At 37.4% G+C, this 57671-nt stretch carries 55 protein-coding genes and 2 pseudogenes (1 of these 57 only partly in view); 20 read left to right on the top strand and 37 right to left on the bottom strand.

Going from position 1 to position 57671, the window contains the following annotated elements; all coding sequences use genetic code 11:
- Window positions 1-101 precede the first annotated feature (101 nt).
- Window positions 102-818: a Uma2 family endonuclease gene (locus ACSQ6I_RS02705; protein WP_438888745.1), complete on the bottom strand. Its 717-nt coding sequence runs from the start codon at window positions 816-818 to the stop codon at window positions 102-104.
- 189 nt (window positions 819-1007) lie between these two features.
- Here ACSQ6I_RS02705 and ACSQ6I_RS02700 point away from each other — a divergent pair, with 189 nt between their 5' ends.
- From ACSQ6I_RS02700 to ACSQ6I_RS02685, 4 genes are all read left to right on the top strand, one after another.
- Complete coding sequence (locus ACSQ6I_RS02700; RefSeq protein WP_438888743.1) at window positions 1008-1715, top strand: rhomboid family intramembrane serine protease; 708 nt, start codon at window positions 1008-1010, stop codon at window positions 1713-1715.
- A 52-nt stretch (window positions 1716-1767) separates the two neighbouring features.
- Window positions 1768-1938, top strand: coding sequence for a type II toxin-antitoxin system HicB family antitoxin (locus ACSQ6I_RS02695; protein WP_438888741.1), 171 nt, complete (start codon window positions 1768-1770; stop codon window positions 1936-1938).
- A 336-nt stretch (window positions 1939-2274) separates the two neighbouring features.
- The gene (locus tag ACSQ6I_RS02690; protein ID WP_438888740.1) at window positions 2275-3504 is read left to right on the top strand and encodes a PQQ-dependent sugar dehydrogenase; all 1230 of its coding nucleotides are present in this window, start codon (window positions 2275-2277) and stop codon (window positions 3502-3504) included.
- Window positions 3505-3644: 140 nt separating this feature from the next.
- Window positions 3645-4394, top strand: coding sequence for a DUF928 domain-containing protein (locus ACSQ6I_RS02685; protein WP_438888739.1), 750 nt, complete (start codon window positions 3645-3647; stop codon window positions 4392-4394).
- A 236-nt stretch (window positions 4395-4630) separates the two neighbouring features.
- Here ACSQ6I_RS02685 and ACSQ6I_RS02680 read toward each other — a convergent pair whose 3' ends face one another.
- The 3 genes and pseudogenes from ACSQ6I_RS02680 to ACSQ6I_RS02670 form a co-directional block, all read right to left on the bottom strand.
- Complete coding sequence (locus ACSQ6I_RS02680) at window positions 4631-5470, bottom strand: SWIM zinc finger family protein (RefSeq protein ID WP_438888738.1); 840 nt, start codon at window positions 5468-5470, stop codon at window positions 4631-4633.
- 6 nt (window positions 5471-5476) lie between these two features.
- Window positions 5477-7081, bottom strand: coding sequence for a DEAD/DEAH box helicase (locus ACSQ6I_RS02675; RefSeq protein WP_438888994.1), 1605 nt, complete (start codon window positions 7079-7081; stop codon window positions 5477-5479).
- A 117-nt stretch (window positions 7082-7198) separates the two neighbouring features.
- A pseudogene (locus tag ACSQ6I_RS02670) lies at window positions 7199-7546 on the bottom strand (SNF2 helicase-associated domain-containing protein); the annotation flags it as partial.
- 1853 nt (window positions 7547-9399) lie between these two features.
- Here ACSQ6I_RS02670 and ACSQ6I_RS02665 point away from each other — a divergent pair.
- Window positions 9400-9813, top strand: coding sequence for a hypothetical protein (locus ACSQ6I_RS02665; protein ID WP_438888737.1), 414 nt, complete (start codon window positions 9400-9402; stop codon window positions 9811-9813).
- Between the two features lie 293 nt (window positions 9814-10106).
- Here the strand turns inward: ACSQ6I_RS02665 and ACSQ6I_RS02660 are convergent, their stop codons facing one another.
- The 6 genes from ACSQ6I_RS02660 to ACSQ6I_RS02635 form a co-directional block, all read right to left on the bottom strand.
- Window positions 10107-10964 (bottom strand): SDR family NAD(P)-dependent oxidoreductase, encoded by an 858-nt coding sequence (locus ACSQ6I_RS02660; protein WP_438888736.1) that lies wholly within the window; start codon window positions 10962-10964, stop codon window positions 10107-10109.
- A 531-nt stretch (window positions 10965-11495) separates the two neighbouring features.
- A complete protein-coding gene (locus ACSQ6I_RS02655; protein WP_438888735.1) occupies window positions 11496-11942 on the bottom strand; it encodes a hypothetical protein in 447 nt (148 codons plus the stop codon).
- Window positions 11943-12039: 97 nt separating this feature from the next.
- On the bottom strand, window positions 12040-12597 hold the full coding sequence (locus ACSQ6I_RS02650; RefSeq protein WP_438888734.1) for a DUF1634 domain-containing protein: 558 nt from the start codon (window positions 12595-12597) through the stop codon (window positions 12040-12042).
- Between the two features lie 2 nt (window positions 12598-12599).
- Window positions 12600-13436 carry a sulfite exporter TauE/SafE family protein gene (locus ACSQ6I_RS02645; RefSeq protein WP_438888733.1) on the bottom strand — a complete coding sequence of 279 codons (837 nt, stop codon included), beginning with the start codon at window positions 13434-13436 and terminating at the stop codon, window positions 12600-12602.
- Between the two features lie 80 nt (window positions 13437-13516).
- The gene (locus ACSQ6I_RS02640) at window positions 13517-14185 is read right to left on the bottom strand and encodes a cadmium resistance transporter (RefSeq protein WP_438888731.1); all 669 of its coding nucleotides are present in this window, start codon (window positions 14183-14185) and stop codon (window positions 13517-13519) included.
- A 95-nt stretch (window positions 14186-14280) separates the two neighbouring features.
- Window positions 14281-15741: an APC family permease gene (locus ACSQ6I_RS02635; RefSeq protein ID WP_438888730.1), complete on the bottom strand. Its 1461-nt coding sequence runs from the start codon at window positions 15739-15741 to the stop codon at window positions 14281-14283.
- A 782-nt stretch (window positions 15742-16523) separates the two neighbouring features.
- On the opposite strand from ACSQ6I_RS02635, the gene ACSQ6I_RS02630 reads away from it, so the two are divergent.
- A complete protein-coding gene (locus tag ACSQ6I_RS02630) occupies window positions 16524-17177 on the top strand; it encodes a hypothetical protein (protein WP_438888729.1) in 654 nt (217 codons plus the stop codon).
- 80 nt (window positions 17178-17257) lie between these two features.
- On the opposite strand, the gene ACSQ6I_RS02625 is transcribed toward ACSQ6I_RS02630, so the two are convergent.
- Window positions 17258-18028 (bottom strand): phosphatase PAP2 family protein, encoded by a 771-nt coding sequence (locus tag ACSQ6I_RS02625; protein WP_438888727.1) that lies wholly within the window; start codon window positions 18026-18028, stop codon window positions 17258-17260.
- Window positions 18029-18486: 458 nt separating this feature from the next.
- Between ACSQ6I_RS02625 and ACSQ6I_RS02620 the strand changes: the two genes are divergently transcribed.
- Window positions 18487-19284 (top strand): sulfite exporter TauE/SafE family protein, encoded by a 798-nt coding sequence (locus ACSQ6I_RS02620; RefSeq protein WP_438888725.1) that lies wholly within the window; start codon window positions 18487-18489, stop codon window positions 19282-19284.
- A gap of 45 nt (window positions 19285-19329) precedes the next feature.
- Here the strand turns inward: ACSQ6I_RS02620 and ACSQ6I_RS02615 are convergent, their stop codons facing one another.
- The gene (locus ACSQ6I_RS02615; protein WP_438888724.1) at window positions 19330-19992 is read right to left on the bottom strand and encodes a cadmium resistance transporter; all 663 of its coding nucleotides are present in this window, start codon (window positions 19990-19992) and stop codon (window positions 19330-19332) included.
- A 146-nt stretch (window positions 19993-20138) separates the two neighbouring features.
- On the opposite strand from ACSQ6I_RS02615, the gene ACSQ6I_RS02610 reads away from it, so the two are divergent.
- The gene (locus ACSQ6I_RS02610) at window positions 20139-20765 is read left to right on the top strand and encodes a transglutaminase-like domain-containing protein (RefSeq protein ID WP_438888723.1); all 627 of its coding nucleotides are present in this window, start codon (window positions 20139-20141) and stop codon (window positions 20763-20765) included.
- 138 nt (window positions 20766-20903) lie between these two features.
- Complete coding sequence (locus ACSQ6I_RS02605; RefSeq protein WP_438888722.1) at window positions 20904-21647, top strand: cadmium resistance transporter; 744 nt, start codon at window positions 20904-20906, stop codon at window positions 21645-21647.
- Here ACSQ6I_RS02605 and cysK read toward each other — a convergent pair.
- The gene (gene cysK / locus ACSQ6I_RS02600) at window positions 21637-22599 is read right to left on the bottom strand and encodes a cysteine synthase A (RefSeq protein ID WP_438888721.1); all 963 of its coding nucleotides are present in this window, start codon (window positions 22597-22599) and stop codon (window positions 21637-21639) included. The genes ACSQ6I_RS02605 and cysK overlap by 11 nt on opposite strands.
- Before the next feature lie 18 nt (window positions 22600-22617).
- On the bottom strand, window positions 22618-23100 hold the full coding sequence (locus ACSQ6I_RS02595) for an RrF2 family transcriptional regulator (protein ID WP_438888720.1): 483 nt from the start codon (window positions 23098-23100) through the stop codon (window positions 22618-22620).
- Window positions 23101-23344: 244 nt separating this feature from the next.
- Here ACSQ6I_RS02595 and ACSQ6I_RS02590 point away from each other — a divergent pair, with 244 nt between their 5' ends.
- Complete coding sequence (locus ACSQ6I_RS02590; RefSeq protein ID WP_438888719.1) at window positions 23345-23932, top strand: Crp/Fnr family transcriptional regulator; 588 nt, start codon at window positions 23345-23347, stop codon at window positions 23930-23932.
- Window positions 23933-24252: 320 nt separating this feature from the next.
- Here the strand turns inward: ACSQ6I_RS02590 and ACSQ6I_RS02585 are convergent, their stop codons facing one another.
- Window positions 24253-25251 carry a hypothetical protein gene (locus tag ACSQ6I_RS02585; protein ID WP_438888718.1) on the bottom strand — a complete coding sequence of 333 codons (999 nt, stop codon included), beginning with the start codon at window positions 25249-25251 and terminating at the stop codon, window positions 24253-24255.
- An 8-nt stretch (window positions 25252-25259) separates the two neighbouring features.
- Entirely contained in the window at window positions 25260-26801 is a 1542-nt protein-coding gene (locus tag ACSQ6I_RS02580; RefSeq protein WP_438888717.1) for an MBOAT family O-acyltransferase, read from the bottom strand.
- A 418-nt stretch (window positions 26802-27219) separates the two neighbouring features.
- Here ACSQ6I_RS02580 and ACSQ6I_RS02575 point away from each other — a divergent pair, with 418 nt between their 5' ends.
- Both ACSQ6I_RS02575 and ACSQ6I_RS02570 read left to right on the top strand, forming a co-directional pair.
- A complete protein-coding gene (locus ACSQ6I_RS02575; protein ID WP_438888716.1) occupies window positions 27220-28494 on the top strand; it encodes a dicarboxylate/amino acid:cation symporter in 1275 nt (424 codons plus the stop codon).
- Between the two features lie 32 nt (window positions 28495-28526).
- Window positions 28527-29711 carry a class I SAM-dependent methyltransferase gene (locus ACSQ6I_RS02570; RefSeq protein ID WP_438888715.1) on the top strand — a complete coding sequence of 395 codons (1185 nt, stop codon included), beginning with the start codon at window positions 28527-28529 and terminating at the stop codon, window positions 29709-29711.
- A gap of 123 nt (window positions 29712-29834) precedes the next feature.
- On the opposite strand, the gene ACSQ6I_RS02565 is transcribed toward ACSQ6I_RS02570, so the two are convergent.
- The gene (locus ACSQ6I_RS02565) at window positions 29835-30005 is read right to left on the bottom strand and encodes a hypothetical protein (RefSeq protein WP_438888713.1); all 171 of its coding nucleotides are present in this window, start codon (window positions 30003-30005) and stop codon (window positions 29835-29837) included.
- A gap of 61 nt (window positions 30006-30066) precedes the next feature.
- On the opposite strand from ACSQ6I_RS02565, the gene ACSQ6I_RS02560 reads away from it, so the two are divergent.
- Window positions 30067-30945 (top strand): NAD(P)-dependent oxidoreductase, encoded by an 879-nt coding sequence (locus tag ACSQ6I_RS02560; protein ID WP_438888712.1) that lies wholly within the window; start codon window positions 30067-30069, stop codon window positions 30943-30945.
- 111 nt (window positions 30946-31056) lie between these two features.
- Here ACSQ6I_RS02560 and ACSQ6I_RS02555 read toward each other — a convergent pair whose 3' ends face one another.
- From ACSQ6I_RS02555 to ACSQ6I_RS02500, 12 genes are all read right to left on the bottom strand, one after another.
- A complete protein-coding gene (locus ACSQ6I_RS02555) occupies window positions 31057-31581 on the bottom strand; it encodes a single-stranded DNA-binding protein (protein WP_438888711.1) in 525 nt (174 codons plus the stop codon).
- 223 nt (window positions 31582-31804) lie between these two features.
- Complete coding sequence (locus ACSQ6I_RS02550) at window positions 31805-33037, bottom strand: FAD-dependent oxidoreductase (RefSeq protein ID WP_438888710.1); 1233 nt, start codon at window positions 33035-33037, stop codon at window positions 31805-31807.
- Window positions 33038-33217: 180 nt separating this feature from the next.
- Window positions 33218-33472 carry a hypothetical protein gene (locus ACSQ6I_RS02545; protein ID WP_438888709.1) on the bottom strand — a complete coding sequence of 85 codons (255 nt, stop codon included), beginning with the start codon at window positions 33470-33472 and terminating at the stop codon, window positions 33218-33220.
- A 189-nt stretch (window positions 33473-33661) separates the two neighbouring features.
- The gene (locus ACSQ6I_RS02540; RefSeq protein WP_438888707.1) at window positions 33662-33922 is read right to left on the bottom strand and encodes a hypothetical protein; all 261 of its coding nucleotides are present in this window, start codon (window positions 33920-33922) and stop codon (window positions 33662-33664) included.
- A 26-nt stretch (window positions 33923-33948) separates the two neighbouring features.
- Entirely contained in the window at window positions 33949-37548 is a 3600-nt protein-coding gene (locus tag ACSQ6I_RS02535; protein WP_438888706.1) for a HEAT repeat domain-containing protein, read from the bottom strand.
- Between the two features lie 181 nt (window positions 37549-37729).
- The gene (locus ACSQ6I_RS02530; RefSeq protein WP_438888705.1) at window positions 37730-38221 is read right to left on the bottom strand and encodes an ArsC/Spx/MgsR family protein; all 492 of its coding nucleotides are present in this window, start codon (window positions 38219-38221) and stop codon (window positions 37730-37732) included.
- A 181-nt stretch (window positions 38222-38402) separates the two neighbouring features.
- Entirely contained in the window at window positions 38403-39014 is a 612-nt protein-coding gene (locus tag ACSQ6I_RS02525; RefSeq protein ID WP_438888704.1) for a cupin, read from the bottom strand.
- A 15-nt stretch (window positions 39015-39029) separates the two neighbouring features.
- Window positions 39030-39188 carry a hypothetical protein gene (locus ACSQ6I_RS02520; RefSeq protein ID WP_438888703.1) on the bottom strand — a complete coding sequence of 53 codons (159 nt, stop codon included), beginning with the start codon at window positions 39186-39188 and terminating at the stop codon, window positions 39030-39032.
- Between the two features lie 136 nt (window positions 39189-39324).
- Window positions 39325-39813, bottom strand: coding sequence for a hypothetical protein (locus ACSQ6I_RS02515; protein WP_438888702.1), 489 nt, complete (start codon window positions 39811-39813; stop codon window positions 39325-39327).
- A gap of 148 nt (window positions 39814-39961) precedes the next feature.
- A complete protein-coding gene (locus tag ACSQ6I_RS02510) occupies window positions 39962-40657 on the bottom strand; it encodes a DUF4276 family protein (RefSeq protein ID WP_438888701.1) in 696 nt (231 codons plus the stop codon).
- The gene (locus ACSQ6I_RS02505; protein WP_438888700.1) at window positions 40654-41829 is read right to left on the bottom strand and encodes an ATP-binding protein; all 1176 of its coding nucleotides are present in this window, start codon (window positions 41827-41829) and stop codon (window positions 40654-40656) included. Before ACSQ6I_RS02505 ends, ACSQ6I_RS02510 begins: the two co-directional genes overlap by 4 nt.
- Window positions 41830-41895: 66 nt before the next feature.
- On the bottom strand, window positions 41896-42465 hold the full coding sequence (locus tag ACSQ6I_RS02500; RefSeq protein ID WP_438888699.1) for a Uma2 family endonuclease: 570 nt from the start codon (window positions 42463-42465) through the stop codon (window positions 41896-41898).
- A gap of 194 nt (window positions 42466-42659) precedes the next feature.
- On the opposite strand from ACSQ6I_RS02500, the gene ACSQ6I_RS02495 reads away from it, so the two are divergent.
- Entirely contained in the window at window positions 42660-43226 is a 567-nt protein-coding gene (locus ACSQ6I_RS02495) for a Uma2 family endonuclease (RefSeq protein WP_438888697.1), read from the top strand.
- 198 nt (window positions 43227-43424) lie between these two features.
- Here the strand turns inward: ACSQ6I_RS02495 and ACSQ6I_RS02490 are convergent, their stop codons facing one another.
- From ACSQ6I_RS02490 to fdxB, 4 genes are all read right to left on the bottom strand, one after another.
- On the bottom strand, window positions 43425-44021 hold the full coding sequence (locus ACSQ6I_RS02490; protein WP_438888696.1) for a cytochrome c oxidase subunit 3: 597 nt from the start codon (window positions 44019-44021) through the stop codon (window positions 43425-43427).
- 108 nt (window positions 44022-44129) lie between these two features.
- Complete coding sequence (gene ctaD / locus ACSQ6I_RS02485; RefSeq protein WP_438888695.1) at window positions 44130-45773, bottom strand: cytochrome c oxidase subunit I; 1644 nt, start codon at window positions 45771-45773, stop codon at window positions 44130-44132.
- Window positions 45774-45815: 42 nt separating this feature from the next.
- The gene (locus tag ACSQ6I_RS02480; RefSeq protein WP_438888693.1) at window positions 45816-46760 is read right to left on the bottom strand and encodes a cytochrome c oxidase subunit II; all 945 of its coding nucleotides are present in this window, start codon (window positions 46758-46760) and stop codon (window positions 45816-45818) included.
- Between the two features lie 435 nt (window positions 46761-47195).
- Window positions 47196-47489: a ferredoxin III, nif-specific gene (fdxB, locus tag ACSQ6I_RS02475; protein WP_438888692.1), complete on the bottom strand. Its 294-nt coding sequence runs from the start codon at window positions 47487-47489 to the stop codon at window positions 47196-47198.
- A 1096-nt stretch (window positions 47490-48585) separates the two neighbouring features.
- Here fdxB and ACSQ6I_RS02470 point away from each other — a divergent pair.
- A complete protein-coding gene (locus tag ACSQ6I_RS02470) occupies window positions 48586-50175 on the top strand; it encodes a helix-turn-helix domain-containing protein (protein WP_438888691.1) in 1590 nt (529 codons plus the stop codon).
- 178 nt (window positions 50176-50353) lie between these two features.
- Here ACSQ6I_RS02470 and ACSQ6I_RS02465 read toward each other — a convergent pair whose 3' ends face one another.
- Window positions 50354-50716, bottom strand: a complete 363-nt coding sequence (locus ACSQ6I_RS02465; RefSeq protein ID WP_438888690.1) for a four-helix bundle copper-binding protein — start codon at window positions 50714-50716, stop codon at window positions 50354-50356.
- A gap of 536 nt (window positions 50717-51252) precedes the next feature.
- Here ACSQ6I_RS02465 and ACSQ6I_RS02460 point away from each other — a divergent pair.
- Entirely contained in the window at window positions 51253-51855 is a 603-nt protein-coding gene (locus ACSQ6I_RS02460) for an MBL fold metallo-hydrolase (RefSeq protein WP_438888689.1), read from the top strand.
- Between the two features lie 105 nt (window positions 51856-51960).
- Here ACSQ6I_RS02460 and ACSQ6I_RS02455 read toward each other — a convergent pair whose 3' ends face one another.
- Window positions 51961-52707, bottom strand: a complete 747-nt coding sequence (locus ACSQ6I_RS02455) for a hypothetical protein (protein ID WP_438888688.1) — start codon at window positions 52705-52707, stop codon at window positions 51961-51963.
- A gap of 151 nt (window positions 52708-52858) precedes the next feature.
- On the opposite strand from ACSQ6I_RS02455, the pseudogene ACSQ6I_RS02450 reads away from it, so the two are divergent.
- Together ACSQ6I_RS02450 and ACSQ6I_RS02445 are read left to right on the top strand one after the other, a co-directional pair.
- Window positions 52859-53275: pseudogene (locus ACSQ6I_RS02450) on the top strand (XisH family protein).
- Window positions 53263-53598: a XisI protein gene (locus tag ACSQ6I_RS02445; RefSeq protein ID WP_323310692.1), complete on the top strand. Its 336-nt coding sequence runs from the start codon at window positions 53263-53265 to the stop codon at window positions 53596-53598. The pseudogene ACSQ6I_RS02450 and the gene ACSQ6I_RS02445 overlap by 13 nt, the downstream one beginning before the upstream one ends.
- A gap of 52 nt (window positions 53599-53650) precedes the next feature.
- On the opposite strand, the gene msrB is transcribed toward ACSQ6I_RS02445, so the two are convergent.
- Window positions 53651-54145: a peptide-methionine (R)-S-oxide reductase MsrB gene (gene msrB / locus ACSQ6I_RS02440; protein WP_323310727.1), complete on the bottom strand. Its 495-nt coding sequence runs from the start codon at window positions 54143-54145 to the stop codon at window positions 53651-53653.
- A 217-nt stretch (window positions 54146-54362) separates the two neighbouring features.
- On the opposite strand from msrB, the gene ACSQ6I_RS02435 reads away from it, so the two are divergent.
- A complete protein-coding gene (locus ACSQ6I_RS02435; RefSeq protein ID WP_438888687.1) occupies window positions 54363-55136 on the top strand; it encodes a class II glutamine amidotransferase in 774 nt (257 codons plus the stop codon).
- Between the two features lie 18 nt (window positions 55137-55154).
- Here ACSQ6I_RS02435 and ACSQ6I_RS02430 read toward each other — a convergent pair whose 3' ends face one another.
- Window positions 55155-56357 carry a response regulator gene (locus ACSQ6I_RS02430; protein ID WP_438888686.1) on the bottom strand — a complete coding sequence of 401 codons (1203 nt, stop codon included), beginning with the start codon at window positions 56355-56357 and terminating at the stop codon, window positions 55155-55157.
- 510 nt (window positions 56358-56867) lie between these two features.
- Here ACSQ6I_RS02430 and ACSQ6I_RS02425 point away from each other — a divergent pair.
- Window positions 56868-57671: the 5' portion of a sulfate ABC transporter substrate-binding protein gene (locus ACSQ6I_RS02425; RefSeq protein WP_438888685.1), read on the top strand. 315 nt of this gene lie beyond the right edge of the window; the window shows 804 of its 1119 coding nt (coding positions 1-804); its start codon is at window positions 56868-56870; the stop codon falls past the right edge of the window.

The raw sequence follows: 57671 nt of genomic DNA, 5'->3' as shown, positions 1-57671 counted from the left end.
TCCCGGTGCAAGATTAGCTAATAAATGGTATCTTCATCTTTCTCTGCGTTCTCTGCGCCTCTGCGGTTAATTAAAATTAATATTTTTCTAACAGGAAGTATTTATAAATTGTCTATATCAACTCCTTTATCTTGCAATTTGGCTAATAAATCCTGATATTGCTGAAGTGCTGCTTCTTTCTCTAGACATTCTTGTTCAGCCCGTTGATATTCCTGTTCAGCCCGTTGATATTCTTGTTCTCGTAGTTGATCAAGTTCTACAGATGTGAGAAACTTTCGTCCATCAGGATAATAAATTTCTAAAGTATCTGGAGTAAGTTGAAAACGTATACCCAAGCGTGGACTTATCCAACCATCAATTTCTTCAATTTCGGCAAAAGAATCTTGAGAACGCAGAAAACCGGATAATTCTAATGTATCTGGGTCATAAACATAATATTCTTCTACTCCATAACGTTGATAAAAAAGTGATTTATTAATCATCTCTTGAGTTCGGTTTCCTGGTGATAGAATTTCAAAAACCACCTGGGGAGGAATATTATTTTCGTCCCATTGTTTATAGGAACCTCTATCGCCTTTTGGTCTACCAAAAACGACCATGACATCAGGTGCTTGGCGAGTTTTAATACTTCCTTGAACAGGATACCATAGAAGATTTCCACCTACAAAGACATCATCCCGTGATGCAAATAAGATTTCTAAGTTTTCTTTAATAGTGACAATCCAGCGAAATTGTTTAGTATTATCTGCCATTGGTTGTCCGTCGCTGTCTGGGTAGATGATGTTTGGTGCGGTTTCTGGCGTGAGTTGCTGTACCATAGCTAGACCTCCAATTTTAGGGAGTTGTGCTTATAGTCTTAGTTTAAAGGTGGGGAAGTGCGATCGCCTAACGGACAGTAATTAAAATAATCACACTTACTAAAGCCTAATCCATCCAACAGGTAGAAGCAATTACTGGCAAAATTCGCTATTTTAAAGCTAGTTGCTCAAAAATCAGGAATAAATCCAGTGGTTCCCCTTAAAGACAACAACCCCGTACATATTACGCCTTATGTAACTTATGCGCTAATTGCTATCAATATCCTCGCTTTTCTCTATCAAGCCAGTCTCTCTCCTCAAGCATTAAATGTGTTTTTACATTGGGCTGCTGTAGTTCCCCAAGAACTCAGTTTAAGCTTTGCAGGTATTCCAGTAAATCAACCTATACCAGAATGGGTAACTTTAATTACTGCTCAATTTCTCCACGGTGGTATTTTGCACCTAGCTGGTAATATGTTGTTTCTCTGGGTTTTTGGTAACAATGTCGAAGAAAAATTAGGTGGAATTAAATATTTACTCTTCTATTTATCTTGCGGTGTTTTGGCATCATTAACACAATGGTACTTTTCTCAAAATTCTAGCATTCCATCATTGGGTGCAAGTGGAGCTATAGCCGGCGTAATGGGTGCATACATTATCCGTTTTCCTCAAGCTGAAATTCTCACGGTACTTCCTTTGGGTATTTTCTTCCCGACTTTCCGGGTTCCTGCATATTTCTTTTTAGGATTTTGGTTTATCCAACAAGCTTTTTACGGAATTGCGAGTTTAGAAACACCCACTAACATCGGTATGGAAAGCGGAGGAATCGCTTATTGGGCCCATGCAGGTGGTTTCGTATTTGGGGCAATTCTTGGCCCTTTGTTGGGTTTGTTTAATGATAAATCTTACAAAGGATAGCATCCCATGAATTACCCTAAAATTAAATAACTACTACAAAAGAGAAAGCATAATGAAATGGCGTGTTGTGCTGGAAGCCGATGCTGAAACTGGAGATTGGTCTGTTTGGTGTCCAGAACTACCAGGTTGCGTTTCCGCTGGAGAAACCGAAGAAGAAGCCTTAGAAAATATTCGTGAAGCGATTGGCTTCGCCAGTGCCGTAGGCGATCGCACTCTATCTTGAACCAGATCCCATCGAATTAAAATCAGGAACAACTGTGCGGGAGGTTTTGGTCGGATGACCCGCAACCGTTCCGAAGGAGGAGGGGGTTGGGGGTGGGGTTCTTGTCTTTCACTCAACCGAGAACCGCTATAGGCGATGAGAATGAAGCAGGGAGCATCTCAACTTTTGCAAAAACATCTCTGTTATTCTGATAGCGCGGCGTAGTGAAGGGAAGAATTTCAAGTTATATTTGCAAAAGTGAAATGCTCCCAATGAGGTGTTTTAATCATTTTTTTCATAACTACGTTTCCCTAGCTTAATCAGAATTTGTACTTTCTTATATGGAGATGATAAATCATGAAAATAATCAGAACTCTTATTCCAAGAAAATTTCTTTTTGGACTAATCTTACTAGGACTTTCAGCTTGCAACTTACCCACAACTGAGTCCGCAAACACTAACAATCAACAAACACCAACCTCTGAACAAGTCAGCCAAAAAACTGCTACTAACAATCAAGCCTGTACTTTAGTAGAAAATGGCTTCGGTTCCCAAGGACAGGTAAAACTGCGGGTAGAAGAAGTCGTAACAGGTCTAGAAGTTCCTTGGGGAATAGCTTTTCTGCCTAATCAAGATATGTTAGTCACGGAGAGACCTGGACGAGTTCGCCTGGTGCGGAATGGTAAACTTATTCCCAAACCAGTGGCTACTATCAATGTCACAGAAAGCGGTGAAGATGGTTTATTGGGTATTGCCACTCATCCTAACTTTGCCGACAACCGATTTTTCTACATTTACTATACTGCTGATAAAAATGGGTCACAGGTTAATCGCGTTGAACGATGGCGACTATCGCAGAATGGACTCAGTGCTTCACCAGATCGAGTAATTGTTGATAATATTCCCGTAGCACAATTTCATAATGGCGGACGCATCCGCTTTGGTCCAGATGGAATGCTTTACATTGGTACTGGTGATGCCAGAGAACCGCAAAGTTCCCAGGATGTTAATAGCCTTGCTGGTAAAATTCTGCGTGTGACACCTGACGGACAAGTACCCCCAGATAATCCATTTGCTAAAAATCCTGTCTATATCACTGGGATTCGCAACACTCAGGGGTTTGATTGGCCTGATAAATCGACACTATGGGTGACAGACCACGGACCTAGCGGAGATTTGGGAAGAAGGGGTCACGATGAACTCAGTTTAGCAAAAGCAGGAGACAATCTGGGCTGGCCTACTATCTACCGTTGTGAATCAAAGAAAGGAATGGTTACTCCGTCAATTGTTTGGCGTGAGGCTCTACCTCCTGGTGGGGCAGCAATTTATACTGGCAATTCTCTTCCTGAGTGGAAAGGGAGCTTAATTATTGCTACCCTCCGTTCCCAACACTTGCAGCGTGTTGTTTTCAACTCCCAGTTCCCCCAACAAGTTGAGCGTTATGAGGTGTATTTACAAGGTCAATATGGACGACTGCGAGAGGCGATTATGGGGCCAGATGGTGAATTATATGTCAGCACCAGTAACTGTGATGGACGGGGAAATTGCCCTCCACAGCGGGATAAAATTCTCCGCATTACCCGATAAAAACCTGAAAATGAAAACCGTCAGAGAATTTGATTGGTTAAAATTCTTGGCTGAATGTCTGCAAAACACCGCTATCATGCGGAAGCTAATGTACTCAGCCATACAAAATTGAAGTAATAAATACAGAAATGCAGTAAACTATGCAAAAATATATTGGTTTGACTTTGTTGGTAGGGTTGTCAATTTCTTTGGTTTCTACACCTGTTAAGGCACAAATAGAGTTTATAAAACCAGAACAAGCAGCTGATGAAAAATACCGTTGGCAACGACAAGAACCAGGATATGCCGGGTGTCCCTGTGGTTGTCGTAAATCAAAATTACTGGCGATTGTACCGAATAATTATCCATCATTAACTGTGTCTTCTCGTCCGGTGTTTTTTGTTCATGTACCCAAGATAGACAAACAATATATTAATTCATCAGATGGAAAACTTGACGCTGAGTTTCGTTTGGTTATTCCGGCAACTGAGGAGGAAGTTTATAGTACCAAAATCTCAATATCTCAAGAGGGAATTACTGAGATTAATTTACCAAAAAATGTTCTGGAATTAGAAGTAGATAAGGATTATCTGTGGGAATTGGCGATAGTTTGCAATATTGACGATTATCACCCAATTAATGTTGGTGGACTGGTACGACGGGTTAAACCCTCTGCAAAACTGATATCTGCACTTGAACAGGCAAATTCTCTACAAACTGCTGTCATTTATGCCAAAAATGGAATCTGGATAGAGGCACTTTCTACCTTGATTCAATTACGTCGGCAATCTCCTCAAAATCTCAGGGTTATGTATTATTGGCGTTCACTGTTGAAGTCTGTTGATTTACAAAAAATTACTGAACAACCGTTACTGAAGCTTGACAGTAATGCAGTAATTCCCCAAGATTAAGTTTTCTGGGATATTGTTTTCATTGGTTTGGGTAAAAATTGTACAACTATGGCGATAAAATCCCAGAATTTTAAGGAAAGTATTTGATGCCATAAAAACAGAGTTTCCATTCCAGCTTTCTTGAGTTTAGCTGCGATTCCTACTGATTGCTACTATCATCTGCAAGGCTTAAGTGCTTACTGAATCTGAATAAAAGACAATACTTGATACTTTCATAAGAGTCTTATAAACTCTACCTAAATTAAATTTTGATTTTTTGTTTTCACCCGTTGATAAAGTTCTTCCATTGTTTCAATAAAAGAATTATCTTTATGCCAAAAAGCCGGAAAATCACCCTGTTTCTTGACAAGAATTGCCGATACACCACTCGAACTTGGCACTTCTATAGTTTGGGGTAAACGCTTTGTTCCTAACCAAAATTCCCGCACACTTGGCTTTTCATCAACAGATTGTTTTTCCAACTTAGTATAAAACGATGTCGAAGATTCTAAACTAACTTCTTGAGTATTCAATTCCTGTGAAAGTGCTTTACCTAAATTAGATTTAGCCAGTTTAGATTGAAGTTCCTCTTTTGATAACCCCCGCAATTCAAATAACAGAAATGGATTATTATCCAATTGAGATGCAACTAAATAATAAACTCCAGCAATATGTTTACAGGGATTAGCATAATCTGGACAGGAACATTTGGTTTTAAAATCTTTACTACTATGAGGTAATAAATTTAATCCCAATTGCTTAAAAGTATCTTCTATATTTTCTGGAACTTCATTTAGCAGCAATCTAGAAACAATACTAGCTTTAGATGATAGCTTATCAATAGCTTCATTCCAACTGCTTTTAGGAATTGATTTAATTTCAATAGAAATATTGTAAGTCGGTTCTTTATACACACCAAAGTAAGGATTAACTGAACCTTTGACTCTAGCAGTAATGTGATTTTGTTCGACTTCAAAATTTAGAACTTTACCATTATTTGCATAGGAACGTCCTCGTTGCAAACGACTATCATCAGTAAAATTTTCTAATGCTTTAATGAACCTATCTCCCCACCATGTCCGACTGAATTTAACCATAATATTTTACTCCAAAATCGCATTTTTATTTAAAGCAATTAGTTGTTTGAAAGCATCATTATCCAACTCCGTTAACCAAGATTCATCATTGCCAACTACAGCATTAGCAAGTTTTTTCTTATCTTCTATCATCTGATCAATTTTCTCTTCTAAAGTACCAATAGCCACAAATTTATGTACAAACACATTTTTTTGTTGTCCAATCCGAAAAGCTCTATCTGTGGCTTGATTTTCCACTGCTGGATTCCACCATCTATCAAAATGAAAAACGTGATTAGCTTTAGTTAAAGTAATCCCTACACCACCTGCTTTTAGTGACAATATAAACACCGATGCTTCTGTGTCGGGTTCTTGAAATTCCGTAATCATCTTTTCCCGACGTGGACGACTTGTGCCACCATGCAAATAGTAAGTATTGCAACGTAAATTGTGTTTAATGTATTTTTCTACTTGTTCGCATACCTCCGTAAATTGACTAAATATCAGTAAACTTTCCCCTTCAGAAACTGCCTCATCTACCATTTCTACTAAACGGCTAAGTTTGTGAGAACGTTCTGTAGAAAATTCGCTATTATCTTGTAAGAATTGAGCAGGATGATTACAAATCTGCTTTAATTTCATCAAAGTAGAGAGAATCAATCCTTTGCGTTGAATTCCCTCGACTGTTTGTAATTTCTCTTCTACATCTTTGACGACTACTTCATACAATGAAGCTTGTTCTTTAGTTAAATTGGTGTAAAGTTTTTGTTCAACTTTATCTGGTAAATCGTTAATAATAGATTTGTCGGTTTTAACTCGACGTAAAATCAAAGGTTCAACTAATTTTTTTAGGGTAGTTGATTTGATTCGGTTATTATCTTTTTGAATAGGAATCTCAAAAGATTTACGAAATTGTGCTTCTTTACCCAAGTAACCAGGATTGAGAAAGTTAAAAATTGACCATAAATCTAGCAAACGGTTTTCCACCGGAGTTCCTGTTAAAGCCAGTCGGTGTTTAGCTGAAAGTTTAAGAATAGCTTTGGTTTGTGCAGCTTTAGGATTTTTAATATTTTGCGCTTCATCTAAAACAATTCGTTGCCACTCTACACTATGCAGTAGCTTTTCATCTTTGCGAGCTAGGGTAAAAGAAGTAATGATTACATCATGCTGTTGACAAGCGGTTTTGAACTCAGCAGGGTTTTGTAAGCGATCGCTCCCATGATGTATCATACTCTGAAGATGAGGAGCAAATTTAGCAATTTCCTTCTGCCAGTTACCAACCACGGAAGTAGGTGCAATTAACAGAGTTGGTGGTACGTTAGATAATCTTGTTTTTCCATCCCCCCTGTTGCGTTTCTCTCCCTTATTTCCCTTATTTTCCCCATTTCGCTCATCTTCCCACCTCCCTATCTCCTCCTCGGAAGCAAGTGATTCTCTCTCCTGGACAAGTCTAGCAATTACCTGTACCGACTTACCTAAACCCATATCGTCTGCTAAACAGCCATTTAAACCCAAACGTTCCAAATATTCTAACCAAGCCACACCACGCTTTTGATATTCGCGCAGATTACCTTGCAGATTTAACTCATCAGAAATTGGCTCTAAACTACTTTTATCTTGTAGTTTCGCCATCATATCTGACAAAATCTCATCATGTTCAATATCCCAATCTTCCCCAGATTCAGCATTACGTTGCAGAAATTCCAACACAGACATCTCTGGTTTTTCATCACCATGAGACTGCCAAAATTCTAGTAACTGCTGCATTTTATCACGGTCTAATTCCATCCATTGACCGCGAAAATGCACCAAAGGAGCTTTAGCATTAATTAATTGCTCCCATTCTTGCTTAGTAACAGCTTGTTCACCAATTGCTAATTCATATTCATACTGCACCAAAGAATCTAAACCAAAATAACTTTTGTTTTCTCCCTTAGTTGCAGAACGACTTTTACCGGAAGCTTTGAGTCGCAGTTTAGCACGACGACGACCAGCAGGGGTATACCAAGCAGGAACAGTAACTTTAAAACCTGCATCTTCTAACACCCAAGCACTTTCTTGTAGGAATGCAAATGCCTTTTCTAATGTTAATTGCATTCCCACGGGAGTATCTGTTTCTAATCCTTGCCATAATTGCGGATACATTCGTGCTGCATATCCTAAATTTAACAGTAAATTAGTTTCAAAGTCTTTGCCATACTCCTTCTGTACACCTGTTTTAGATTTTTGACTCATTAGCCAATAATCTGCTAAAGGTAATTTGAGAGAAGGATCTTTTTTACTAGATACCAAAAATTGCATTTCCCAGTTATCTATTTTTTCAGCAGCAGGTGAATTTAATTGAAAACAGAGATAAAAAGGTAACTCTGATTGGGAACGAGTGATTTTACTTTTCCATGTTTGCCATTGTTTGTATTCTTCTAAAGTTATATTCGTTGTGCGGGGATTATGTTGTTGAGAGAAACAATAGTAAACCAAGGAATCTGTAATTTGTTTATCAAAGGCAGCAGTAGAGGGAGTGTGAGTTACTATGTTATTGAGGATAGATTCAGAAAAGTGACGTAACAGAGTTTCTTCATCAAAAAACTCAATATTTTCATTTTTTACTGTTGAACCAGCCACACAAATCAAGGGCATATATTCAATATATTTTTGAATATTGGCTTCATACTGCTCAGAAATAATTGACCATCCAGCGTAGATTTCAAATGCAGGTGGAATCGGTTTTTTACTTTTACCTTTGGGTGGAGGAGTTTCTAATTGGCGATATTTGAGAGCCGGGATATATTGGTCTTTAAGAATTATTTGTTTAAATGATTGTGTATAGTGATACCAAAATAATAAATCAGAACCGAGTTGAATTTCACTGAGGTTATTAATTGCTAAAAAATGGATATCATTGAGCAGTCTAATAATATTAATTGCAGGTTTATTATTTTTAACAGAAGTTAATGTTTGATAACAATCTACTTGCCAATATTGAAATTCTGTATATTCTTCTGGGATTTCTATTTCTAGATATTTAATTAATTCTGGTGAAGGCAAAGGTTGATGATCGGCAGTTGGTAAAGCAAAATATTTAGTAGATATGCGTTCTTTTAATATGGGTAATGGTTCTTTAATTCCCAATTCCTGGACTAAGAAGTTGATTAATTCACCCTTAGCTAGATGTCCAGGATGAATCTGTTGTTTATGATTGCGGCTGTTTTTTAGTACAGGCGTTTCTATCCACAGATAAAATGACCCTGACTGAATAAAGTCAGTTTCTGTGTGAGGTATCCAAGTGCCATGAACGATTTTCATAGCTTTATTCTCATCATTTATAATGATAAACTTTAATATTTAGCATACATGGATTTGGTGAGAATATATTTAAAATTCTAAGAATATGCCTAATGATAGTCTGCACAGTCTGCACTGCTATGCCCGCATTGCTCCTACATCTGTTAGCACCATACATCAATTTAACTAATTCGCCGTAAGTTCCTGACTGAAAACTTAATAGTCTAGGAAAATTTTTTTGCTGTATTGCTAATAGGTTGCTTGTAGACGACTTACAAGATATTCTCCCGCAAGGATGAGAGGATAGATAGGGAGCATCCCAAATGTGTAAGTTTACTGTCATGCTGATAGCGAAGCGTGGCGTAAGCCATATGAAGCGAAGCGCAATGAAGCATCTCGCGAGATTCTTCGCTTCACTCCGTTCCGCATGGCTAACGCCACACTTCGTGAACAGAATGACAATTTGCAATGTTTTTGCAAAATTGGGATGCTCCCGATAGATAGGCGATTGTTGTTGAGCGCAACTTTCCAGACAAGCAATTACACCAGTCGCCTACGGTGGGAAACCCGCTTACAGCACTGGTTCACCGCAAGCGATGAGGGGGCTATGATGTACCTCATGTGATGAGGAAACGCTATATTTATTGGATATTTACTGAAAAAAATCTATGAAAATACTAAAAAAAATATTTGCAGGTTCATTCTTAGTAATTGGTATATCTATCCTATTACTAGGCACGATAGACTTAATCGATTCTAAGAAAACTAATGAAGATAAGGAAGGGGCATTAGCAGCAATAGTTGTAATTGGCCTACCGTCAACAGTTATAGGAACATGGATTATCTGGAGTTTACGCCAACAACACCAACAGAAAATTAAACTATTTAAGTTAGAAAGAGAACAACTATTTCTCCGGTTATTACAGCAACAAGAAGGAGAAATTACAATCACAAAATTTGCTTTGGCTGCTCAAATATCTATAGAAGAAGCTAAACAATACTTAGACGAAAAAGCTCAACAACTCAATGCTAATTTTGAAACAAGTGACAAAGAAGGAATTATTTATAAATTCCCTGAATAAATAAAATTTCGTGTCAATTTAGCGGATATTTCTGAAATCAGTATTGAGGAGGTATTAGAAAACTCCACAAAAAAGATGATCCAATTTGTGAAATCAAAACGACTTTTCCTCCGCCTGCTCCCCTTCGACTACGCTCAGGGGGTAGCCCTCACAAATACGGGATATTTTTTTATTTGGAAGTCTCTTAGCCTCTGTCATTAGCAAATACAGATGATAATTAAGGTGTTACCGTGATCGGGTAGCAGGACTATATTGCTACCCGACCACACGGATGCCTATCTGCCCCAAGTAATCTACAAACCCATTGAGTATAAAATTAACCGATCATGCAGATGATCCGGCAAAATATGCTTCAGTATCGCTCCGATTTTGGCATCTTTGCCAACGAGATAGCGTGTCTTTGGCTGCTTTGCAGTCAGCGCATGGACAACAGCCTGAGCGACAATATCCGCAGAAATTCCCCCAGATGCGAGAATCTGCATTTTCTTACGGACAATATTCATGGCCTGACCATAGAGATTTTGTGCCGATTGTGGTAGATTCTCCTGTGCTATTTCCGATTGACTTAGGGACTTTTCCCAGATTGGAGTAGCGATCGCACCAGGTTCGATAATGGCAACCGAGATTCCCCAAGGTCGTAATTCCATCCGCATCACATCAGTGAGTGCAACAAGGGCAAATTTTGACGCATTGTAAGCTCCCAAGTACGGAGTCGGACTTCTACCAGCAATAGAACCCATATTGACAATTCGACCGCGACTCTGGCGTAATAGACCGAGGAATGCTTGTGTTACAGCTAATTGACCAGTGACATTAACCAGCATTTGTTGTTGAAATTCCGCGATCGCTAATAATTCCAAAGGTCCAGGGACGGCAATTCCGGCATTATTCACTAAACCTAAAATCCCAGCACCACCCACTGCTTTTGTGACCGTATCAACCGCAGATGCGATTGACTCCGCATCAGTCACATCTAAAAAAATCGGCATCAGCCTTTGAGACCCTTTCTGTTTAAGTGTTTGAGCATCCACTTCTTGACGCACACCAGCAAAAACAGAGAAGCCCAACTGGTCTAAAAGCAAAGCACAGGCCTGACCAATTCCTGTTGAAGCTCCTGTAACCACTACTGTATTTTGATTTTCTGCAACCATGAATTTTCTGTGATGATGAAACTACTGCAATTACAAATTAGTAGCAATTCTTTTAAGTGCCAGCACATCGCTATGTATAGATGCCACCTTGATCAACCGGATTTTAAAAACTGAGTAATATGTTTTAATTTACTCATCGCTACTAGCCGCAGAGACGTGATTTCTAAACTATTGATTTCACCCTTTTTAGGTTAGACATTGCTTATAAGATGGCTTCCTACTAACTTATGCAAATGAAAGCCCGAAAAACCGGACAGAAAAATAACAGCATCTTTAACAACATTTATAGAAATTGACATGGTGGTTAGCACATCAATAGATATTTTTAATACTTTTTTCAGGAGGGTTTTAGTGACGTGGCAATCTCAAAATATGCCCCGAATTACTTCCAAGACAAGCTATAGAAAAATGGCATGGGAAACTGCCCTTAATTATGGGTAAGGATAATCTGAAGATTGGGAATATTCAGGAGTTAATTACAGCCAGTGAAAATTAAGATCCTCTGAAATGATGGAGAAGAAATTTTAGTAATTATCCATTAGTAAATAAAACGGGAGTATCAATAATTTTCAATTGTATCAAAAGTATAATCACCAAGGTATACACAGTTGAAGAAATCAAACTGTTAAATAACTCTTTTTTTAGATTACGTTCTTTGTTTTCTTGTTGAAACATATCTACTGAACCAAATTGCATCAAAAGAATGCCTGCGATATTTGATAGCCAGTAGCCAAGAATAGTACAGGGGAAAAGTAATTTAGGTGATAATAAACTACATAAATATCCAAAAAAGTAGGCAATTGGTAGATTGAATAATAAATCATTCCACCAACATAGGGGAGAAAGCAAGTATCCCAACACTAGCAAGAATCCACCTCTAAGTTTCTTCCAAATGTTGATGCTTGACAGCGCTGGAGGGATGGTTACGTTTTCGGAACTGCCACTGACTTCTGGACTTTCTGTTTGGAGGTTACTCATAAAGCACACTAATTCTATCGAATTACTGTAGTTTAACTAGAAAGTGAGAAAATGTCCAGCATCTAGCAATACTATATGAGTTGTAAAAAGACAAATATTAGTAATATGCTCCAACTAGGCTGTAAGTCAGACTAGCAAGCACTAATGATGTAATGATAACATAGATAAAATTTCGCTGTAAAAGAAAAGTTAAGCAAGAAATGATCACGCGCAAAATAGGGACAGCAATTAGTAGTAACAATCCTAGTTGAATAATTCCTCGTCGGCTACCTGCCAAAACCGCATTTACTACACCTGTTGGGGAGCGAAATTCAGATGGTGTGCCTAGAAATACTTGATATTCAGCAGGCTCTGAACCATGATGAATTAAGTATAATATACCCCCGAATAATACTACAGAACTAGCAATTAAAACTCCATACTTAAGGAGGTTACTGAGTAAATATTCTAATTGTTTTTCACTAGCTGATTTTGTCAGTTTTTGATTACTAACAATTTCACCATGACTATTTATTTGTGCTGCATGATTGAGAAGCTGTTCTTTTAACTGTTTAATATCAGAATCTCGTTCTTCTGATTCAAAAGTAAAGGTGCCAACTTCTGTTTCTACCTGTGTTGAGCAAGTCCACCGAAAACCAGAATTTAATTTATACATAATTACAGCCCCCCTATTAGACTGTTATAAACCATTTTTAATGCCATTACTACCAACACAAGGCTGAAAATAATTCTCAAAACTTGGGTTTTAGCACCAATCAAAATTCTGGCTCCCAAAAAAGCACCTGGTAACACTCCCAACATGACTGGCATAGATAAACCTGGATCTATGTATCCCTGTGTTAAATAAACACCTGCTGAGGCGGCGGCTGTTACGCCAATCATGAAATTACTAGTGGTAGTAGAAACTTTAAAAGGGAGTCTCATGGCTTGATCCATCGCCAATACCTTGAAGGCTCCCGAACCAATTCCTAATAAACCAGAAAGTACCCCTGCTACTAACATAATACTGAACCCAGCAGGTAAGGCATGAACTTGGTATGGTATTACACCATCAGCAGTGGGGTATGTACTATTAAGCTGAAGATATTCTGCAAAAGGGTCTGGTGCAACAATTTCTGTTTGTTCTGCTCTAGGTCGTTGAGATAAATATGCTGAATAAATTAGCACAATTGCCAGAACTAATGAAAGTATTTTTACGGTTACATGAGTGGCAATTAAAGCTCCAATGAGAGCGCCTATGGTGGTGGCTACTTCTAAAAACATTCCCAAACGCAGATTAGCATAGCCTTTTTTAATGTATGTAGAGGCTGAACCTAAGGATGTAGCAATGACTGATACTAATGATGCACCAACGGCGTAGCGAATATCAACACCAAAGACAGAAGTTAGTAATGGAACTATGACGACTCCACCACCTAACCCAGTTAATGCTCCGACTAAGCCGGCACTAAATGATCCCAGCCAAACTAATAAAGAAAATGCTAGTATGCTCAATTTGAGTTCCTCCTTTTTTTAATCTATATTTATGATCTCTAGATAGTTTTTGTCAGCAGGATATAAATAGAGCAAATAATTTATCTATGGATAAGATTGAAGAGACTAAAACTATTACTATCAAGGAAGATAAAAGCACCCAATCCTATGAAGATGAAGGGCATGAAACTATTGCCGTATTTGGTGAATAAGTTAGCCAATGCTTGATTATTGGTTAATTTATGTGCTACGTAACACAACACTCCTACCAATACAAAGAAAACACCCAAAATCACTAATAGACTTTGCCCATTACTGCTGGCAAATATCGGTACATAAATACTAATGTTATCCGTTCCATTGGCAAATGTCACAGATGCCACACTATAAGTTTGCAAATTGAAAAACTTCGCTAAGAGCGATCGCACAGAGTGCAGTGCCGGAGGCAATCGCTCTGAGACTTCTGTCTCTGTTTCCACATCCTCTGATTCATCCGTTTCTCGATTCACTAAGCTCTTGATTCCAATCATGATTGGTACTAAACCAAATAACCCAATCCAGGGAGGTGGTAAGATCAATCCGCCAAAAAAACTAGGCAAACTAGCCAGAATCAAAGCTGTAAAACCTAGATATTGACCTATAATAATATCCCAACGGCGAAATTTAGTATCTACTTGAGAAAAAAATAAAGTCAGGATCACTAAATCATCAATGTTGGTAGCACTGAAAGCCGCTGCTCCGGTACTAATTGCAGTTACTAAGGTACTCATAGCGATTGTATGTTTTAGATTTTAGATTTTGAATGATCAAGAGAGGTTGAGTGAGAATTGACATTGGACTCTTCCCGATTAGCAATTACCAGCCCTTAATAGTTATTTCTTTCCGCGAATCGGGCATGAATATCTTCAACTCTTTGGCGTATTCCTGCTACTAAAAGAGGAGAACGCTGTTTTTTGATAAAGAACCAACCACAAGTAGCAAAAAGATATAACAAGAACAAATAAGGAAAGTTATTATAAGGAGCTTCCGGTACTGGAAACAGACTACTACCAGGAATCCCTACACTCCCTAAAACGGGAATCATCATAAACCCCACAGCTAAAACTGCAAACACCACATCTATCGGACGGAGTTTTCTAATTTTGTATAGATAGACTGGAGCCGCTACGGAAATCAGAATATAGACAGTTAAAAATCCATAACTACAAATAGCCCCTAAATAGCCCATGCAATCGAATAGTTTGATATCAAAGAAAGACATCATTGCTGGGATAAAAAATGTCAATAGTGAACAAATCGTGACTGCAACATGAGGTGTTCTATTAGCTATGTGAGCGTTACCTAAAGAGGCATGAAACAAACCATGACGAGCCATCAAAAAAGCTACTCTCGCCGCAGGATTGATACTGCCAAGAATGCAAGCGAAGAAACTAAACAACGCTCCTAAAGCCACTAATTCTCCTAAAAAACCAACTCCTGCTTGTCGGGAAAGGAAACCTAAAGGTTCTTCGGTGTCAGTAATAGAAATTCCCGTACCTTGAAAACCAAGAATTTCTATATAGGTTGTGGAAATGAAAAATAATCCTGCAAGGATGACACTACCCATCACAGCCCTGGGTATGGTGCGTAATGGCTTTTTGGCTTCATCACCCAAGCTAGTTGCACTTTCAAAGCCAGAAAAACCAAACATTACTAATACAAGTCCTGTGGCTACACTACCAGGAGTGACACCAGAAAGAGTTAATTGGGACATATCCAAAGCAAAACCTTTGTGCGCCCAAATAATGATGCACAAGATTGCTATCAAAACTAAGGAAGCACCTTCTAGCCAAAGCATAGCTACAGCCGAAAGTTGGATATCTTTATAAGCTGCATACCAGGAAATACCTGCACCAATAGCTAAAAGTGTAATGCTAGAAGGATGAATACCTAAATGACCAATCAGCATTCCACTAAAATTAGCAAATCCGCACAGAACGGACATTCCCGTAAATAAATAAGCCAGCACTAAACTCCAGCCACAAATTACGCCTGCGGTTGCTCCTAAACCTTGGGTGATATAGGAATAGAGGGAGCCAGGAGACGCGGAACGACTAGCAAATTGGTTAATGTTAATGCTCACTAACAATAGCCCCATCAAGCCAATCACAAAACTTAGCCAAGTACCATTTCCTGAAAGTGCCACAATCAAGCCAATATTAGATGCTGGAATAGTTGTGGGTGCAATTACAGCAAATGATTGCGCTAATACTTCCGAAAAAGAAAGGCAATTTGACCGTAATCCATGAATACTTTGATGGGAAGATATTTCTTTACTCACTTTCATGTTTCTCTAATTTTAAATGGCGCATATATAGATCGACGATGGGGAGATTTTGATGTCTGTCTGATCAATAACTGTAGCTAAATAGAAATGTAAAATCTTCCTTTTGTTGTGAATGCTGTCAAGCCTATTAGACAGCCATAAATTCTGCATCTCTATTAAGCTATGGATAATTTTAGTGATACATTCTAGGCTCGTCGGTTCAATTATTTGTAATTTGTTTGCAAAATTCTCTCTAATAATAAGCTGCAACTGTTATTCATAGATAACCCCCATATCTATTAATTACAGTTACTATCATTAGTTGTATTTTATTGAACAAATCAAATAGTACCTGATGTATTTCTATTATGCAAGTGTTTAGTATTACTTTTTAGGAAATTTATTGATCATTGATAAATCCTCAAAAGTTCATCGGAGTTTGTGCAAATTGATTTGTATAAAAAAATATTTAGAAAATAATTATCAATAGTCTAAAAAAATACACTACGTCATTATGAGGATTTTAGATAGATATATGACTAAAACCATTAAAAAGGCTGGAAATATTGACTAAGTAAATACATAAATTAACTAAAATACTGGGTATTACAACAATAAAAATGATATTGTTGCAAATCTGAATTAATGATGGTAATTTGAAATTGCTCATTGTTTGGTGAGTAGAAATAATTATGACTTTGTAGTTTTATTTTGGTCAGAAAATGTATTTTTGACATTCTTTCAAATTGTTTTCTACTTCTGCTCACAGGGATAAGCTTATTATTAAGCCAGGAATTACCGCCATGAAAAGTTTGAAATACATATTGATGATTGCAATATGCTGTATCAGTCTATTATTTTCTGAATCTGCATTAGCAGATCCGCCACGATATAATAAAAATCCTGATTACATAGCACTAACTCAACAACTGCATCAGTTAGAAACTGCCAAAGCTACACAAACTCCATCTGAAGGCTATACACCAGAGCAAATTGACCAAAAAATAAGTGAATTAGAGTTTCAAAAAATCGCCTTTGAGTCAGGTATTGATTGGGGACAATGTAGTAATCAAACAGGAAAGACTCTAGCTATATATGGACCAGAACCAAATTTGGAAGAAGATGATTACTCCAATGGAGCAGCATTATATTTTTTAGGTGATATTCAAACGACAAAAGACAGATGGAATTGCAAAGGAATATATCTACCCGCAGATGCTCAAGCTGTAGCTTTAGGTTCAGATGGACAAAACCAAGAATTAACTGGTGGTGTTGTCATTAAAGTTCCTAATGGCACTAAATTAGTATTGAAGTCAAACCCAGATACAGGTGCAATTGAGTTTAATCAAGCGGGGACACAAATTCTTAAACCTGGTGAGATTAACTGGTTTATTCCTAATGTTTCCCAAGCAATTGTAGATGCAAGAGTTACTAACGCACCTACTAAAAAGGCTTAAAAAGGCAACAGGGAACAGAAAGCATATAGAATTGATACTAGATCCCCTACTTTTTCAAGAAGTAAGGGATCTGGGCAGTCTCATTTTAATTTTGAATTGCTTAATTGTTTTTCTTCAGGAAGTAGAGTAGTTTCAGTTTGTATGCTGCTATTGATAGTAGTGACTCTATGCAAATTCGGCTTGATAATTAGACTGACACCAATAGCCCAAGCTAACGCAACCATCCAACCGGCGAGAATATCGCTGGGGAAGTGAACTCCAAGATAAAGACGCGTCCAAGCAATTGCTAAGATGTACAAACTACCAAAAGTCAGCACCAGCCAGCGCCAAGGACGATGCCAAGTTAAAATGACTAAAATTGCTACCAATGTCATACTTGTCATCGCATGACCACTGGGAAAGGCATAATCAAATTCAGGTGCTTTTGATATCCATAACTGGGGACGCACTCGTTGCATAAATTCCTTGGCTGTGCGGTTGATGAGGAGGGTTCCCAAAGCCGTAGTGAGTAAGTAAGCAAAAGTTCTCCATCTGCGTTTGCGTAATAATAGGAGAGCGATCGCACTCAACACAGGTAAAGCAGTCCAGAATGATCCCCACTTAGTCAGCACTACTGCAAAAATATCCAGTTGCGGATTAGCTGTAGAATGGATTGCCATCAAAATTGGCACATCCCAGGGAAAACCGCCTTTATTTTGCCAAATCTTCACCGCTAGTATTTCCACAACCTGCAAAGGTAAATACACACCCATGAACATTAGCAACAAAGAACGCCAATGGGAAAGCAGCAGGTTTTTAAGAAAAATAATCGGTGACTTGCGTCTATCCTTAAACATCTTTGCTTTATTCATAACTACAAGCCTAATTAATATTATGTCTGTTTGAATACTCTGACGCAAACAAACAGGGAGTTGTTTGACCATCAATTAGCCAGAAATTATATTAAACCATCAGCCATATCATATTTTTCTAGTTGACTACTTATTTAGTTTAATGAGCAATACAATCTCACACAACTGTAGTTTGTATTGTTCTATATTCTTGATACTGTTTTTTCTCTCCTTGGCAAGATAATTGCAAAAAAGGAGATAAGTTTCCAGACGTTTATACTAGACTTTTGACAAGCTTGGAATTAAAATACGGTAAGTCGGTCGAGATTTAGTATTTTATGATAAATTAAAAAATAACTGCCTGCATTGTCACTAAGGGAAAAACTCATCCTTCAGGAGTGATGACAGTTTGTTCACCAGATTTATAATCATGCTCAACTCTTGCACATCAGAGCTAAAACCCACTACTAAATAGGAATATGGACTACTTATTACTACCAGTTTTCAGCTTCTTTATTGGCATCGTCGTCGGTTTAACAGGAATAGGTGGTGCATCTCTGATCACTCCCATGTTGATTTTTGTCTTTCAAGTACCGCCTTCTATTGCTATCAGTTCAGATGTAGTTGCTGCCACATTAATGAAAGTAGTCGGTGGAGTCAAACACTGGCAACAGAAAACTCTTGATTTAGAAGTAGTTAAATGGCTGGCAATAGGTAGTGTTTCTGGTTCTCTGCTGGGTGTAGGAGTTTTACACCAACTCAGACAAAGTGGAGAACATAACCTAGATAACCTCCTGCTGCGGTTACTGGGAGTAATGATTCTGATAGTTACATTGACAGCATTAATACAAATGTTGTTGATGACATTTTTCCCTAAAGTCAATTTACCCGAACTGCCAAAATTAAATTTAAAAACTAATCAAGGACGTTTTCTTACGGTACTAATTGGCGCAATTTTAGGTTTTTGTGTGGGTATGACAAGTGTTTCATCAGGATCTATGTTTGCCTTAACTCTGATAGCATTTTTTCGTTTAGATGCACGTAAATTAGTGGGGACAGATATTACTCAAGCAGCGATTTTATTAATATTTACATCCCTTGGACATCTGACATTAGGAACTGTTGATTGGAGTCTAGTAATACCAATTTGGATAGGTTCAGTTCCAGGAGTTATCATTGGTGCAAAACTTTGTGAGATCACCCCTCAACGTCCACTAAGATTTATTATCTATAGCATCTTAATGATGGTAAGCTGGAAACTAGTTGCACAAGCATAATTACCTCCGCGTACCTTTGCGCTAAACTCTGTGTACCTCTGCGTTTTAATTTTTCTTAAAAGTCAATAAATCAAAAGTACCTCGTTCGTACATAATAAATAAACCCAAACCAATTAACACAAAAGGGACAATAGCCTTACCATAGCGACTTAAAATATTACCAATAGTAGATTGACGGTTTAATAAATAAGCAATACTATACCAAATACCTAGCATGACAAAAAATACTGCCAAAATTATGCCTAAACCGACAATATCTTGACCTGCAAATAAGGGTATGTAAATACTAATATTATCACCGCCATTAGCAAGTGTTACAGCCGCAACTTTATAAGTGTTTGGATGCAGAATACTCAACAAAAAAGAAGATGCACGGTTAGACTGTGATGACTCGGCAAACTCAGTATTGACTGTTTGAACTTCCGTACTTTCTTCTTCTCGATTTACTAATTGCTTGATACCAATAGTAATTGGTAATAGTCCTAGTAATCCAATCCATTCTCGCTGGATTACTAAACCACCAAAAAACCCTGGTAAGCTGAGGAGAATAATGGCAGCAAAACCAAGGTATTGACCTATCAAAATATGTCTACGGCGAAAATTTTTATCTATCTGCGAAAAAAATAGTAGCAGAATAATGATATCGTCAATATTAGTGGCAGCAAAGGCAATTATCCCTTCTGTAAAAGCGGTAGCAAGCCTACTCATGGTAAAAATTTATAATCTACAATTTATTAACATACCAAATTTTAATTCTTTCATTGCATATAAAAATATATTTTTTAACTGACTATTACACTAAATGCTCAAAATCTATGTATTCTAAATACTATTGATTTGAAAAAAATTGACATATGGAAGAATATTTGCAATCTAGTGAAATTATTGATTTACAGCATCCTTTAGTTATGGAACTGGCGCAAAAAATTGGCTCAAAATATCAAACTTATGAGGAAACTGCTCAGGCTTGTTTTGAATGGGTACGGGATGAAATTCGTCATAGCTACGACTATCAAATGAACCCTGTTACCTGTAAAGCTTCAGATGTACTTCAATACAAAACAGGTTATTGCTATGCGAAAAGTCATTTATTAGCAGCACTGCTTAGAGCTAATGGAATTCCATCAGGTTTTTGCTATCAGAGATTGAGCATTAATGATAATGGTGAACCTTATAGCTTGCATGGATTCAATGCAATATATTTACCGGAAATAGGTTGGTATCGTGTTGATGCTAGAGGAAATCGTCAAGGTGTTAATGCTCAATTTATTCCCCCAAAAGAGCAATTAGCTTTTAAAATTCAATTTCCCGAAGAAGCCGACTTTCAAAACATTTTTGCTGAACCACTTGAACTAGTAGTAGAAGCTTTAGAAGCTTACAATACATGGGATGATCTGCTGATTAATCTTCCTGATATTCCTCTAAAATCTTTTAAAGAATATGGAATTATTGTGAATAAAGCTAGACCTATGGAGTGTTAGCCAAAAGTACGATACCATTCTTATCCAGTATTAACGATGCGTTCATAACGCACTACAAATTTTAGATTTTAAAAATTAGAAGTCCTTGATCTGAAAATGGTTGTAAAATCTTTATCTGCGAAATCAAGGGATATGTAAATGAGCAATATTATTACTCCAATACTCACAGGAGTAGTTGCCTTTAGCGCTACTAATATTGATGATATTGTGATTTTATTGGTGTTTTTTTCTCAAGTAAATGAGAATTTTCGCCCTTGGCAAATTGTTATGGGTCAATATTTAGGTTTTACTATTCTCGTCATCTTCAGTTTACCTGGTTTCTTTGGGGGACTGATTCTGCCTCCAGCATGGATTGGTTTACTAGGCTTAATTCCTATCGCTATTGGTATCAGTAGCTTAGTGAATAGAGAAAGGGAACAATTAGCTGATGTTCCAGGGGAGATAACACCACCTACTACATCAATAAATAATTATTTCTTAACACCACAAATTTACACTGTGGCAGCGATAACTGTGGCTAACGGTAGTGATAATATTAGCATTTATATACCGTTATTTTCTAGCACTCCATTAGAGAGTTTTGTAATAATTATCGGTTTATTTTTTCTCCTTTTAGGAGTTTGGTGTTATGTAGCATATCAATTAACCCATCAGAAAAAAGTAGCTTATTTTGTTACCAACTATGGTAATTATCTTGTGCCGTTTGTGCTGATGGGTTTAGGGGCTGTGATTGTGTGGAAAAGTAAAGCTTTAAGTCCGCTAAAACTCCTTGGTAGTTGTATTTGTTTGTTGATTTTGCTGAAAAAAGATGATAGTAATCAAAATGCAGGAGATGAGGAAGCAATTGTTCCTATCACTAATGATGAAAGTTTCAAACCTTAATTAACCATTCATTCTCATCAGCATCTTTAAATAATGAAGTGCTGAGGTAGCGTTCACCAAAGCTAGGCTGCACCATAACTATCAATTTATTGGCATTTTCTGGACGCTTGGCCAGTTCCAGTGCTGCATATAAAGCCGCACCAGCAGAAATTCCTGATAGCAGTCCTTCTTCTTTTGCTAACCGACGACTGTAGATAATCGCTTGATCATCTGAGACTTGAATAATTTCATCAACGAGTTCTGTTCGATAGATAGCGGGAACAAAACCAGGGCCTATCCCCTGAATCTTGTGTGGGCCTGCTTTTCCTCCTGCTAATACTGGACTGGTTGAGGGTTCAACTGCTACTGCTTGAAAGCTGGGTTTGCGTTGTTTGATTACTTCGGATACACCCGTAATTGTTCCTCCAGTTCCTACTCCTGACACGAGGATGTCAACTTCTCCATCTGTATCATCCCAAATTTCTTCGGCGGTGGTACGAGCGTGAATTTCTGGGTTGGCCGGATTGCTGAATTGTTGCAACATATAGGAATTGGGGGTGATGGCGACGATTTCTGTAGCTCGTGCGATCGCTCCCCGCATTCCCTCTACCCCTGGTGTTAACTCTAATTTCGCCCCATACGCCTTGAGCATTAATCGCCGTTCTTGGCTCATTGTATCTGGCATCGTTAAAATCAGACGGTAGCCTTTAGCGGCTGCAACCATCGCTAAAGCAATTCCTGTATTTCCAGAAGTTGGTTCAACTAAAGTAGTTTTACCAGGAATAATTAAGCCTTGTTCTTCTGCGGCTTGAATCATGCTCACGCCAATTCTGTCTTTAACAGAAGCCGCAGGATTCATACTTTCTAGTTTGACAACAATCCTCGCCAATGCTCCTGAACTTTGGGGAATCTTGTTTAATTGTACTAAGGGCGTTTTACCCACTAACTCAGTGATATTTTTCGCTATACGCATGGCCTTACCTCTTGATGACTAAATGTAATACATGGGATTATTTTGGGCGCGAGTCTCTGTTTCCTGGCGTAAATCTTGGAGTGTATAGCTACGCAAAACCTCAATTGAAGCCGCGTTAGCTTGCTCCCAGATTTCTAGAACCAAAGTTTTTTCTATCGTCGGAGTCTCAGGACTTTCTTTCTCTTTCCGTTCACCTTCTACCAAGGTGACAATTTCTAGCAAAGTAATTTGCCAAGGCTCACGCATTAACAAAAAACCTCCTTTGGAGCCACGTTGACTCTGTACCAAACCCGCACGCCGCAGTTGAGTGAGAATTTGTTCGAGATAGCGTTCCGGTATGGGTTGCTTGGCCGCAATCTCGTTCATAGTCAAAGGAACTTTTTTATCGTGATGGCTGGCCAGTTCTAACAGTGCTAGGAGCGCGTATTCCACTTTCGCAGAAAGATCCAGAAGAGCGTAGTTTTGACTATTCAAATCTGTGTTCAGAATACTACTGTACATTGATAGGGTTATCGGTTTTTGACCGAAATTATTTTGCTTTTAGGTGTCAGATGTGATAGTGCCACACTTACAATTAGTAAAATACCATAACTCTATCGGATTTGGGGTGATTATGTACAAGATTCTCAAAATTGCTTAATATTTCGTGGGAATTATCCCAATTTATCTGGCAAGAGCAATGCTTTTAGATCGAGAATCATGTATACTACGGTTAGTACATCGGAAATTAGTAATATACACGCTGATGTCATTATACACAGGTCTTACTCAATCATCTACTAACAATACTCAAAAGCATTTCATCAGGCGATCGCTATTGCCGATTCAAAAAAATGCTCTGTGGCAAATAGAAAGCGGCTTTGTGATGACATACACTTATCTAGAAGACGGTACAACAGTAGCGTTGGGATTATGGGGGCCAGGAGATGTAATTGGTGAACTTCTATCGACCATGAAGCCCTATCGGATGGAATGTTTAACCACTGTAGAAGCGACTGCTTTACCTGTGGATGATTGGCATCAACTTACACCAATTTTGCTTTACCACATCCAACAAGCGGAAGAATTAATGGTGATTCGTAGCCATAAAAAAGTAGAGGCTATGCTGATTCAACTATTAGCGTGGTTATCAAAAAAATTTGGCTCACAAGTAGAACAAGGGCGTTTAATTGATATGCGTCTAACCCATGAAGATTTAGCAGCACTAATCAGTTCTACTCGCGTGACTATCACTCGTATACTAGGACAATTGGAACAAGAGGGATTGATTGATAGACTTTCTCTGCATCGAATTATCGTGCGACAAGAGGATATTTGGTATTACGAAATTTAAATTAGGGAATAGCCGACAAAGAATTGATTGGGTGAAAACTTCAATGGAATTTTAAACTTTAACTGTCAGGCAATTTTGGATTTTAGACTTTAGATTTTGGATTGATTTCACGGATAAATCCGAGAGCTTGGGGACTTCCAAGAAATAAATTATCCAGATTAACGTTCGCGGAGCGTGGCGTTAGCCATACCGCAGAGGCGCAGAGGACACAGAGGAATAAGAGTTTGAGAGATTTTTTACGTTAGGTGGTTGAGTGTTTTTTTATTTGGAAGTCTCTTGTACCATCACTGTACTTGGTACTCCAAGTCAGTGTGGCTAGTTTACTTGGATTTCTCAATATAAGGCTTAATCAGGGATAAAACTTGTTGAGTTCTGACATCTCTACCTTCATCATTAGGATGATAAGTAGTATTAAACATGAGATGATGTGATAAGGCAGCTTGATATGGATCTCCTAGTATAGAAACTCCATTTTTCTCATAAAAATCTTGAATTTTTTGGAAAAATAATCTATATTTTGATTGATAAAATTTATCATCTTCTAGCATAACTGGATACAAGGGTAATACCTTAATTTGTCTATCTTTACACCAATTAATAAAATTTCTCACACTTCCCGTTTGATCAATTTGATATTTATCATCTGTAGGTAAGTCAAATTTATTACTCAATTCTTTTAATGGTTTGACATTAACATTACATAATTCATCTCCATAATCATTCAATAGAAATCCTGAGTAACACTTTTTCTGTGATGCCCTAGTTTTTAAATTAGCCCAAATTTCTTGCTTACTATTTTTACTTAAAAAACTGTTGAATATATCTGAATTTGATAATTGTAGTAAATGTTGGATTTGTTGAAAATGATTGAGATTATTCCAGAAATATTCAGTATCATTTGATAGAATGTGTTTAAGATACATTCTTGTTATTTGTTTTTTATCCACATAAAAATTATATTCCAAAGGTAATAAGACAATATCTCCTTTATTAAGGATTTTTTTTACATCATTGAGAATATATTCAACCCCTAGTCCTGCATGAATTGCTAAATTTACAGTAGGTATTCCTGTTGATTGAGAAATTTTTTCAGCACTGATACCAAAAAGTGAATTACTACCACTCACTATAATTAGTTTCTGCTCAGAAATTGATAAAGCCTTATTCTTTTTATGCTTCTGTGCAACTGCAATCCAATTTTCTGCATCAACAATATTTCTACCAATTAAATAAAACCCAGCGACTATGTGAATAGATAAACCTAGCAATAAACAAGAAAATAAAATCAAGATGTATGATTTGAATTTTGGTTGATACATAAAAACTATTAAAATTGAAAATACAAAAACTCAGATTGATTAGCTTCTAAAACTTTTGATAGAGACATAAACAATATTAATCCTAAGTTAATAGCCCACAATAAATTAGGTTGCCATGATAATATGGAACTAATATTTTGAGGAAATTTATCCATATTTAAAGTAGGTTTATATTTTGACATGATTTGCTGAGTGTTGGGACTAAACCAGACTATTATTAGTAATAATATTAACCAGATAATTCCAGATAAATCTATCAAATTATTAGGAGATATATTGCTAAATGAAAGTTTTAGAGAAATACCATTTAATCCTAACATTGATTTCACAATACTCATTGATCCATTTATGGACTCTGAACGGAAAAATATCCAGGAAACAATTACAGCTAAAAAAGTAATGCTGCGATTAAATAATTTAGATACTATATTATCTTGTTGATTTTCTCGTGTCACCAATGATTTTGTACTCGAAATGTAGATATTATTAATGACTAGATAAAATCCATGTAGACCTCCCCAGATGACAAACGTCCAGTTCGCACCATGCCATAAACCTCCCAGCAACATTGTCATCATGAGGTTAAGATATCTTCTCAAGTTTCCCTTACGATTTCCACCTAGAGGGATATAGAGATAATCTCTCAGAAAGTTAGATAAAGTAATATGCCAACGTCTCCAAAAATCAATAATACTATCGGCTTTATATGGAGAATTAAAGTTAATAGGCAAGATAATTCCAAACATTCTAGAAATACCAATTGCCATATCAGAATATCCAGAAAAATCAAAGTATAATTGCAATGTATAAGCTAATAATCCACACCAAGCTTCATAAAATGAAAGTATAGTTCCAACTTCAGCAGCATTAAATACTGGTGTTGAATAAGCTGATATAGTATCTGCGAAAATGACTTTTTTAAATAAACCTAATGCAAAAATTGTTATCCCAATCGACATATTCTCCCAATTAAATTTATCAACTTTTTTCTCGGTAAACTGAGGAACAATATCACCATGATGAACAATAGGTCCAGCAATTAGTTGAGGAAAGAATATAACAAATAATGAATAATCTAATAAATTATAATTTTGTGTATTACCACGATATGAGTCAACTAAATATGCAATTTGCTGGAAAGTAAAGAATGATATAGCTAAGGGCAGTAATATATTTCCTAAACTAAACTCTGTTCCCATTAAAGCATTTATATTGTCAAGAATAAAGTTTGAATATTTGTAGTATCCTAATCCTAATAAGTTTACAGATATACCTAATAACAGCAATGCTGGAGATTTCCATGATTGTCCTGAAATTTCTGGATTAGTCTGATGTTGCCTACCTATTAAAATACCTATTGCATAATTAAAAAGCATGGAAAGAATAATCAGTTTTAAGTAGGCTACATTCCAATATCCATAAAATACTAATGATGTTAGGACTAACCAAGCCTTGGAAATTGTATGCCATTTTAGTCTACTGAAACCTGCAAAAATCAAGAGTGTGATAGGCAGAAATAAGAAAATAAATATTGAAGAGTTAAATAACATAAAATTAGTCAGTTTTTGCTTGGGTAAGTATATTTATTTGTATCTTTGATGAGTTGATTACAATTTAGACAAATGCTTTTTACTAACTTCGCCATCAAATGATACACCATACCCTAGTAAATTTGCAATGAAATCAATGCTGCAAGCCATGCAAGTAATCGTGCAAAATAAATTGCATAATTGAGCAAGGGAATAGGCAACAGTGGAGAAATACAGCGATTTCATGCGTTTCAAAAATGTGTAAGAAATTCTGCCTCAGTACTGACAACCCATGTAAATAAAAAATTAAAGGTTGGGGTTGATAGTAAACATTTGTAAACCATCAGATAAATTCTGGGATTTGAACAGAGAAATAAATGGAGAAGTGCGTAAAAACACGTTTGTCAAATCCAAAAACTTTATTTGCGGGCAACCAAGCATGGGTCAAATAGTACAGAAAAAACACCTTTCTGCGTGGAAGCGCATTCCATTAGCATTGCAGATTGCTCTTGCAATTATCTTGGCAATACTTATAGGAAATTTACTAAGTACTCAAGCAGTAACTAATACTGCCCTCATCAGTAACTTAGCAATTCCCTGTAACTTAATACTCAAGGCACTGCGGGCTTTAGCAACACCACTAATTATGTTAGCCGTACTCCATGCCTTTCTCACTGCTGATATCCCAGGTAGATCCGGTCGTCGTCTGACAGTGCTGTTACTGACCAATACAACTGTCGCTATTGTCATTGGTCTTCTAGTCGCTAACATTCTGCAACCAGGTTCATGGGGTCGCATTTCTCCTCCATCTGGTACAGAAGCAGCTGGGAAAACCCTTGATCCTTGGGGATTAGTTCAGGACATTATCCCAGATTCTATTCTTAAACCACTGGTTGAGAACAATGTCATTCAACTAATTTTTATTTCTTTAGCTTTTGGTATAGTTATACGTGCCTTGAAAGCACAGCAAATAGAGGAAGGCAAAACATATTACCAAGCAATAGAGGGAGTAATTACAATATTATTTGAGGCTGTGATCCGCATTCTGCACTGGATTATTGCTTTAGTGCCATTAGCGGTCTTTGGTATAGTTGCCAAAACCGTTGCTCTCCAAGGATTTGCGCCGTTTAAATCTCTGGGTGCATTCATTATTGCCGTGCTATTGGCTTTGAGTTTGCAAGCCTCTTATTACTTACTGCGGGTGAAATTTGGTTCTTGGGTAACTCCTAAAAATTTCTTAGCTGGGGGTTCAGAAGCTTTGTTAACAGCCTTTTCGACTGCTTCCTCAACAGCAACCACACCAATCACTTTTGAGGCGTTGCTACACAAAATTGGTTTACGGGAATCTTCAGCTTCTCTAGGGGCGCTAGTTGGCAGTAACTTTAATAATGATGGAACTGCCCTCTATGAAGCAATGTCAGCATTATTTATTGCTCAAGTATTGGGTTTACATCTTTCTCTACCACAGCAGTTGATAGTTGTCGTCACAGCTATTTTTGCTTCCGTTGGTGCAGCGGGTATACCAGAAGCTGGTTTAGTGACAATGACTCTTGTATTTACTTCTGTTGGTCTGCCTACTGAATATATAGCCTTGCTGGTGACAGTTGATTGGTTTTTAGATCGCTGTCGCACTGCTATAAATGTCATGGGCGATATGACTGTTAGCTGCCTACTTGATGGTAAGAAGCGTCTAATTATGAATATCGACTCTTAACTTTTTACACCCAATCTCACAGTAAAAATTCTATGGATTCTCATCCCGCACTGTGTACAGCTATAGCTAAACGCATTAAAACTAGTCCCCAACAACGAATTACCTTTGCAGAATACATGGACATGGCGCTATATCACCCAGAATATGGCTACTATGCCAGCGATGCCGTCAAAATTGGGTTTCGGGGTGGTGATTTTTTCACCTCTTCTAGTTTAGGGAGTGATTTTGGCGAATTACTGGCTGTGCAGTTTTGCCAAATGTGGGAGATTTTAGGGCAACCGATGCCTTTTCATTTGGTAGAAATGGGAGCAGGTAAAGGTGTTTTAGCATCCCATATTCTGAATTACATACTATTAAACTATCCAGATTTGTTTGCGGCGCTGAAATACATCATTGTGGAAAAGTCGCCAAGTTTAAGGCAAGAACAGCAGCAAAGGTTACAGGAGTTCTCTGTGCAATGGTTCAATTTAGAAGAAATAGCTGCTAACTCCATTACAGGCTGCTTTTTTTCTAATGAATTAATCGATGCCTTTCCCGTGCATCAGTTCACTATAGAAGCGGGGGAATTGCGGGAAATTTATGTAACTGTTGAGGATGATGGGGAGAATACGCCTGTTTTTCCTAAATTTATTGAGGTTTTAGGGGAATTATCTACACCGCAGTTAGCAGCATATTTTGATTTGGTGGGGATTGAGTTAAATCCCAATATTTATGCAGATGGCTATCGGAGTGAAATTAATTTAGCTGCTCTTGATTGGTTGAGTATAGTGGCAGACTGCTTGCAGCGAGGGTATGTGCTAACTATTGATTATGGCTATCCTGCCAACCGTTACTATAACCCCAGGCGATCGCAAGGAACTCTACAGTGCTACTACCATCATCGTCATCATGATAACCCTTACATCAATGTTGGGCGACAAGATATCACCGCTCATGTTGATTTTACAGCTTTGGAATCTTGGGGCAACAGGTGCGGTTTAAATCAAGTTGGTTGGACACAGCAAGGTTTATTTTTGATGGCATTAGGTTTAGGTGAAAGAATAGCTGCCCTTTCCTATCAAAAACAACCAATATCACAAATGCTCAACCGCCGGGAGGCATTACACCAACTTATTGAGCCGACGGGAATGGGTAACTTTGGGGTTCTAGTACAAAGCAAGGGGCTAACAGAAACAGAAACTTTGCGATTGCTTCAAGGATTAACCATACCAGAGTAGAGGGAAAGGTAAAATTCAAAGGTTAAAACTCTATTCAAGAATCCTGTATCAGTCTTTTTTCGACTAGCATAACAGTGATTACTTCAAAGTTAAAAACCTGAGAAAAGTAATAATTATGACCGCTCACGACCTACTTGTATTAGCAACACTACTTACTCCCGGCATCTTACTTTCAGTTATCATCATGGCTACTTTTGCCGCAGGTGGCTGATTTTTGGTGATTGGTGTTGGCGGTAGCCTGCCGTTAGGCATATGGGGAAAAGGTGATTGGTGAATAGAAAAACTATTACCCATTACCCATTACCCATTACCCATTACCTTGTTTACCCTACAATTTACCAAAGGAAAGTGAAACATGAAGGTGGCATTTCTGGGAACTGGATTGATGGGACTACCGATGGCTCAACGGTTATTAGCTGCAAATGTAGAGCTAATTGCCTATAACCGCACCCCAGAAAAATTAGCACCATTACAAGCCGCAGGGGCAGAAATTGCGACCAAACCACGTCAAGCAATTCGCTCTGCTGATTGTATAGTTCTCATGCTATCTAATGCCGCAGCTATTTATCATGTCTTGCTCACAGATACTTCTTGGCACACTTTATCAGGGCGTAGCGTCATCCAAATGGGGACACTTACTCCTCCAGAAAGCCAAGAAATCAGAGATGCAGTTGTTGCGGCAGGTGGTGAATATATCGAAGCGCCAGTACTCGGTAGTATCCCAGAAGCAGAAACTGGTAAATTAATTGTCATGGTTGGTGGCGAACAAGAACAATATCAGCGCCATCTCAAGTTACTGCAAATTTTTGGCACAGATCCTGTATACATAGGCCCTGTGGGATCTGCATCATCTCTAACTCTTGCACTCAATCAATTAATTGCTTCTCTCACTACTAGCTTTGCGCTCAGTTTAGCTTTTGTGCAGATGCAAGGTATTGATATAGACTTATTTATGCGAATCCTGCGCGATAGTAAACTTTATGCGCCTACCTTTGATCAAAACTTGAAACGGATGTTGGATGGTAATTACACGAAAGCCAACTTACCCACCAAACAATTGATCAAAGAAATAGATTTATTTATCACTGAAGCTAAATCCCTTGGTTTGAATCTCAGCAGTATTGAGGGTGTAAGACAAATTTTGCAATCAGCAATGAGTATGTCTTATCCAGAAGATGATTACTCATCAGTTTTCCCTGCTATTCGTGAATGGGGTGAAGCCAGCGGGGAGTAGAGGCAGGGGGATGAGGGAGATATATTAACTCCTGACTCCTGACTCCTGACTCCTTGCCCTGAGCGTTCACGTAGTGTGTCGAAGACAAGCCGAAGGGCTGCTTCCTGACTCTTAAAATGGAATATCATCTGGATCAGGTTCTGGTGCTGATACAGGCTGATAGGATGGAGGCTGAAAATTTGCTGGTTGATAGGTGGGTTCGGGGATTGTTACCTGGGGAGTGACAGCGACATTAGTTGTAACTGGAATTGGCGCTGGACGGGTTGATTCATAAGACTCTGGAGGACGCTGTGCTGGTTGCGCCATCGTGGTTGCTGGTGGACTTGAATTCATCTCTTTGCCAATGCCATGAATTTTTTGGACTGTCAACTCAGCACGTTTTTCTTTGAAACCTTCGGGACGATCAAAGGTATTCATTCCTAAGCGTCCTTCGATAATAACGCGATCGCCTTCTTTGTATGTTTGATGGATTTCTTTTGCTAAATTACCCCACCCAACTACTTTCAAAGGATGTGAAGGATCATCAGGCCGCACTCCAGGAACATGAACGATCATTTCCGTCACTTCCAACCCGTCTGGTGTGTGGCGTAATTGGGGAGTGTCATAAATTTCTGCCATTAAAATACAACTGTTCATAATATTCCTCCTAATAAATCAAATTTTAGAATAATCAAATTGATCATATAACGGCTGAGTGCTGGTTGTATTGTTGTCAGTGAAGAAGCCTATGGGAATTTCAGATATAGAAAGTCAAGCGGAGAACGAGAAACAACTATGACTATAGATGTTCACGAACAGCGCCTGACTAGAACGAGCATTTAATTCTGCATTGAGTAGTACAATCATACCATTAAAAACATTAAATCTGTACATGAACAGGAAAAATACCCAAAGCAATTAATCGGGCTGGGAGGTCACGTAAGATAGGTAAACGTAGCAAAAGAGGCGGCTGAAAGGTTTGATTCTCGTTGAGGATGGGGGCAAATATTCGTTTTTGAATAAATGTCTGAAATGCCTGAATGATACGCGTAGGTAGCTCTCGATGCTGCTGTACTTTTGCTAAATCGCTGATTTCTACATGATGTTGTTTGAGTGGTTGACTGAGTATATTTGCAGTTACCACAGCATCTTGAATTGCGTAATTTATACCAACTCCACCAACTGGGGACATGATATGGGCTGCATCACCGATAAGTAGTAATCCTGGACGATACCAACGCTTAAGGCGGCTAGATTCCACACAGAGAAAGGCTATTTGTGACCAATCTTGCAAAAGTTCCAGGCGATTATTTAATTCTGGTACTACCTCAACGATAGAATTTTTTAACGCTTCCAAACCAGCAGCACGCAGTTTTTGATAACCACCTTTGGGGATGACATAACCAAGTTGCCATTCTTCACCCCGATCTAGCATAACTACAATCTGACCAGCACCAAAGCGTCCCATTCCCCCGCCAAATTCTTCTGGGTGACGAGGTAGCCGAAACCAAAGGACATCCATTGGTGGTGAAGTTTCGATAGATTCAAAATCAGCTAATTGTCTGAGGCGTGAATGACGACCATCTGCACCTACTGTCAGTGTAGCTTGGACTTCATGCCAACCACCTTGTCCACGATAACGTACACCTTGAATGACACCATTTTCTTCAATTACTTCATGGACATTTGCACCCATCACTAATTGAAAATTGGGATATTTTTGTGCCTCTTGGGTGATAAATTCCAAAAATTTCACCTGTGGAAGCATCATGATATAAGGGTAGCGAGTATTGAGGTGGCTAAAATCTGCTAAAGTTATAGTCTCTTGGGAAGTTTGGATATTAAGACGGTGCATTTTCGTGTGAGGTAATTGCAAAATGCGATCGCTAAAACCCAACTCTTCCATAATCTGCATTACCGATGGGTGAATAGTATCACCACGAAAATCCCGGTCAAAATCTTTATGTGCTTCTAGCAGCATCACCGAAATACCCTGACGTGCTAGTAACAAAGACAATACAGCCCCCGCAGGGCCACCACCGACAACGCAACAATCTGTAGTTTGTACGTCTAAAATCTCATGTTCCTGAGTAACATCCTGATATACAGACATAAAAATTCCTCCTGATTATGCCTCTTTAGTGTCTGCTATATCTTGCTATTTTATCTGAGGCTATTTTATTGGTAGCTTGGTATTACTAGGCTGGTGTTTTGACATTGAAATTCTCAAACAGGGGTTTCCTGGTAGTCCTGCCACAATGAAGGCAAATACAGCACCATGCTTTTGATATATCTACTTGCTAATTCTTCCTTTTGCTGATGTTGGTGGATACTTACCAACTTCTATTAATAATAGTCTTTCTATAATCCGTTCATCGTTATTAAAATCGAGAATACGCGCTGTTACTTCACCAATATCTGTTAATGGTTGAATTACAGCTTCATCAAGTTGAAAGTGATCACCCCAGAAGTCTCTACGGGGGTTAAAAAATCTCACTAATTCACCATTACGCCAATTAATTGAACCTAGATCTGTACCTTTTTGCAAATTACAGAAAACACAAGCATAACAAAGATTATCATCTGTACTTGCACCACCGTGTTTAACGCTAATTATATGGTCAACTTGACAACCGGATGATCTATCTACTGCTGAAATAAGACAATATTCACAAATATTACCAGCGCGTTCACAACTAAACGCCGCAAATCTACATTAATGTAAGTACGAGACATCTTATTTATCCTCGGTGTTCATATATTTATACGCTTTGGCTTTAGCTAAAGTCATAATGTGTTCTAGAGTCAGAAAATGCTCTAACTCGCGCTTTTCTTCTTTGGTTAGTTGATTATTTTTAGCACCATCAATTAAATGCTCTAAACGGTTTTGTGCTGTTTCCGAAAGGTGGAAGTTAATCACACTTTGAGGAGTAGTACCAGCAGCAATAAAATTTACAATTTCGTCGTAGACTTTGATTGTCTTGACAGATGTATTCATAGCGGTATCCTTTTTTTATTATTTTATCATTTTAATTTTGCTAATTCTTTTTTTGCCAATTTCCGCACTTGCTCATCTGTGTCATTCTCTGCTTTGTCGTGCAATAGCAATATAGTTTGGGGATGGTTAGGATATTGCTTGATGATTATTTTCAGTGCAACCATTCGAGGATTATATTCCTTTTCATCTTTACGTTCAAAGGGATCATTCATAGCGCAATTGTAGAACAACTCGAACAACTCAGGGTTAGTTTTAAAGTATTTGGCTAATCCTCGTATTGCTGTATATCGCACATCTTCATCATCATCAGAAGTAGCGAGTTGTTTGAGAATGGATAAAGTATTGGGGTCTTCTTTGAAATTATTTGCTAATCCTTGCGCTGCTGCACTTCGCACAGTCAAATTATCATCAGAAGTAGCGAGTTGTTTGAGAATGTATAAGGTATTGGGGTCTTCTTTGAAATTATTTGCTAATCCTTTCACTGCTGCACTTCGCACATCTTCATCATCATCAGAAGTAGCGAGTTGTTTGAGAATGGATAAAGTATTGGGGTCTTCTTTAAAATTATTTGCTAATCCTTGCACTGCTGCACTTCGCACAGTCAAATTATCATCAGAAGTAGCGAGTTGTTTGAGAATGGATAAAGTATTGGGGTCTTCTTTGAAATTATTTGCTAATCCTTGCACTGCTGCACTTTGGACAGTCCAATTATCATCAGAGGCTGCTATTTTTTTGAGAAATGGTAATGTATCTGGATTTTCTTGGAAATTATTTGCTAATGCGTGTACTGCTGTATATCGCACAATCCAATGATTATCAGAGGCTGCCATTTTTTTGAGAAATGGTAATGTATCTGGATTTTCTTGGAAGTTATTTACTAATGCATATACTGCTGCATATAGCACAAACTCATTATTTTCAGAGGTGACAATTTGTTTAAGAAATAGTAATGTATCTGGATTTTCTTGGAAGTTATTTGCTAATGCATCTACTGCTGCATATAGCACATACTCATTATTATCAGAGGCGACAATTTGTTTAAGAAATAGTAATATATCTGGATTTTCTTGGAAGTCATTTGCTAATGCGTGTACTGCTACCATTTGCATATTCCAATTCTCATCAGAGGTAGCAATTTGTTTGAGAATGGGTAATATATCAGGGTCATTTTTAAAGTTATACGTTAATTCTCGTACTGCGGCACTTCGCACATCCTCATGATCATCAGAGGTAACAATTTGTTTGAGAATGGGTAATATATCAGGGTCATTTCTAAAGTTACACGTTAATTCTTGCACTGCGGCACTTCGTATATCGCTATTATTTCCCAAAGTTATAGCTTGTTTAAGCCAAGATAGAGTATTGGAGTCATCTTGCCAAGTAGTCACTATTTTTTTAACCGCTTGCCTGCGTATTTTCTTAACTATTATCGCTTCTTCTCCATTTTCATAATAGTAAATAAGATTATATTCCGTTAAACCTTTTAGCCTTTCAATTAGTCTATTACCAACTGAAACTATTAATTGAATATTTCTTACTTGTTCAAATAACTCAGATGCTAAAAAGACATTAGTAAATTCTTCCGCTTCTCCATCCTGCATGATTAAATAATCAATAATATCCCCAGCAAACTTAGGTTCAATCATTCCGGTGATTAAGCGTAATAATTCATGCCAAGATTCATCTTGCCAATGCTTACCAAAAACCTCTGTTTTCAATTGCTCAATTGATAAAACTTGTGTTTCTTTAAATTGCCAAACAAACTCCCAGGCACAAAAATATTCCAAAAATGTCCGATGAACAAAAGCATAATAATCTGCGCCGACAAAACACAAAATAAAATTGCGAGTGCGTAATTGATTAATCATCACTCTCGCAGCTTCTCTGGGTTTATCTACTATGGTTTTGAAATAATCAGTCAGAATTGTTTCTAGATCAGATGCACTAATTAAATTACCAGCTAAACCTTTTTCATTTGCTTGCATACGGTAGGCAACTTTGCGTAACATTGCCTGTTTATCTTTATAATCAATGGTTTTGGGGTCTAAACGTATATCTTCGATTAAAGCTCGTTCTACATCCCATTGATGCAGCAATACCCGTGATGCTTGATGATAAAGTTCCGGTCTATCTTTAGGTAATTCTTGATTACGATTTAAAATCGCCATCATTGTTAATAACAGTGGATTTCCTGCTAATTCTTTGATAGATTTTGATGTTTCAACTGCTCTTTGGAGACGTTCTTTTTTTCTCAGTTTATCAGCTTCATTATTAAAATTTAATTCATGCCAACGATTGATAAAATCTTGAATTTGTTCTGCGTCTAAATCTTGAAGCATGAAGTGATGAAACTCAGCATCTCTTAACCGTTGAGTTTTGTAGCCAATCACGCGAGAAGTCACAATCACCCGTACTTGAGGATATTTATTTGTAAAGCGATGAATATCTGTAATTACATCTTCTCGTTTTCCTGGATCAAAGACTTCATCTAAACCATCAAACATGACTAAAGCATTACCAGCTAAAAGTTGTTCATGCAATTTATGTTGATTGAGATGATGAATTGAACCACTACATTTATGAAAAAATTCGATAAAATTATGGCATTCCTTATCTTCCCGTCGCCGCATATAAGTGCGTAACTCAATCAATAAAGGAATCGGTTGAGAAATTATATTATCAATTGGCAATTCTGCCCAATTTAATGCTAAAAATTGTAGTAATGTAGATTTGCCAGAACCTGGATCACCTAAAATTACTATATATTTATAATTCTGATTGTCAACAATCTCTAAAACTGGTTTATTTGGTTGTTCAAAATAACTTTGTTTGTAGCGTTCTAACTCCTGTATGGCAACTTCTACTTCTAGCTGATTACTTTCGCGGAGTCGATTCAGATGCTCTTTAGGCAGTTCGTAAATTTGTGGTAAAACTTGGTGAACTTCCCGCACATTTTGAGCGATAAACATTCGCCATAATTTCAGTTCGTTATAGGCATAACCTGTTGTATCTAAACTTTCTAATTTAAGATTGCCATAAGTTTCTTTGATTGCTTCTTGATATCCCAATAAATCAAAATCCGGGATAATACCTGCAATTTCTTGAGTATTTTTTTCAATTTTTTCAATATTCTGTGAGTCAAGTATATCTCTTAAATCTTTGGAATCAAAGAGAATTTCTTGAACATTCATTAAATACTGGTTTGTGATGGCATCCCAATTAAAATTATTTGGTAGAGGTTTTAATTGTAGACTATTCCAAATATTTTTAAGAGTTGTTGCGTCAAGGGAATCACAATCAACAGCAAAGGCTTTTCCTAATATTGATTTAACCGATTTATCGCTGATAAATTTTTTGACTTCTTGAACATATGGTTTAATTTCATTTTCAGGAAGTTTACAACGGATTTTTAACTGCTGCTGTACCAGTTGTAAAAATTCTTTAATTGCTTTACCTGCTGCTACCTGACGAGGATCTTTTTCTCGTAGCAGAACGTGTTTGAGGGAGTCTTTGAAAAAGTCTTTAGCAAAGTCTTTTGCTCCTTCCTTTGCTAAATCTTGCAAAATCGGAGCAACCAGCACCCCAACACCTTGAGTAACTCCCCAAATAAGCAACCAGTCCAACATAATACTCGTATCTATTTGTGTTTAATTACGAGTATATACATTCAAACTGGGTATTTTTTCAGATTTAGGTGAATTTCTCTATATTTATCGAAATAAGTAAATGCGACTTCGACAGAATTGATTTGATCTATTTGATCCTTCTCCATACCTCTCCCCACAACGGAGAGAGGCTGTTTAATATCTAATGCTGGTGTTGTTCTTGACCGTGATTTTTACAATTACCTTTGCCGTGATGGTGTTCGTGATCATGACCGTGAGAGCAGCCTTGGAGGTTTTGCTGCATCAGTTTTTCGCTCATTTCCTTCAAAGAGTCATCGACAGGTTTTAAACCTATCCATGCGTCAATTTTCTCGACATCAAAACCTACTTCACGTCTATTTCCTACTTCAATTAAAGGACGACGAATTAATAAAGGATCTCTGAGCATCATAACCAAAGCAGTATCAGCGTCAATGCTTTCAGGAATCACCTCTCCTGATTTTACTTTAGGTGCGGACTTGTTAAACCATTCGCTTACAGAGCGATCGCCAAAAAATGACCGCAACCTGTCTGCTGTCCAAGGTTCCGTTAATAAACTGTATGTCACTACTTCATGACCTGCGGCTGTCAGCAAAACTTTTTGCTTTGTACCACCTTTACAGCCTGGTTTTTCATAGAAAATTACTCTGGCCATGGATATATCTCCTATAAGGTTTTGAGTCGATTTCTGGACAGGAAATAATTAACCGCAGATAAACGCAGATCAAAAATGATGGGTTTTCTTTATAGGTAAATATTCTGGATTTTTTACCTATTTCTATTAGTTGCTATCTATTTATCACAATAATCATTTATTTCTGTTTATGCCACTACATTTAAAATTTTTTAGCAATATGGTGAATTGTATCAAATTCACATCTCTCTTTGGGGTCGGTTTCTCCATAGATATTAAATGTAACCGTAGGTTGTTCACCAACAGCTTGTACCTGATGAATTGTATCAGGAGCAAAACTAATAATATCACCTGGGAATAAATTTATTTCTCCAGTTGTTTCAATTTTATCTGGAAACTCCGGGTTTGAACTGCGCCGCCAAAATGTATTTTTTTCTTCACCTTTTAGCAACGCTACCACTCCCCAAGTTCCATGATTATGAATATTGGAAATTGTCCCCGGTGCAAAAGTTACTGTTTGTACAGTTAAAGGAAACCCTAATTCATCATATAACAGTAAAACAGAGGCTCCTGTTTTTGAGTCAGGTGGTAAAGATTGACTTTGTACCCAATAAGAATTGACAATTAATCGCCTTACCAGCATCCGAATTTCAGGGAGACAAGTTGATTCGTCCTCAACACGATTGAGAACGTCTTCCACCTCAGTCAGAAACCGATATAAGCGATAATTGTCACGTAATAAATCCCATGTTCTCGCTGATTTACAGGCTTGATGCTGTCCATCTCCAGCGATAAACCAATCCTTACCTTGCATAATTTATATACTCAATTATGAATATTTTGGTAAGAAAATCATGGGAGGATTAGCTTGAGGCATCACAGTTATAGGAGCCACAGGAGATGCGGGGAGGGGAGGTAGGAGAATACTATTATTAGTAGAAGGTGTGAGAGATTGATAAGAGGATGAAGTGGATAACCAGTTGTTCATGATTTTTGATTGGGAAGAGGTGATTGGTAAAATGTTTACTCGGTTTACATATAGCATTTCTCGGTTGAGTGAGGTACAAAAACCCCACCCCCAACCCCCTCCTCGCTTGCGGGGAGGGGACTAGGAAATGCTATAATTAATCATCATCTTCTTCTGGTGGACGGGTTAAAATATCCAGAAGAATGCTAGAACCAAAATCATTTTTTTCATCAATACCTTTAACTCTGGCACTGATTTCCTTAGCTTGATCTAACTTTCCTAGTTTAGCTAATACCAAACCAGAAGCAGCATAAGCATTTAAGTACAATCTGATTTGGTGTTCTTCGTGACGTTTAACTAAGATGGGTTGAAGTTGTTCCCAGTTATCAGGAAACTTCTCGACTTCTTTAATTTTAGCGGTTATTTTCTCTGCTGTTGTCAGTGCGAGAACATAATTATTTTTGTAGTAAAAATATCTATAAGCTGCAACTAAAACATCTGTGTTGTCTCCTGTTTTAGCTAAAGCTTGTTGCATATATTTTGTAGATTCTTCTGTATTTTCCCAAGTCTGTGCCGCTAATATCAATAATTCTTTGACATCTTCTGCTACATCAAACCATGAGTATTTGTTTTGGTTAGGTTGCATAATAGGTAATCAATCCCATTTGATGTGGAATATTTAGAATTCTCCACATCTACTATTTAACAGTTGAAGTAGTAGTCAGGTATATAAATTTAATGATTTCTTATAGTAGTAGTTTTTAAAATTATGATAATGTTTATATATAATTGAACTATGGAGAAATCATATATTTGTCAATATGTTTAATAAATTTTCCAAGGCTAGGAACACTATTCACAAGTTTAATATATATAAATTCATAATCTAAATTAGATGCAAGTCTATTGAGTTGTTTCTCACGCTTGTTATAACCTTTACCGACATAGTTATAAATCTGTTTCATATCATCAGCAGGATTAGCTCTTTGTTCCATATCATCAGTTTTAGGATTAAATCCAAAACTTGCTTGAATTTGATCTGGAGTAAGACGCGGGTCTATTTTTAGCAAATGATTATATTCTGCTAAGAACCATGCTTCTATTTCCATAACAGCAAGGACTATATTTATAGGAATTGTTCCTGTTGGTAAAGAAGAACGTAAACCGCTTTGTAACCTAGATTTTTGAGCTAAAGGTATTGGATAAACATCTCTTAATCCTATTACTCTTTCATAACCAGACGCAGTTAAAGAGTTATACTGATCTTTCATATCTGAAACGACGTTATTTTCACCACCAGAGTTATAAATTAACACATAAAATTTTGTTGCACAAGTAACAGGATATTTCATTATTAAGGTGGCAAAATTTCTTCCTTCCTTAGATTGAATCTCTATGGAAATATTAATTATACCTGCAATCTCCTTAAGTAATTTCTCTACAAAAATTTGTTCTGTTAGCCCCTCTACAAAAATAGCTAATTTTTTCACTGTTCTATATTCTCCTCATTACCAAACCCCTCTATATAGAATTGAGTTGCAAAAAAGTCAAAATTGTTTAATCCGGTGAATTTGAAATCGTCAAATATTTGTTTTGAATTATGTATGTTATGAAGTTTGGCCAATCCAGGTTTCCTTTCAATAACTGACCAATATTTCAAAGGAACACCATTCATAATAAAGCGATCATTGGTTGTCATAATTAGCTGAACTAATCCGCTTTCAGCTTTACTAATAAGCAACTTAATCATTGCTGATGCTCTTTCAAAATCGAGTCCTTCCCCAATGTCATCTATCAAGATACAACTGGGCTTTCCGGCTAAAAGCGAGTAATTTACTTGAATAATTAAAGATAACGCTCTGAACATACCTTGAGAGATCAATCCTTGTTCAGTTTTAACTTTTAAATCACTTTCTTGAACATAAAGACATTGTAGTTTTAGGGGCATTTCATCCCCTTGATCAGAAAATAAAACAGATGCTGGTGTTTTGGCTTCTATTCCAGATATGTTGTAACCCACCGTTAACATATCCGATTTTATTGCTTCAATGAAATTATGTCCAAATTCTTCTTGTCCTGAATTGAATATATCAACTACTTTTTCTGTATCTTTTAAGTCTATTTTTTTTCTAATAGAGTTAGCGAATGCAAGACGACTTTTTCCTAAATCTGTCCCGAATTCATAATACCTAAATGAGCTTGCCCAATTGTAAATCTCCTCAAAAACAGGATGCTGGATAGAATCTCTTCTTTTGAAAATAGCCACTCCATCAATGGGAGTCTGAAAGTCAATATCTTCCTTCAATTTTTCAGCCCAAACTTTCCCAATACCTGATTCTTTCCTATCAAGGTAAGTCTTATCTCCACTAATAAAACTCTCTTTAACTACCTGACCATTCTCAATTTTCAATATGTAGATTTTTTTGCTATGGTTGTTATGAGAATCAAAGGTTAATTTCCACTTTCTTAACCTACCATCAGGTATAAGACCTCTATCACCAGATAGCAAATTAGATACAAGGTTGATAGCTCTAAGTATTCTTGATTTACCAGAGGCATTTTTACCAACAATCAAGTTTACATTACCTAATTGGCAACCATCTAAACGCCACTCACTGGGCTTATCTTTGTCTTCACAATATTCTACAAAGTCTAATTTCATATAGTTTTACTATTTATACTTAATTAAAGTAACAATAAATTATTATAGCCCATTATCAATCATTGCTTACTCAAAAACAACACCGCGATAAATTTCTGCTATTGGTAATTCAACCCCAATTGACTCCAGAGAAATAGATTTTTCTAAATTATTAAAATCACTTAATAACCAACCTTGAGATTGTTTACTATATTTTTCTATAAAGATTTCATCTTGTTCAACTAATAAATATTCGCAAAAACTGCTAATTGAACGATACATCCGAAACTTGCCTTGGCGGTCATAATCTGCTGTGGAAGGAGATAATATTTCTATAATTAAGGTAGGATTTAGAACTTCATCATTGCGATTTTCATTTAGCTGTGGTTCACCTATAAAAACCATCACGTCGGGATATAAGCCGCGTTTATATTCAGGAATCCATAGCCGCAAATCACTATTAATTGGCTCAAACTGACTATCACGCAGAAGAAATTTTAGAAATGCAAAAATATTACCACCTATACGGCTGTGGTTGAGTGATCCTCCTGGCATTGGTATAATTTCCCCATCATGATATTCGTTGCGCCCTTCAGCTTTTTCTTCAATGGCGCGATATTCATCTAAACTATAACGACGCTCAACAGTGGTAATCATTATGCTGTCACCGATTACATTGAAGTGACTGTGATTATAGCAAAATTGCGGCTAATTGTCAGAAATGGCTTACGCCTCCAGTTAGAGATACAGGATATCCAGAATTCAAGTATTTACAGTATGTGATTGAATGATGTTTTAATACTTATAAATAATGTTAAAATTAAACCATAAGTAATCATGGAGTAAATGTCATGGTACAAACTAAACATAGATTTGCAAGTTTTGAAGAATATTTATCTTATGATGATGGCACAGATAATTTGTACGAATTGTTTAATGGGGAGTTAATTGAAATGCCACCAGAGTCAGGAATTAATGTGCAAATTGCTAATCGTCTTTTTCTCATTTTTGCATTGTTAATAGGGATTGATAGAGTGCGGGGACATGGTTTGGAATTGGAAGTAAGAGGAGAACCGAGAAATCGTTATCCTGATTTAACTATTATTCAAGAAGAGCATATTCAACAATTAGCAAACCGTAACACGATTCGCCTGTCAATGTCACCACCTTTATTGGTAGTTGAAGTAGTTAGTCCTGGGGAATTACAAAGAGATAGAGATTTCATCGCCAAGCGTCTACAGTATCAAGATTGTGGTATTCCTGAATATTGGATTATTGACCCCCAAACCAAAAGTATATTAGTCTTAGAATTAGTTGATAAAATTTATAATGAAGTTGGTATTTTTTCTGGTGATGATTTAGTTATTTCTCCACTATTTAATAATCTCAATTTACAAGCATCACAGATTTTTGATTAATCAGGAATTCCTTTATAAACTTACAATTTTAGCAAAATTACGGCTAATTGTCAGAATCAGGATATCCAGGATTTAAGGATTTACAGGATGTGATTGGATGATGTTTTCAGAATTGTGAATGATCTATGATCAGGTAAAAGGTAAAAGGTGTATAATTACCCATTACCCATTACCCATTACCCATTACCCATTACCAAATTAAAATGCGTTGAGCAGATAAACCAAAGTGAAGAGAACAATCCAAATGATATCAACGAAGTGCCAGTAAATTTCTGCCATTTCGATGCCTGTGTGTTTGGTATCAGAATAATGACCACGACGCAAAGAACGCCATAATACACCCAAGATTAACAACAGTCCGATAAAGACGTGTAAACCGTGGAAACCGGTCATGAGATAAAAGCAATTGGCGAAAATATTGGTGGTCAGACCATATCCCAAATTCATGTATTCATAAACCTGACCGGCTAGGAATACAGCCCCCATAATTGCGGTAATGAAATACCAAAACCGCATCCAACCAACACTATTTCTTTTAATTGCCATGTCACCAAAGTGAATGACAAAACTACTAGAAATAAGAATGATAGTGTTAATTGTAGGGATAAATAATTCTACTTCTGTTCCTTCTGGTGGCCAAACTGCGGTAGTACCTCGAAAGAACAAATAGGTGGCAAAAAATCCACCGAACATCAAAGATTCGGAAACCAGAAAAGTCAATAGTCCCCAAACTCGTAAATCTTGATGTTCTTCGTGTCCACCTTCATGATGTTCACTGGTTGTAATTGCAGTCATGCTATTTTCCTAGTAAATTCTCATCTGTCTCACGCGATCGCGCAAAGGTAGAAAGAATTTGAAAAAACTCCGCGTACCTCCGCGCTAACCTCCGCATACCTCTGCGTTTTAACTGACAGCTTCTGTCACTGATGCATCATCATGATCGTGACCGTAATCATAAGGACCATGAGTAACAACAGGTAAAACTTCCCAGTTTTCAATAATTGGTGGAGAACTGGTTGTCCATTCTAAAGTCAAACTTTCCCAGGGATTATCACCTGCGAGTTCTCCTTTTCTCCAACTAGTAATGGCGTTGTAAGCGAAGGGAATCACAGAAATACCCAAAATGAATGCGCCAATGGTACAAAGCTGGTTTAAGCTCACAAATTGGGGATCATACATGGCAACTCGGCGTGGCATTCCTTGTAAACCCAGTTTGTGCATGGGTAGGAATGTCAAGTTAGTACCGATTAAAGTGAGGACAAAGTGAACTCTTCCCCAGGTTTCGTTCATCATTCTGCCGGTCATTTTGGGGAACCAGTGATATATACCTGCGTAAATACCAAAGACGGAACCACCAAAGAGAACGTAGTGGAAATGTGCGACTACATAATAGGTGTCGTGGACGTGAACATCAAAGGGGGCTGTTCCCATTGTTACGCCGCTTAAACCACCCATGACGAACATAGAAAGTAAGCCGATCGCAAATAGCATGGCGCTGGTGAAGCGAATCTTGCCACCCCAAAGGGTTGCGACCCATCCGAAGATTTTGACACCGGTGGGAACTGCAACTATGAGGGTGGAAATGGTGAAGAACATCCGCATCCATCCGGGTGTGCCACTGGTGAACATATGGTGAACCCAGACGAATAAACCGACGACGCAAATAGCAACTGTGGAAAATGCGATCGCTTTATAACCAAAAATCGGTTTCCGTGCATGGGTGGGAATTACTTCTGACATAATCCCAAAAATCGGCAGAATCATTAAATAAACCGCCGGGTGGGAATAAAACCAGAACAAATGCTGATAAATAACGACGTTACCACCTGCATCTGGTTTAAAGAAGGAAGTACCAAAGTTGATGTCAAACAACAACAGAATTAAACCTGCTGCTAATACTGGTGTAGATACAAGTGCGAGGACGGAAGTTGCTAAAATTGCCCAGCAAAATAGAGGAACTTGATCCCATTTCATGCTGGGGACTTTCATGAACAAGATGGTGATGACAAAGTTGAGTGAACCCAAAATTGAGGAAGTTCCCACTAACACAATCGCTAAAATCCACATGGTTTGGGCGATAGGTGCGGTAACTAAGCTTAAAGGTGGGTAAGCTGTCCAACCTGATTGGGAACCACCAAAAATGAAACTGAGTAATAACAGTAAACCAGCTGGTGGGTTTAACCAAAATGCGATCGCATTTAATTTGGGAAACGCCATATCTCTAGCACCCACCATCAACGGGACTAGATAGTTACCAAATCCTCCAATTGCACTGGGGACAATCCATAGGAAGATCATGATCGTCCCATGATTGGTCATGAAGGCGTTGTACAGATTAGGATCAAGAAAATCGGAATCTGCGGTGGCTAACTCGGTGCGGAGTGCGATCGCCATCAACCCACCGATGAGATAAAATCCAAACGCTGTCACCAAATATTGAATCCCAATCACCTTGTGATCAATATTAAAAGTGAAATAATCTCGCCATTTCCACGCTGTAGGGTGTGAGGTGTGTGGCGTATTTGGTGGAAATTCTAACTGTGTCATAAGCTATGAGTGCGAATTTGTTCAGTAGTCAACTGAACGCTGCTATTTTGTAATTTGAGTCAGAGTTGCTGCATTTACACCCATATCATTGACATAAGGTGCCAGAAATTCAGGTGTCGATAAATTAGCTGGATTTACAGCCACAACTTGAGGTTGTCCTTGCTGTTGAGCAATCTGGTTTTCTGTCAACCAGCTATCAAAATCTTCTTGGGTGTGGACTATTACTTGCGATCGCATGGAACCGTGATAACCACCACACAATTCTGCACAAACTATCGGATATGTACCTGGTTTTGTAGCGACAAAACGTAATTCTGTAGGGATACCAGGAAGTGCATCTTGTTTGAGACGAAATTGCGGAACCCAGAACGAATGAATTACATCATCTGCTGATAGATTCAACTGCACATCAGCACCAACAGGAACGTGTAACTCACCAGCAGCAATACCAGTTTGGGGATAGTTAAATAACCAAGCAAACTGAATCCCCTTCACATTAACTACCAAATCCGCTGGTTTACCTTGAGTTTGGGGACTTCCACCAATACCAATCCCAGGAGTTACAGCCTCAGAACCATCATTCATGGTAGCAGCCATAGCCATCTGTCCATGAGGATGGCTTCCTGGTTCTAAGCCTCCCATTTTGTTATAAATATCTACACTGTAGATACCCAAAACAATCACAATTACTGTAGGAACTGCTGTCCAAAATATTTCTAAGGCTAAATTACCTTCTACAGGTGTACCATCACCATTATCTCCTGGACGACGACGATACATAAACAAGAAAATTAGAATCGTTCCTTCTACTACTAAAAATAAAGCAACAGCAATGGTAAACATGATATTGAAAAATCCGTCTACCAAAGGCGCTTGTTGCGATGCTTGTACCGGTAGTAGATGATGATTTTGACCAATCCAGATGCTAATAGGGGAAATTATCATCCCAGCTAATAGCGTCCATAACGACACAGGAACTTTTTGCATACTACCTGCACTCTATCAGTTATCAATTATCAGTTGTAGGAGCAAATTACAATTCGTCCGTACTTATTCAGTTATCAATCTGTTCACTGTTCTCTGATTTGGGGCAGTGTTTTTGATTTTCACTTACTAACGTTCTAACTTACACTTAATACTAAATTGCATAAACTTCCAGATTTTTTCATATCTTTGACTCAAGATTAAAAAAAATGCTTTTAGTATATTCAAATTTCCAATTTTTTATAAAAACTGGAAATTCAGGATTTTAATTCTGCTCATTTATAACAATTTACGATTTATATTTTTGTTGATGATGAACTTTTTATCTAGTTTGGGAAAAAATAAAATATTCCCATATAATTACATAATTTAGCAGATTTACGCAGTTAAATAGTGCTTTTTGAAGCAAAGCATTATTTTGAGTAATTCCCAAAAATATTAGTTGTCTACTGTTGTATGAGAATAACAATTTTTGGGACAAATGCGGGAACAAGCTTCACAACCAATACAGTTTTCTGGAGAAGTAACAGACATTACTTTCCGTTCAATTTCTTCATCATCTTCATCTTCCACAAATTCGCCTTCTTCATTTAGTGCCTTTAACCCTAAAACATTGTAACCACATACTTTAATACATCTGCCACAACCGATACATTTATCTTTGTCAATTTTTTGGGCAAATTTTGGAGTCCAAGTCTTACCGCCAAAAGTCACTCCTGTTAATGTCGCCATGATTTTTCCCTCAGCAATTTTGCTTACAAATTAGTTCGTGATTTAATCTTAATCCTAGCCTAATAATTTTGATTTTTACGAACAAAAATTAACTTTTTTATCAAACTTTGCTGACTTGCTAAATAATAGCAATTGAGTTTAGATAATTAATCATATTAAATGATAGTTATTATTAATAATAACCATCCTTTAGTGTTTGAAAAGTTTCCGGCGATTATAAATCACTACTACACAAACAAAGTCCACCTGCGTGGACTGACGAAAAATTAGGAGTTTGAAACCCATGTTCGCGTAGCGTTCCGCAGGAATAGATGGGTTTTGCTGTGTAGCCTTTAGCATCCTGTCTAGAGATGTGTGTACACCGTAGCTTACAAAGGGGGGATCTCAATCAATTCTGATACTTTTCCAACATCCTCTTAGGGGTCAATTTCCCTCCTGCCTCCTATAAAAATATATTGATATTCTTTTGCAAATATAATATTTACCTCATGGATAAAAGATGCAATTTGACAGTATTAGTAGATACCAAATAAACCCGAATTACCTTTTATGTGAAAAACTATACAAATTAAATCATCAGAAAAGTTATATTTTACCTTAACTTAATTTATGCACAAAATTTAACTTTTAAAAATAACTGTAACTACCATAGCAATAAATAAATTTAAATTAACAGTCATTCAAACAATTTAGCATTACCTAGATGTTACCCAAAAACACTTTGAGTAAGGTTTTATGGTCAAATATAAAGACAAAGATTAAGAAATCTTCCTAAGCTCATTCTGAACAAACTTAGCGAAATCTTTATGAAATGTATAGTTAATAAAGAAGCAATGAAGCTCTTGTTTCAATGTCTTTAATCAGTGAATAGTCAACAGTGAACAGTTATTAAGGATATGCTGTGATTTTTCATTCAGCTAAATTCATTAGTAGGGGTAAAGCACAATATAAACCCTGTTAACTGATAACTGACAAGTGAGGCGAGAAAAACATTTCTTGTCATGGAGATACTTTGGTAGCAAGTTATGAATCAACAGGAGACATCACGGGGGGACTTGAGCCAAACATCTCAGCAATTAGAGTAGGAAGAAGCCTGATGCCTTATACAATTCCTAACAAAAATTGCGTTGGATGTGATAAATGCCGACCCCAATGTCCTACGGGTGCAATCAAAATAGAAAATAATGAATATTGGATTGATCCTTGTCTTTGTAATAATTGCGAGGGTTATTATCCAGAACCACAATGTGTCATCGCTTGTCCAATAAATGCTCCCATACCTGCACAAGCTAAAAAAGGAAGATGCAAAATTGAACCGCGAGAACCTACCAGTCCTGATTTATTTTCCAATGGCAAGAATCATCCATTTGCTTCGGCAATAGTTATCTGGGAAGCTTGCAATTTACTAGCACAACGTAAATCATTGAATTGGGAAACAGATGCAGAAGATAATTTACATTATAGCCGACAAGTTAATCAAGGTCGGGGTGCAATTTCTTTTCATATTCAAGACCCATTTCAAGTAAGTAACCTAGCTAAAGATTTACACGTAATTGAAAGCCTCGATATTCGAGCAGCTTGTATTCATTTAATTTTCGCAGCCCATGCTACAGTCTTAGATAAACCTTGGGAACAAGAATTCGCCATTGATGAACGCCAAATTGAAAAATATTTGGGGTTAGAGAAACGCAAAGACCTCAACAAAACCGCCAAGCTTTCTTTAATCAAAAACATCGTTCAACAAGCTTGTTCTCTCATTGTTACTATAGACTGGCCGCAAAGGGGTAGAGTTCCCGGATTTTCTGTTACACAAAGTCGCTTATGGCATTTAACAGATATTCAGCACCATTTTCAAGAAGATGATCTGGGGTGTAAATATTTGATTGGACTGACATTTAAGGTTAAAACAGGCACTTGGTCGCAACACTTCTTAAATAGACAAGCCAGTAAAGAGCGAAGTGGATTTTATCAATATGGTAGTCTTCCTAAAACGCTGTTAACTACAGTTATGAGTCTTTGGCAGCAACATGAAGGTGCTATCAGACTTATGTTATGGTTATTATTTAAAACCAAAATGGGTAGAGAACAACGCATCACTGTTCCTACCTTAATGCGAGTTGCTTATGGTGAGGAAAAAATTAACCTAGCTTCGAGATTACGAGATGAACGTAAGCGTTTATTACGCACTTTTGAAAATGATTTGGAAGTTCTCAATCATTATGGAGTCAAACCACTATTTGACCCTATTACCTATCCGCCAGAAATTCAACCATTGTGGGCGAAATTAGTTGATATTCCTGAAGATCCAGATGAGGCTTTGGAATTTTGGATTAATGATGGTAGTGGTGATAATCGACTGACAGATAGTGGACCTCGTGGCAAGTGGAATTTGTTAATGAATGCGCGAATTTTATCTTTTGAACTTCCTTCAGAGTGGGAACAGCTAAGTTCAGAAGCGGAGAAAAAAAAGCGGCGTACTGTTAGGAGTAAAAAAACTCTTAAAAGCACTGATGATTTATTAGGTGAACAAGTTTTACAAGCACGCAAAAATCTTAATATCTCCCAAAGAGAATTAGCAAGGCTTACGGGTAAAAGCCAAAGCTGGATTCGTGATGTTGAAAATGGTCGTCTTAAACCTAAGTTAGAAGACCAAGCACTACTGAGAAAGGTGCTGAATATTCTTTAATTTAGTTATCTCGTTATCTCGTTCCCAGTCTCTGACTGGGAATGCCATTACAGAGGCTCTGCCTCTAAATCTTAGCAGAAGTGTTCCCGATAGCGCACCTTAGCTAAAGGCAGAGCCTTCTAAAATTCATTCCCATACAGAGTATGGGAACGAGATAAATTTAGTAATTACTAATTAGTTAAGCTGGCATCATTTGCATCGATCTGCAAGTCTCAGCACATCTACGACAAGCTGCGGCACATTCCATCATCTTGTTATCATCACTGATTTTTTCACAAGCTGCGGCACAGCGATCGCACATTTCCGCACAAAGCATACAGGTACGTCCCATGAACTCGGAACCACCCATCATCATGTTCATGCACATCATGCACATTTCTGAGCAGTCGCGCATTATGCTCATCATCGCCATATCCATGTACTTACCACCTTTGCTCATACAGTAGGTCATGGTTTCTAAGCATTTTTTGTGACATTCCATGCAAGCATTTATGCAAGTTTGCATTTCGGTAGTCATGGTTTCAGTCATCATCATCATCATAAAAAATACTCCTAATTTTGTGATGTTTGCGTATGTCTTGATTTGGATTAATTACAACATTAATGCCAATTGTTTCCAAGGTAACTGGGGCTTTAACCCCTGAATTTATTAGCCCAAAATTCCATATAGTGACTGAATTCCTCCCCCAAAGTATTCACATGAGTTGGTGCTATTTTTGCACGATTTTTCACCGAATTTTGCTGATAAATTCTCTTATGAAAAATTCAATAAATAGAAGTTCTCAGCTTTGAATTTGGATATCTTAATGAAGAGTGAATTTTGGCTAAATCCTAACACCATATTTTTGGTTCACAGTATTGATTAACTGCGATTAACTGCTTTTTACCTTCTATCCTATGGCTGATTTTTAAATAAAATCATCAACTAAATTACCTGGTATATCCAGATTATCCTCAATCCCTAACAATCGTGACAACGAAAACAGTAGTTTTTTCGCTGTCTGGTGAGCATGAATGATACATTATTAATGCTGGTCTATTAATACAAACTATTGAAAGTTCTGAACTAAAATTATCATGAAATCTTTGCACCGTAACGATTTATATAGCTGGTCTTGTTTTAACCCCGCAAGAAATATTGATTTCAATGGGTTCGCTTGGATACGTCCAGAAGGAAATATCTTGATTGATCCTGTAGCTTTATCAAACCATGATTGGAATCATCTGGAATCTCTTGGTGGTGTGTCTTGGATTGTGCTGACGAATTCTGATCATCTGCGGTCAGCTAAGGAAATTGCTAATCAAACCTATGCTAAAATTGCTGCACCAAAGGCGGAAAAAGAAGATTTCTCGATCTTGTGCGATCGCTGGTTGGCTGATGGTGAGGAGTTAGTTCCAGGATTGAAGGTGATTGAAATTCAAGGTTCAAAGACTCCCGGTGAGTTGGCCTTGCTGTTGGAGGAAACCACGTTGATTACTGGGGATTTAGTGCGATCGCACAAAGCCGGTACTTTAACTATTTTACCAGATGAAAAGCTGATAAATCGAGAACAGGCTGTAGCTTCTGTACGCCGTTTGGCAGCATTGGAGAAGGTGGACGCGGTGCTAGTGGGTGATGGTTGGTCTATTTTTCGAGATGGAAAGGAACGGTTGCAGGAGTTGGTGGGGAGTTTGGGATGAAAAAATACTATGGGTAAAAGCACACAAATAGCCTTTGATTTGTATGGTGGCAAATAAGGTCTAAGAAATTTCAGACAGAATTGCATTGCAATGTAATTGTCTAGATTATTCCCTCCAGATAATTTCAATTTTCATACCCAAGTTTTTGAAGTCTGTTAACTCAGATGGAATCCTTTTAAACGTATCAGAGTTACTATTACGATCATTAAGAGGTGGACGTGAGATTGAAATGTATTCAGTCGCGTTCCAGTTACGTGGCAAATTTTTAGGCAATTCTTCGAGCAGAATTTCTTTACCTTGTTTGTTTAAATACCCTTTATCTACCAGCTTTTCTTGCAGAAAAGAGTCAGTATTAGTAGTAGGACGTAATCTGATTCGCGATTTTAGTTCGTATATATCTTGTTTATCAGGCTGTTTTCTAAAACCACCTAGAGATTTAATATCCTGTAAATGAGATTTACTTAACCAGAAGTGTATCACTTTATTGGTAATAATACCTGACAAATCAGTTACAAAGATAACACAAATAAGATAAGCATTGTCATGAGAAAGCATCAAATCAAGATTTTTACTCGTGATAGTAAAAGCAACTATTAATTCTGGTCGTCCATTCTGTACATTCTGAAAATCTTCTTCCTTAATACGTCTGGACTTAACCTGAAGAGCATAAGGTGGCTGAACATCACGTTGTTTAGTCTTACTCGGAAGGGATTGCTCCTTTTGGTTAGTGACTAATATGTCAAAACCAAAGTCAGCAGGCATTTTGAAAGCTTCATAGCCTGCACCGAAGAGACGACCCATAATATAGTATTCCGCTTCAAATCCTAAATAAAGGCGATCAAAAAAATCCATAAACTTGTGTTGACTGATACCGCGTTTTAATAATATATTAAAATATAAATGGATAATTAAATATTTTTAGTAAATAAAGATTTTTACAAAATAGCCTACAAGAATCTCATGTCTTTATATACACAATAGTTAACATTTTCAAAAATAACTTATGTCTGCTAGAGATGCTTTTCATAATTCTGTAAAAATTGCACTTCAAAAAGACGGGTGGAGAATTACCCACGATCCTTTATCTATTAGTTTTGGCGGAGTTGATCTGTATATTGATTTAGGAGCAGAAAGACTGATTGCATCTGAAAAAAATGGAGAAAAGATAGCGGTTGAAATCAAAAGTTTTTTAAACACTTCAGCAATATCTGAATTTCATACTGCTCTTGGACAATTCCTTAACTATCGCGCTACGCTAAAAATAAAAGAACCTGAACGTATTTTGTATCTAGCAGTTCCTTTAGAAGCTTATACTGATTTTTTTACAACTAAATTTACATAATTCATAATTCAGGAATATCAACTAAAGATAATTGTTTACAATGTTGAAATAGAGGAGATTGTAAGATGGCAAAGTTAGAAGATTATCGCCAATATATTCAGCAAATATTGACGAAATACGCCAGTTATAAACCTGCTTACGGAGAAATTGAAGTAGAGACAATCTTTGATACACAACGGGATCATTATCAGATTGTCCATATTGGCTGGGAAAATAAATGTCGAGTGTATGGCTGTTCTATGCACCTCGACATCAAAAACGAAAAAATCTGGATTCAATGGAATGGAACAGAAATTGATATTGCTGAAGAATTAGTTCAACTCGGTGTTCCTAAAGAGGATATTGTCATCGGGTTTCATTCCCCGTTTATGCGAAAATTCACAGATTATGCAGTAGGTTAAGCCAAAAAAGCGAACTGCTGAAAACAGCAGTGCTTTACGATCGCTCTTTTGACTAAGCCGGTGTAAACTGCAATGACACACCATTCATGCAATAACGCAAGCCAGTAGGTTTGGGGCCATCATTAAACACATGGCCTAAATGTCCACCGCAATTGCTACAATGCACTTCAGTTCTAGTCATGAACAAAGACCGATCTGTAGTAGTAGCGATCGCACCCTCAATCGGTTTAAAGAAGCTCGGCCAACCAGTACGGCTATCAAATTTGCTGTCTGAGGTAAACAAAGCCTGTCCACACCCAGCACAGACATAAGTACCAGGCTCATAATTCTTGTCTAAAGGGCTAGTATGAGGGCGTTCTGTGCCATGTTTTCGCAACACCTGATACTGTTCCGCTGTTAAAATGCTTTTCCACTCTTGCTCTGTTTTTGTCACTGCAAACTCAGTATTAGAAGCTGCCATAGTTTCTGAACCCCAATTGATATAACGTGAAAAAAAGGCTGTGCCAAATAATACGGCACTAATCTGTAAAAAACGGCGTTTGTCCATATTTCTATTATTTACCATTTTACTTTTCTTAGCCAAGCAAACCCAGATGAGAATTCAATCATCATGAGCGATTGCTCTGAGAAACACATGATAAACTCATTAAAATTAGCTAAAAAAGTTTAATTTTCAAATTGCAGCGTTCGCGTCAACATAGATCAGCTATTCTGGAGTATCTTTATCCACAAACATCTATAGAAAATTCAGCGCTTTAACACTAATGTGTCAACTGCTAGGAATGAACTGCAATGTACCAACAGATATTTGCTTCTCCTTTGAAGGATTTTCTGCTAGGGGAGGAAAAACCGATGATCATAGCGATGGTTGGGGTATTAGTTTTTCTGAAGGTAAAGGATGTCGGATTTTTTTAGATGCTAAACCCTCCATAGCTTCTCCACTAGCAGAGTTAGTCCGACGCTATCCCATCCACTCTACCCACGTCATCGCCCATATTCGCAAAGCTACCCAAGGTGAAATTGCCATTGAAAACTGTCATCCTTTCTGCCGGGAACTGTGGGGTAGGTATTGGGTATTTGCCCATAACGGCAATTTACCAGACTTTCATCCTCAAAATAATGGCATTTTTCAACCTGTCGGTAACACAGATAGCGAACTAGCATTTTGCTTGATTCTCAACGCTTTGCGAGAAAGTTTTCCTGATGGTAAACCCCCACTCAAGTTACTTTATCCTGTACTAAGCAAAATCACGGCAGAATTAAATTCTATCGGCATTTTTAACTATTTACTCTCTGATGGAGAGCATTTTTTTACCCATTGCTCCACCAAACTCTGGTACATTATCCGTCAAGCACCCTTTGCAGCCGCGCATTTAATTGATGAAGAGATGACTGTAGATTTTAGCGAATTGACTACCCCAAGCGATCGCGTTGCTGTCATTGTCACTATTCCCCTCACAGATAACGAAATTTGGACACAAATCCAACCAGGAGAAATACTAGTCTTTCAGGATGGTTTACCACTTAAGGTTGAGTAATTTATTCCAGACAATATCTTAATAAGAAAATGCCAAATGATATGGCTTGCCAACTTTTGCTTCAGTTGGTAAATACTTTTTCACCATCCCAATTACTTTATCACTATCAATCGGCTTGGTGATAAATTCCGTTGCCCCAAAGACCTTTGCCCGCACTCTATCAAAAACGCCATCACTACCAGTTAATACTACCACTGGTGTTTTAGCAAATAAAGAGGTACTTCTTAATTGACTGCAAACTTCATAACCGTTGACAACAGGCATAATCAAATCCAAAATAATCAAATCCGGTTTATTTTCAATCAGTATTGGTAGAGCTTGTATAGGATCTTGAATAGCTATAAATCTCATCCCATTAGCAGTAATAATCCTCTCTAATATTTTACAAACTTGAGGGCTATCATCCACACAAGCTATGAGAGGAACCTTTCTATTAATTACTGGTACAGGTGAATTAGTCGATTGATTATTTACTTTAAAAACTGCTAAAGGTAAGTCACCTATTTCTATTAATTCTGTGATTCCTTTTTGAATAAAAGGAAGCAACGAGCGAGCCACAGATACCACACTCTGCTTCATTTTTGCAGCTAAATCCCATAATGTATATTGTCCGTTAATTAACCGTTCAAAGTTATTATATACAATTGGACTAACCTGCCTCCGTAGTAAGTCTGGATTGCGTAAAACTGGTGATAAATTAGGATGAAAATTTTCTAAACCTGCTTCTGACCAACCATTCCAGAAAAGTTGAATCTGTTGAAACAGGATATCTACAGATGTAGAAATTACTGGAAATTCTAACTGTACATCTTGATTTTGTTCACAGAAAAAGGAGGATGAATTAGTCTTTTGGGCTAAGTCACACGTAACTTCAAATATTGTTTTTTCGATAATATTATTAATTTGTTCATTAGTAATTTTTTGAGTTTTATACAAATTTTCTATAATCAAAAAATCCCAATAATCAACTGATAGATCAACGCCAGAAAAGTTGATACTATTAATATCAAGATGATGACATTTGTCAGCCAGATTTCTACGCAAACGACGGTAAATATGAGTGCCTTCTGTCGCCCATACTAATTTTCCTAACTGATAATAGAAAATCCAATTATTTTTTTTTGTATCTCTAATATTCACTTGACCACTAAATTGCAGTTGAGTGCATTTGTGAAATATATTTATTATTCTATTAAATTGTATAAGTTGCGTCTGTGTCATAAATTCCTCATTCAAATTTTTTGTGGTTAGGATAGTTTTGCTGATTTAAATAACCAAAAATTTAGCACTTAAATCTAGTATAGATATAGCAATCCTAGATGATTAATGAACAGTTTATGTTCCCTGTTCCCTTCCCTCACTGATAAGTTCTCGACTCAAATAGGATTGCTATAGTAGTTTTCCGTCACCCTAAATGCAATAAAATATAACAGCAACTTTAGCAAGTTTACATATAGTAAACTTTTGTAAATAAGGTCAACAATAGTATAAATACTGATATTTTCTATAAGAAATTTTGTTTTGACATAAAGCTCTAATAATGGTATTCGGAGTTTTAGAAAATCAATTATAAGTATAATTTAACACAAAACGAGACAAACCCCATATTTTCTATCGAAGAAGTGTTGTTTTTTCTTGCATTTATAACCACATATCTGCAATTATCTATTACTATGAACAGTAAATACTGTATTCCCATCAATTAACTGTAGATTTACAGGAGGACAGAAAATGAATTTGCGATCGCTCAAACAATTACAACTTGGATTTAAGCTAAATTCACCCAAAAGCTTTGTATCACTCTTTTTGGCAGGGACAGTTTTGAGTGTAACGCTTGCAGCTTGCTCTGGTGGGAATGAGGGTAATTCCACCGCAAATACTCCTGGCGCTAGTCCTGTTGCTGCCAGCAAGCCCAATGTGGAACTAACCCTAGTATCCTTTGCCGTTACCAAATCCGCTCACGAAGCCATTATTCCTAAATTTGTAGAAAAGTGGAAACAAGAACATAACCAAACTGTCACCTTTAAGCAAAGCTATGGTGGTTCTGGTTCCCAAACTCGCGCTGTCATTGATGGTTTGGGTGCAGATGTTGTCCACTTAGCCCTATCTGGAGACACCCAAAAGATTGAGAAAGCTGGACTAATTGAGCCAGGATGGGAAAAAGAAGTTCCCAATAATGGCATTGTCTCCAAATCTGTGGCAGCAATCATCACTCGTCCAGGCAACCCTAAAGGTATTAAAACCTGGGAAGATTTGGGAAAAGATGGCATCAAAGTAATTACGGCTGACCCAAAAACCTCAGGTATTGCTAAGTGGAATTTCTTAGCACTATGGAATTCCGTGGTTAAAACTGGTGGTGATGAAGCTAAGGCTACTGAATTTGTAAGTAAAGTTTACAATAACGTACCAATTCTGACTAAAGATGCGCGGGAAGCCACTGATGCTTTTGCTAAACAGGGTCAGGGAGATGCTTTAATCAACTATGAAAACGAAGTTATCTTGGCACAACAAAAGGGCGAGAAAGTGGACTATGTT

Origin of the sequence: Anabaena sp. WFMT (assembly GCF_051781005.1) — a bacterium.
In the GTDB taxonomy this organism is placed as follows: Bacteria; Cyanobacteriota; Cyanobacteriia; order Cyanobacteriales; family Nostocaceae; genus Anabaena.
This window is presented reverse-complemented; position numbering and strand designations above follow the sequence as displayed.

What these genes read in the sequence shown, in the direction of transcription:
- ACSQ6I_RS02705 (WP_438888745.1), bottom strand. Translation starts at nt 818, where the DNA reads ATGGTACAGCAACTCACGCCAGAAACCGCACCAAACATCATCTACCCA.
- ACSQ6I_RS02695 (WP_438888741.1), top strand. Translation starts at nt 1,768, where the DNA reads ATGAAATGGCGTGTTGTGCTGGAAGCCGATGCTGAAACTGGAGATTGG.
- ACSQ6I_RS02690 (WP_438888740.1), top strand. Translation starts at nt 2,275, where the DNA reads ATGAAAATAATCAGAACTCTTATTCCAAGAAAATTTCTTTTTGGACTA.
- ACSQ6I_RS02685 (WP_438888739.1), top strand. Translation starts at nt 3,645, where the DNA reads ATGCAAAAATATATTGGTTTGACTTTGTTGGTAGGGTTGTCAATTTCT.
- ACSQ6I_RS02680 (WP_438888738.1), bottom strand. Translation starts at nt 5,470, where the DNA reads ATGGTTAAATTCAGTCGGACATGGTGGGGAGATAGGTTCATTAAAGCA.
- ACSQ6I_RS02675 (WP_438888994.1), bottom strand. Translation starts at nt 7,081, where the DNA reads ATGGCGAAACTACAAGATAAAAGTAGTTTAGAGCCAATTTCTGATGAG.
- ACSQ6I_RS02665 (WP_438888737.1), top strand. Translation starts at nt 9,400, where the DNA reads ATGAAAATACTAAAAAAAATATTTGCAGGTTCATTCTTAGTAATTGGT.
- ACSQ6I_RS02660 (WP_438888736.1), bottom strand. Translation starts at nt 10,964, where the DNA reads ATGGTTGCAGAAAATCAAAATACAGTAGTGGTTACAGGAGCTTCAACA.
- ACSQ6I_RS02655 (WP_438888735.1), bottom strand. Translation starts at nt 11,942, where the DNA reads ATGAGTAACCTCCAAACAGAAAGTCCAGAAGTCAGTGGCAGTTCCGAA.
- ACSQ6I_RS02650 (WP_438888734.1), bottom strand. Translation starts at nt 12,597, where the DNA reads ATGTATAAATTAAATTCTGGTTTTCGGTGGACTTGCTCAACACAGGTA.
- ACSQ6I_RS02640 (WP_438888731.1), bottom strand. Translation starts at nt 14,185, where the DNA reads ATGAGTACCTTAGTAACTGCAATTAGTACCGGAGCAGCGGCTTTCAGT.
- ACSQ6I_RS02635 (WP_438888730.1), bottom strand. Translation starts at nt 15,741, where the DNA reads ATGAAAGTGAGTAAAGAAATATCTTCCCATCAAAGTATTCATGGATTA.
- ACSQ6I_RS02630 (WP_438888729.1), top strand. Translation starts at nt 16,524, where the DNA reads ATGAAAAGTTTGAAATACATATTGATGATTGCAATATGCTGTATCAGT.
- ACSQ6I_RS02625 (WP_438888727.1), bottom strand. Translation starts at nt 18,028, where the DNA reads ATGAATAAAGCAAAGATGTTTAAGGATAGACGCAAGTCACCGATTATT.
- ACSQ6I_RS02620 (WP_438888725.1), top strand. Translation starts at nt 18,487, where the DNA reads ATGGACTACTTATTACTACCAGTTTTCAGCTTCTTTATTGGCATCGTC.
- ACSQ6I_RS02615 (WP_438888724.1), bottom strand. Translation starts at nt 19,992, where the DNA reads ATGAGTAGGCTTGCTACCGCTTTTACAGAAGGGATAATTGCCTTTGCT.
- ACSQ6I_RS02610 (WP_438888723.1), top strand. Translation starts at nt 20,139, where the DNA reads ATGGAAGAATATTTGCAATCTAGTGAAATTATTGATTTACAGCATCCT.
- ACSQ6I_RS02605 (WP_438888722.1), top strand. Translation starts at nt 20,904, where the DNA reads ATGAGCAATATTATTACTCCAATACTCACAGGAGTAGTTGCCTTTAGC.
- cysK (WP_438888721.1), bottom strand. Translation starts at nt 22,599, where the DNA reads ATGCGTATAGCGAAAAATATCACTGAGTTAGTGGGTAAAACGCCCTTA.
- ACSQ6I_RS02595 (WP_438888720.1), bottom strand. Translation starts at nt 23,100, where the DNA reads ATGTACAGTAGTATTCTGAACACAGATTTGAATAGTCAAAACTACGCT.
- ACSQ6I_RS02590 (WP_438888719.1), top strand. Translation starts at nt 23,345, where the DNA reads ATGTCATTATACACAGGTCTTACTCAATCATCTACTAACAATACTCAA.
- ACSQ6I_RS02585 (WP_438888718.1), bottom strand. Translation starts at nt 25,251, where the DNA reads ATGTATCAACCAAAATTCAAATCATACATCTTGATTTTATTTTCTTGT.
- ACSQ6I_RS02580 (WP_438888717.1), bottom strand. Translation starts at nt 26,801, where the DNA reads ATGTTATTTAACTCTTCAATATTTATTTTCTTATTTCTGCCTATCACA.
- ACSQ6I_RS02575 (WP_438888716.1), top strand. Translation starts at nt 27,220, where the DNA reads ATGGGTCAAATAGTACAGAAAAAACACCTTTCTGCGTGGAAGCGCATT.
- ACSQ6I_RS02570 (WP_438888715.1), top strand. Translation starts at nt 28,527, where the DNA reads ATGGATTCTCATCCCGCACTGTGTACAGCTATAGCTAAACGCATTAAA.
- ACSQ6I_RS02565 (WP_438888713.1), bottom strand. Translation starts at nt 30,005, where the DNA reads ATGGGTAATAGTTTTTCTATTCACCAATCACCTTTTCCCCATATGCCT.
- ACSQ6I_RS02560 (WP_438888712.1), top strand. Translation starts at nt 30,067, where the DNA reads ATGAAGGTGGCATTTCTGGGAACTGGATTGATGGGACTACCGATGGCT.
- ACSQ6I_RS02555 (WP_438888711.1), bottom strand. Translation starts at nt 31,581, where the DNA reads ATGAACAGTTGTATTTTAATGGCAGAAATTTATGACACTCCCCAATTA.
- ACSQ6I_RS02550 (WP_438888710.1), bottom strand. Translation starts at nt 33,037, where the DNA reads ATGTCTGTATATCAGGATGTTACTCAGGAACATGAGATTTTAGACGTA.
- ACSQ6I_RS02540 (WP_438888707.1), bottom strand. Translation starts at nt 33,922, where the DNA reads ATGAATACATCTGTCAAGACAATCAAAGTCTACGACGAAATTGTAAAT.
- ACSQ6I_RS02535 (WP_438888706.1), bottom strand. Translation starts at nt 37,548, where the DNA reads ATGTTGGACTGGTTGCTTATTTGGGGAGTTACTCAAGGTGTTGGGGTG.
- ACSQ6I_RS02530 (WP_438888705.1), bottom strand. Translation starts at nt 38,221, where the DNA reads ATGGCCAGAGTAATTTTCTATGAAAAACCAGGCTGTAAAGGTGGTACA.
- ACSQ6I_RS02525 (WP_438888704.1), bottom strand. Translation starts at nt 39,014, where the DNA reads ATGCAAGGTAAGGATTGGTTTATCGCTGGAGATGGACAGCATCAAGCC.
- ACSQ6I_RS02520 (WP_438888703.1), bottom strand. Translation starts at nt 39,188, where the DNA reads ATGAACAACTGGTTATCCACTTCATCCTCTTATCAATCTCTCACACCT.
- ACSQ6I_RS02515 (WP_438888702.1), bottom strand. Translation starts at nt 39,813, where the DNA reads ATGCAACCTAACCAAAACAAATACTCATGGTTTGATGTAGCAGAAGAT.
- ACSQ6I_RS02505 (WP_438888700.1), bottom strand. Translation starts at nt 41,829, where the DNA reads ATGAAATTAGACTTTGTAGAATATTGTGAAGACAAAGATAAGCCCAGT.
- ACSQ6I_RS02500 (WP_438888699.1), bottom strand. Translation starts at nt 42,465, where the DNA reads ATGATTACCACTGTTGAGCGTCGTTATAGTTTAGATGAATATCGCGCC.
- ACSQ6I_RS02495 (WP_438888697.1), top strand. Translation starts at nt 42,660, where the DNA reads ATGGTACAAACTAAACATAGATTTGCAAGTTTTGAAGAATATTTATCT.
- ACSQ6I_RS02490 (WP_438888696.1), bottom strand. Translation starts at nt 44,021, where the DNA reads ATGACTGCAATTACAACCAGTGAACATCATGAAGGTGGACACGAAGAA.
- ctaD (WP_438888695.1), bottom strand. Translation starts at nt 45,773, where the DNA reads ATGACACAGTTAGAATTTCCACCAAATACGCCACACACCTCACACCCT.
- ACSQ6I_RS02480 (WP_438888693.1), bottom strand. Translation starts at nt 46,760, where the DNA reads ATGCAAAAAGTTCCTGTGTCGTTATGGACGCTATTAGCTGGGATGATA.
- fdxB (WP_438888692.1), bottom strand. Translation starts at nt 47,489, where the DNA reads ATGGCGACATTAACAGGAGTGACTTTTGGCGGTAAGACTTGGACTCCA.
- ACSQ6I_RS02470 (WP_438888691.1), top strand. Translation starts at nt 48,586, where the DNA reads ATGCCTTATACAATTCCTAACAAAAATTGCGTTGGATGTGATAAATGC.
- ACSQ6I_RS02465 (WP_438888690.1), bottom strand. Translation starts at nt 50,716, where the DNA reads ATGATGATGATGATGACTGAAACCATGACTACCGAAATGCAAACTTGC.
- ACSQ6I_RS02460 (WP_438888689.1), top strand. Translation starts at nt 51,253, where the DNA reads ATGAAATCTTTGCACCGTAACGATTTATATAGCTGGTCTTGTTTTAAC.
- ACSQ6I_RS02455 (WP_438888688.1), bottom strand. Translation starts at nt 52,707, where the DNA reads ATGGATTTTTTTGATCGCCTTTATTTAGGATTTGAAGCGGAATACTAT.
- ACSQ6I_RS02445 (WP_323310692.1), top strand. Translation starts at nt 53,263, where the DNA reads ATGGCAAAGTTAGAAGATTATCGCCAATATATTCAGCAAATATTGACG.
- msrB (WP_323310727.1), bottom strand. Translation starts at nt 54,145, where the DNA reads ATGGACAAACGCCGTTTTTTACAGATTAGTGCCGTATTATTTGGCACA.
- ACSQ6I_RS02435 (WP_438888687.1), top strand. Translation starts at nt 54,363, where the DNA reads ATGTGTCAACTGCTAGGAATGAACTGCAATGTACCAACAGATATTTGC.
- ACSQ6I_RS02430 (WP_438888686.1), bottom strand. Translation starts at nt 56,357, where the DNA reads ATGACACAGACGCAACTTATACAATTTAATAGAATAATAAATATATTT.